This window comes from Paenibacillus sp. J53TS2 (genome assembly GCF_018403305.1).
In the GTDB taxonomy this organism is placed as follows: Bacteria; Bacillota; Bacilli; order Paenibacillales; family Paenibacillaceae; genus Fontibacillus; species Fontibacillus rhizolycopersici.
Genome location: NZ_BOSK01000005.1, coordinates 230,686 through 288,356 on the forward strand (window position 1 = coordinate 230,686; position 57,671 = coordinate 288,356).

Sequence of the window (57,671 nt, forward strand, 5' to 3'; positions counted from 1 at the left end):
TTGCGCTTTAACGCCTATCATCTGCTGCAGTCCGTCGGCCGGGACGGCCGGACCAACATCGGGGCGAAAGGAATCACGGGGGAAGGCTATGATGGCCATTATTTCTGGGATACCGAAACCTATATGCTCCCTTATTTTCTGTACGTTCAACCGGACATCGCCAAGCAGTTACTAAAATTCCGGCATTACATTCTCCCGAAGGCCAGGGAACGGGCACGGGAAATGGGCGAGGCCGGGGCGCTTTACGCCTGGCGGACGATCGGCGGGGAGGAAACTTCGGCGTATCCGTCCGCCAGCACGGCCCAAATCCATATCAACGCGGACATCTGCTACGCGTTGAAGAAGTACGTGGAAGCGACGGGAGACAAGCCCTTTTTGTATGAGGAGGGGGCGGATATCCTGTTCGAAACGTCGCGTTATTTCGCCGGCGCGGGGGCGTGGATCGAAGGCCGCGGTTTCTGTTTTACCGGCGTGACCGGGCCGGACGAATATACGACCGTCGTCGATAACAATGCCTACACGAACCTGATGATCAAGGATCAGCTCGAGTATGCGGCGCAGGTTGCGGCTGCTTTGCGGGAGGAGCGTCCGGAGCGCTGGGCGGCGCTTGTCGCCGCCATGGGGATTAGCGAGGAGGAGGTTGCCCGGTGGAGCGAAGCGGCGGCCGGCATTTACATTCATCGGCAGAACGGGCTGATCGGCCAGGACGATTCCTTCTTGAACAAGCCGGTATGGGACTTCACGGCGACGCCCGAAGAGAACTACCCGCTGATGATGCATTATCATAGCTTGCGGATCAACCGCCATCAGGTATTGAAGCAGGCCGACTTGGTCATGGCGATGTATACGCAAAGCCCGCGGTTTGCGACGTGGGAGAAGCAGCGGAACTATAACTACTACGAGCCGCTGACGACGCATGATTCCTCCCTGTCCACCTGCATTCACGGGATCATCGGCGCCGAACTTGGTTATATGGACAAAGCTTACGGCTTCTTCCAGCAAACGGCCCGGGTCGATCTGGACGATTACCACCTCAACGTCAAAGACGGGATTCATACCGCCTCGATGGCCGGCAGCCGGTTGATGATCGTCGACGGGTTCGCCGGGATGCGGCAGGTGGATGGAGAACTGCAATTCGCGCCGGATATCCCTGCCCAATGGACGAGCTATGCGTTTAATTTGCGGTTTGCGGGCAGCATGCTGTCCGTTCAGGTCACGAAGGATCACACCGTCTACCGGCTGGCGGAAGGCGAACCGCTTACCATCTGCCATTTGGGCAACCGAGTCGAGATCGAAGGAGAAGTTACCCTGCCGAACCGGGCCCTGGAGGCAGTCATCTTCGATTTGGACGGCGTCTTGACCGATACGGCCGAATTCCATTACGAGGCCTGGCTGGAGTTGGCGAACGAACTCGGGATCCCCTTCGATAAGGCGTATAACGAAAACCTGAAAGGCGTCGACCGCCGAACCTCGCTCGAATTTCTGCTGCAACGTTCGGACCGCCGCTATTCGGAAGTTGAAAAAGAACGGTTCATGCAGCGCAAGAACGAACGATACCGGGAGTTGATCCACCGCATCCGTCCGGAGCATCTGCTGCCGGGTATCGGGGAGCTGCTGGAAGAGCTGAAGGCACGCGACATCCGCATGGCCGTTGCTTCGGCAAGCCGTAACGCTGCGGCCATCCTGGCCTCGCTGGGGATTACCGGCTACTTCGACGAGATCGTGGATGCCGGCATGCTGGAACGGGGCAAACCCGATCCGGAAATTTTCCTGCGGGCGGCCGAAGCGCTTGGCGTTCCCCCGAGAAATTGCCTCGGCATCGAGGATGCATCCTCCGGTGTGGAAGCGATCCGTTGCGCCAATATGGTGGCCATTGGCATCGGAGACCCCGGGACGTTAATCAACGCCCATCGAGTATTTTCTTCTACAAGGAAGCTGAACCTGGCCATATTGTCGGATTCGTACCATCTCGCTGCTAATTAACGTGACCGGCACCCCATTCGGGTGCCGGTTTTGTGCATAAAACCCGACACGCTGCGGCATCTTATAGGAAAATCATAGAAATCGAGGAAGATGTTTGTGGGCATTTCCGGCGAAAAGGGGCGGCAACACGCAGGTCGGTTAACCCTGACCCTGGCTCAAAAATCCAGCGATTTTCATGAATTCTCTCCCTTTGAGGACGATGAAGGGTTGATTCGAATCGCCTATTTTCGCTCCTTGGTGTCGGCGGAGAAAGTCACGCATTTCCTGCTGCCAGCGATTCAGAAGCATCGAGATCAACTCGTACGCCCGGATGATATACGAGGCTTGCTGCCGTTCGCCGAGGTAAACCAAACGGAACAGGAGCAGGAGGCCGTCGCGAAAATCATGGAGGGGTGCGTGCTCCTCCGGATGAGTTCGGCGGAAGGTACGTATATCCTGGCGAACCTGGATAACGGTCAATTGGGGCAGCGGCAGAACAACGATACCGAGAACGAGTTCAGCGTGGTTGGACCCAAGGCCGGATTCGTGGAGAACTTGGATACGAACCTGCATCTCTTACGGCAGAAGCTTCCAACCCCCGGGTTGATCATTGAAACGCTGACGGTCGGTTCGCGTTCGAAGACGAAAATCGCCGTCGTATATCTGGAGGACGTCACCAATCCGGAGTACGTCCATGCGGTGAAGCAACGTCTCCAAGATTTTGATTTCGAGGTGTTGTACGATACCTCCCAACTGGAAGAGATCCTCGCGGATAATTCGAACACGTTGTTTCCGTTGTTCTTGTCTTCCGAACGGATCGACCGAATCACGTATGCGATTACCTCCGGGCAGGTCGCTGTTTTTTCCAACGGTTCTCCTTACGCAATGGCGGCCCCAGCCAACTTTCTGGGGTTTTTCGTGTCGCCGGAGGATTATTATTTACCTTGGGTATTGGGATCCTTCTTTCGCTTTATTCGCCTGCTGAGCGTGATGTTCTCCATCTTTGCCACCCCGATTTACGTGGCGGTCATGACATTTCATTACGAGGTGATCCCTGAAAGCATGTTGGGGCCGCTGATTGAGTCGCGTATTCATGTTCCGTTTCCGCCGGTGGTGGAGGTGATCTTTCTGGAGATTACGATCGATCTGCTCCGGGAAGCGGGAGCGCGCCTGCCCTCCAAAATCGGACAGACCCTCGGGATCGTCGGCGGGATTGTAATCGGCGAAGCTTCGGTACAAGCGGCGTTGACCAGTAATATTTTGCTGATTATCGTTGCCCTTTCCGCATTGGCGTCTTTTACAACTCCGATTTTTAAGATGGCCAATACGATTCGGCTGTTGCGCTTCCCTTTTGTCTTGTTGGCAGCTTTCTTGGGAGGGTTTGGCATCACGGCGGGTTTTCTTGTACTGATGGGTCATTTGATCCGTCTTAAGTCGCTGGGAATTCCTTATCTCGTACCGCTTTATCCGTTCCGGAAGGGGAACCTGGACGACAGCGTCATTCGGGCTTCCTACCAGTACATGGCCCATCGCAGCTTATTCCTCCGTCCCTTGTCGGCGTTTCGTTACCGTCCTCGTTCCCGGAAAGAGGATAACGATGTTGAATAAGCCGCTGCGTCATCAAATGCCTGTCGTTTTGGGTCTCCTCGTACTGGTGTTGATCCTGGCTGGCTGCAGCCAAAACCGGATCGTTGACAATATCAAAATCCTCTCCGTACTTGGGGTAAACCGGGACAAGGAGGAGTACCAGGCGGTCGGATTGTACGTGGACCATTTGCGTGGCGACAAGATTATGCCCCTTCAGGGAAAAGGCGAAAATATGGAGCTATTGCTCAGCGAGATGAACATGCAGTCGCCCCATCCGATCCATTTGGGGAAGCTGCGGCTGCTGGTGTTTGATCGGCGAATGGCTGAACAAGGGGTGGCCCATTTCCTGCACACCTTTTGCCGGAACCCGCTGATCAGTACGAGTATGATTGTGGCGATATCGGAGCAACCGCCGGAACGGTTATTCCGGAATCTGGAAGGCGAACACCGGGAGGCGCTGCCCTATTATTTGATCGAACAGAACATCATGTCCGATAACGTGCCGCTGAATAACTTGCAGATTTTCCTGTTCAATTATTATGGGGAGGGAAGAGATCCGTTTGCCCCTTACTTGAGTGAGAATCACGACGGCAAGATCGAACTTACGGGTCTCGGTATCTTTCATGATGACCGCCTCAAATTGGTGCTTGGCGCCAAGGAGACGCTGCTACTCAAAATGTTGAAAGGCCGGGGGACGGGCGGGATTCTTCCTATCACCGTTTCCACGGAGCCGGGATATCGGACGGCGGCCTTTAACGTGTTCAAGGGGAGGCCGTTGTTAAGATTGTCCCGGGATGCCGGTGCGACGAAATTGACGATCCACTTGCGTCTAGAAGGGATGTTGAAGGAACCGCCAAGCGGTGTGAACATGCGGGACCCGGTGGTTTACAGGGAGATCGTGTCCATGCTGGAGCGGCAAATCGATTTAGGCGAGACAAGACTGCTGAACAAGCTGCGGGACCAGGGGGTCGATCCGCTTGGCGTCGGCGACTTCGTCCGGGCGCATCGCCGATCGTGGGATGAGGAGGCTTTTTATAAGAGGGAATACCCGAATATGCGCTTTGAACTTCATACCCAAATCACCCTGAAAGAATCGGGCATCGGAAATTAGAAGAAGGCGGGGAGTCGGATGAGCGGTACCGTCAAGGAAAGCAACCAAGTCTCGGGTTACCTCGTCTGGTTCCTCATTCATGGTGTCCAGACGGGGATAGGCATGTTGAATTTTCAGCAAAAGATCGTAGACGGCGCGGAGCAGGATGCCTGGGTATCCGTCTTGTTTGTCGGCGCTTGCATGCATTTGTTGATTTGGATGCTATTCCGCTTGATGCGGATGGCCGAAGAAGGAGATATCTTCTCTCTTCACCGCCAACTGTTTGGTCCTATCGTCGGGAACGGTTTATCCGGGATGCTGTTCTTCTATTGCGTCTTGATCTGCACGGGGCAGATCCGTCCCTATGGGGAAATTATTCATGTGTGGGTGTTCCCCGATGCGCCGCTTTGGCAAATTTCGATCATCCTATTAGCGGTGGCCGGGTATATCGTATCCGGAGGGTTTCGCGTCGTCGCGGGGATCTGTCTGCTCTGTGTCGTGATTCCCAGTTTGGTCCTGCCGTCGTTGTACTTCCCTCTGAAAATTGCCCACTGGCTCAATTTCTTTCCCCTTTGGAACCATGGGCTGGGCGATTATGCCAAATCGGCGGTCCAATCCATTTACATCTTTCTGGGGCCCGAGTTCCTGTTGTTCTATTATCCGTTTATCAAAAATAACGCCAAAGCGCAGAGATGGGCGCATCTCGCGGTTGCTCACACTACCCTGCTCTACATGACGATCCTTGTGACCACGATCAGTTATTTCAATATCCGGCAATTGAAGCACACGCTCTGGCCGACCTTGATTCTCTCGAAAATCATTCGTTTCGCTTTCCTGGAGCGCTTTGACTATATCTATATCTTCAACTGGCTGCTCGTTATTTTTCCCATCTGTTGTATGTCGATCTGGGCGGCGGTGCGTATTTTGACCCGGACGCTGAAAATCTCGAGGAAATGGGCATTAGGGACGACCACATTTGTCATTATCGGAATGGTGCTCTCGATGCGGACTCCCGTGAGTATTGAGCGGATGGAGCATGTCATCTCGTTGGTTGGCGGCGCCTTCACCTTTGGTTATCTTCCGCTGCTGTTCCTCGTTGCTCTTGGGCGAGAAGCATTGAAACGCAGACGCTCGGCCCGAAGTAGTTGACGACGGGCGGTGCGTATTTTTTTTATTGTAATATACAGTCAAACTATATATAGTGTAACTATACAGTTGTACGATATATCGAGCGTACGTAGAGGGAGGGACGAAACCGATGAGCAGGGACAACAAGCACTTGCCCCTAACGGAAACGGTGTACTATATTTTACTCGCGTTGGCGGAACCGGCGCATGGTTACTTGATTATGCAGAAGGTGGAGGAGCTCAGCCGCGGGCAGGTACGGATGGCGGCCGGCACCTTGTATGGGGCAATCGACAATCTGGTGAAGCTGAAGTGGATTGAACCTGTGGCCACGGCGGACAGCCGCCGTAAGGTATATGCGATCACGGGCCAAGGCCGAGAGATTTTATGGCTGGATTACGAGCGAATGAACCATATGAGGAACGTCACGAAGGAAATCATGTCTTGGGAATAAGGGGGACAATGACTTGCAACAATTTAAATTTTTCATCGATTTTGAAAAAGAGGGGCAATGGCTGAACGAGATGGCCAAACGGGGATTCGCATTGGCGGGGAAGTCGATCGCCTATACCTTTGAACGGACCGAACCGGAGGATGCGGTGATCAAAATCGATTTCCGCCCATTTAGAAGCCTGGCTGATTTCGAGGACTATTTGGCCTTGTTTGAGGACAGCGGCTGGAAGCATGTGGCTGGCAGCAAATCGTCCGGGTCGCAGTATTTCCGCAAGATGGACGAGACCGCAGGCGATGATATTTTCTCGGACGCCGATTCCCGGGCGGGGCGTTACCAGCGCTTGTCCCAGATGTGGTTTTCGCTCGCCTGCTGCTATATCCCGATCTTTGCGGCGATGGTCTCAACGGGACTGGTGGATGCCACAGCGTTCACCAATCCGAAGGCATTGTATTATACCCCGGGCCTATGGGAGAAAGCGGGCGCTGCATTCTGGGAGGCGTTTCTGTTCGAAACACCGTTCGCGTTGGGACGTGGGTTCGCTTGGTTGTTGTTCCCGCTGCTGATCGGGCTTTATCTGATCTTCTCGGCCCTGGCTAAAAGTCGGTACCGGCAGGTGAAATCGTAAAAAAAATACCTGCAAAAGTGCAGGTTATTGAAGAGAAACACGATAAACAAAAGAAATACCTGCAAAAGTGCAGGTATTTCTTCGGATTATTCCGGATTGGGCCATCTCTGGCCGAAATAAGTGTACTTTCGCAGTTATTTGTGCTTGAAGGCCGTTTGGCAGAAAAATAACTGCACTTTTGCAGAAATTCACATGCAGGCACATCTTCCCGCGTATCCGACCCACCCACCGCAGTGGTCGTCCCCTTTTAGGCTTTGAACCCGCCGGTTAAATGCTTCTCCGTCAGGATGGCCAGCATTTGAATGCCAACTTCGTTATGCCCGCCTTCGGGGATAATGAGGTCGGCGTATTTTTTGGACGGCTCAATAAACGCTTCATGCATCGGCTTCACCGTTGCGAGGTACTGCTGATGGATAGAATGGATCGAACGCCCCCGTTCTTCCATGTCACGCAACACGCGACGGAGGATACGTACGTCGGAATCGGTATCCACGAACACCTTGATGTCGAGCATCTCTCGCAGTTTCTCATCGTACAGGACAAACAAGCCTTCCACGATGATGATGTTGTTCGGCAGCAGCTTGACCGTCTTCTCGGAACGGGTATGGATCGTGAAATCGTACACCGGCGCATAGGCGGCTTGTCCGTTCTTGAGTTGGGCAAGGTGCTCCACCATCAGCTCGTTGTCGAAGGCGAAGGGATGGTCGTAGTTCGTTTTCTCCCGTTCGGCCATGCTAAGCTGAGACTGGTCCTTATAGTAGTTGTCCTGCGAGATGAACGTCACTTTATCCGTGTCCAGCTGGCCGATAACCGAGCGGGCGACCGTCGTTTTTCCGGACCCGGTGCCGCCGGCGATACCTATGATTAACATGAAATTAAATACCCTCCTAGAAATACATCCCTCTAAACGTTCCCGTTTAACATTTCAGTATTGTAGCATAGCCCGGGCATTTTTTCATCTTGATAAGGCTTAAATGGGATCCTACATATTATGGCAAATTTGTGGCGGGATATCGAAGAACTCAAATTTTGAATTGAGATAATTTCTCCAACAGCTCCTGGACCATGTTGCTCAGCGCTTCGCTGGAAGCGGAGATCTCCTCCATGGAGGCGAGCTGCTCTTCGGAAGCCGCGGCAACGCTTTGCGACTCTGAGGACGATTCCGATGCGATGTCGGCTAAACGGATCACGCTGTCGGAGACTTGCTCCGTACTTGCGGTCATCTGCTCGGCCGTGGCGGACACCTCTTGCAACTGGTCGTTGACGTTGCTGATTTCCGCGAGAACGAGCGACAGCATGGCGTTACTGTCGGATACGCTCCTTACGCCCCGTTCGACCTGCTCGCTGCCTTTGGCCATGGAATCTGCCGCTGCGCTGGTATCGGTGCGTACTTGTTCCACCAGCTCCGTAACCTGCTCTGCAGCTTGTTTGGTCTGATCCGCCAGCTTGCGAATTTCTCCGGCAACGACGGCAAAACCGCGTCCATGCTCGCCGACTCGGGAAGCCTCGATCGCCGCATTCAGCGCGAGCAGGTTCGTTTGCGTGCTGATATTCGCGATGAGCTCGATCATGCCGCCGATCGCCGTGGACCGCTCTTCCAAGCGAACGATGGAGGAGGCGGTTGCTTCGGTCGCCGCCTGAAGTTCTTTCATATCGGACACCGCCCGTTCCAGTTGGACGCTGCTCTCCTTCGTTTTCGACGTCACTTCGCTTGCGGAAACGGAGATCGCGGAGGAAGAGTCGGCGATTCGTCGTACGCCCATGGACATTTCGGATACGGCCTGAGACGAATCGGAAGCATAGCCGTTTTGCTCCTGTGCCCCCTCGGCGACACGGTTGATCGATGTGGCTATGGTCTCGGCAGCCTTGCCGGTTTGTTCGGCACTGGCGGTCAATTGCTGGGACGTCGCCCCGACGGCCATGGATAAGTCGGCGACCAGTTGGAACATGTCGCGCAGCTTCTCGGTCATTTCATTGAAATGACCGGCCATTTTTCCAAACTCGTCGCCGCTGCGAACCTGCAGTTTCTGCGTGAGATCGCCTTCTGCCATGAGTTGCAGCTTCGCCGTCAAGAGGCGTAACGGCACGATAACCATACGCCAAACCAGCAACGCGAGAATGGCCGCAAGCACAACTAGCGCCCCTACGGACATCGCGATCGAAGTTGTTTTCGCCTGCGTGAATTCTTTCAGAATAACATCCTTATCTACGGCCGTCTGCGCATACCACACTTGATCGCTCCCCGGCATGGTTACTGGTTCGAATGACCGAAGTACCTCTCGGCCCGCGGAGTTCAGGGTGTAGCCTTTGAGGGTTGCCCCGCTTTTCACCTGCTGCCACAGCGCTTCTTTTTCCGGATTATCGCCGTAAGGTTGAAGGACCGAGTCGGGGTCATGCGGGTTGGCTGCATAAACTCCGCTTTCCGTCACCAAAGCGACATAACCGCCAAGCGGGGTGTATTGCTCCGCCGCCGTTTGCAAGTAATCCATCAACACGTCCACTTTGATGACGCCGAGAAAATCTCCCGACGCATCGAGAATCGGATAGGCTGCCGTCATCATTTGGACCGGATGCCCTCCGATCTCATTGGTATAAGGTTCGAGGTAAGTCGTCTTCCCGGTTGATTTCGTGATTTGGTATTCCTCATGTTCGTTGGGGGATCCGTAGTCCGCCAAAGGAGCCAGCTTCGCTTGATCCCCTTCCTTATAGAGGTAAGGGAGAAACCGACCTTTCTCATCGTTATATGCGGCCTGATTCACGTTCTTTGCATCAGCGCCGTCAAAGGCATTGGGCTCCCACACCATGCCGATTCCATATACTTCGGGATGGCTTAACAGCTCTTTTTGCAATAAGGAAATAGCTTCCTCCCGGGACAAATCGCCTTGCTTACCGGTTTCGACCAACATCTTGGCCAGACTGTCCGAGGAAGCCTTGAGTCCGATGAAAGTTCTTTCGAAATCCGCTTCGTATTGTTTGCCGGCTAACTCCGCTTCTAATTCGCCCTTGGCCATGCTGGTCTTCATCGACTGGTTTAAATTGACGAGTAACAGGAGGGATAAAGAAATGATAACGACCAAGCCAGCGGTCGTCATAAATTTGACTGCTAATGACAGTTTACGGAACATTTTATTCAATCTCTCCAATCTAAGGTGTTTCTACAAATATCGACAAAATTCGCTGTGATTTGAATAGGCTGACCCAAGTTCTAAATATACAGAAGATTGCATCATAATTTCCCGTGGATGTGGTTTACAATAATGGTAAGTCATTGCCTGTCAAATTTGAGTAAAGAGGTGCTGCTGCATGTGGCATACCAAAACCCGGGAAGCTGTCCTGCAAGAGCTGCAAGTGGATAAGGCTGCCGGACTTTCCACGGGAGAAGCCGGAAAGCGGCTGTCTACGTATGGACCGAACCAAATTAAAGGGAAGCCGAAGCCTAGCTTATGGTCGCTGTTTTTCGCCCAACTCAAGGATATGTTGATTTACGTGCTGCTCGGTGCCGCCGTCGTTACGCTCATCGTCGGGGAGTACATGGATGCCGTCATCATTTTGGCCGTTGTCCTGTTGAATGCGATCATCGGCGTCATCCAGGAGCAGAAAGCGGAGAAAGCGATCGAGGCGCTGCAGCAAATGACCACCCCCAAAACGCTGGTGCGGCGCGATGGCGAGGTGAAGGAGGTTGATTCCGGAGAGATCGTTCCCGGAGATATCGTCATTTTGGATGCCGGGCGGTTCATTCCAGCCGACTTGCGTCTGTTTGAGAGCGCTAACCTGCAAATCGAGGAATCTGCGCTGACCGGAGAGTCCGTGCCCTCAGACAAAAACGCCGAAGACCTGCACGAAGAAGCTCAGACCCCAATTGGGGACCAGAGCAACATGGCGTTCATGTCGACGCTCGTGACCTACGGGCGTGGTGAAGGGGTCGTCGTTGGAACGGCCATGAACACCGAAATGGGCAAAATCGCCAAAATATTGGACGAAGACACGCATGAGCTGACCCCGCTGCAAAAAAAGCTTGAAGAGCTCGGCAAAATGCTCGGCTATATCGCCATCGGAATTTGCGTCGTGATCTTCGTGATCGGTCTGATTCAAGGGCGTGATCTGTTTGAGCTGTTCCTGACCGCGATCAGTCTTGCAGTAGCGGCCATTCCGGAAGGGCTACCGGCCATCGTGGCCATCGTATTGGCGCTTGGCGTGACCCGAATGTCCCGCATCAACGCGATCGTCAAGAAGCTGCCGGCCGTCGAGACGCTTGGTTCGGTCAACATTATCTGTTCCGATAAGACCGGAACCCTGACCCAGAACAAAATGACGGTTGTGAAGCATTTTACCGCGCAGCCGCTGGGGGATGAGGCGCCGATCGAAATGATCAAGACGTTTGTGCTTTGCTCCGATGCGACCTACGAGAACGGTCAGGGCACCGGCGACCCAACCGAGATCGCCCTAGTCGCTTACGGCGAGCAGCAGGATATTTCGAAGAAGTCGCTGGAAGCCGAATACAAGCGGGTGTCCGAGAAGCCGTTCGATTCCGACCGCAAGCTGATGTCCACGCTGAACCAGACGCGGGAGGGATACCGTGTTCATACCAAAGGGGCGATCGATCAACTGCTGCGAATATCGAACTCCGCCGTGGTTAACGGGAAGGCCGTACCGTTGACCGAGGAGCTGAAGCAGCGCTACATAGAGGCGGCAGAGGCGATGTCGGACGATGCGCTCCGGGTGTTGGGGGCCGCCTATAAGGATGCGGACCGTATCCTGTCCCCGGAGGAAATGGAGCAGGATCTAACGATCCTTGGCTTCGTCGGTATGATCGATCCGCCGCGGACGGAGGTGAAGGACTCGATTCGCGAAGCGAAAGCGGCGGGGATTACGCCGGTCATGATTACAGGCGACCATCGGAACACCGCGGTAGCGATCGCTAAAGAGCTGGAAATCGCCAGCTCCCTGGAGCAAAGTATGACCGGGGCGGAAATCGACGAGCTTTCGGACGAGGCGTTTGCCGAGAAAATCAACAACATCCGCGTATTCGCCCGCGTCTCGCCGGAGCATAAGGTGAAGATCGTCAAAGCCTTCAAGGCGAAGGGCAACATCGTTTCCATGACCGGGGACGGCGTCAATGACGCGCCTTCGCTTAAGACGGCGGACATCGGCGTGGCGATGGGGATTACCGGCACCGACGTATCGAAGGGCGCCAGCGATATGATTTTGACGGACGACAATTTTACGACGATCGTCCAGGCAATCCGGGAAGGGCGGAACATCTACGCCAATATCCGCAAGACCGTGACGTTCCTGCTGGCCTGCAATTTTGGCGAGATCGTGGCGATCCTCGCTTCGATTCTGTTCTTTTGGCCGCTGCCGCTCCTGGCGACTCAGATTCTCTGGATTAACCTGGTCACCGACACGCTTCCAGCGATTGCGCTGGGGGTTGACCCCGGCGAGAAGGACGTGATGAAACGCAAGCCGCGCAACCCGAAGGAGAGCTTCTTTGCCGGGGGGGCGGCCATGCAGGCGGTCTTGGGCGGGTTGTTGATCGGGGCGCTGACGTTGGTTGCTTTTTACGTGGGGCTTCGCGAGCATGGATATGGTTTACGCTCCGCGGATATTCCCGAAGAGGTGATGACCTATGCGCGGACGATGGCGTTCGTCGTGCTGGCGGCATCGCAGTTGTTTTATTCGTTTGCCAAGCGCAGTGCGACCAAATCGATTTTTGCCATCGGTTTGTTCTCCAACCTGATCCTCGTCGGAGCGGTCGTTGCCGGATTGCTGCTGCAGTTTCTTTCGATCTCCATCCCGTTTCTGGCTGCGGCGTTTAAGGTGGAAAATCTCAGCTTGGCCGATTGGGGGCTCGTCATCCTGCTGGCGCTGATTCCGTTGCTGCTAAATGAGATCGTCAAGATATTCATGCGGGCCGGGAAGGCGAAAGAGGCGGCGTAAGCCATAAATATGAGAATTTTGATAGAACAGAGGAGAATTTTGAATTCCCCTCCTGCCATGGTTTGGTAGATGATACAAGTGAATATACAGAAGGAGCATAGGCCGCAGATGACAAGTCTGGCGGCCCTTGTTCGTTAAAGCAAACCAAGGGGGGACAAGGGATGAAGGATAAGGGGAATTCTCCTATGAATCGAAACGGGAGGCTGGCGTTCTCGCTGGGACGGAAGCTGACGGCGGCTTTTATTACGGTATCGCTGCTGGTTGGAGTCATTGCCGGAGTCGCTTACGTATTCTTGAACCGGCTGGACCATAACTATTCCGAATTGCTTCGGCAAAATACAGCGGCTCTGGATCAAGTGGCTAAGTTGGAGATCGAGACGCAGCGTCAAAACAGCCTCCTGTTCGGGTATATCGTAGAGCCGTCGCCTGAGAAGGAGCAAGCGCTGACGGAGGCAAATGAGCTGCTGAGCGCGTTGATCGATGAAATCGTAAGCGCTTCCGCGAGTGAGGAGCAGGGGGCGGTTGCTACCTCGTTGTCGGAGTCCAACGCTACATTTGCCCGACTGCTGGTGAAGGTCCGGGATTACGTCCAATCGGGCAAGCCGGATTTGGCGAAAGCGGAAGCTCTGATGTGGGCGATCCCGACGTCGGATACGATGATTCAGGGGTCGGGTGATCTGCGGATGCTGCAGGAGAACCAACTCCAGGATAAATTAAGGGAGTTCCAGAGGGAATCGACGTTGACGATGTGGATACTGGCGCTGTGCGGTACCGTAGCCATCCTGTTTGCGATCTTGACCGGCGTGATGTTGTCCCGGCAGATCGTAAAACCGATGCGGGTGATGGTGAGTGGCGCGCGTGAACTAGCGGAAGGCAATTTGACCCTTACGGAGACGGTCGTGAGAAACCGCGACGAAATTGGCGAACTGGCGGCTGCATTTAACCACATGAGACGCAGTTGGCAGGACATGATCGGCAATTTGGGACGGCATGCTGGCCGAGTCGCCGATTCTGCCGATCAGTTGCGAAGCCAGTCGGAGCAGTTCCGTGCCTCCTCCGGGGAGATTTCGGGAATTATGGGCCAAATCTCGGCCGGGAGCGAGGAGCAGGTGCAAAGCGTGGAGCTTGGCGTGGCCCAAGTGACGAATGTGGCTGCCGGAGCTCGGGAAATGGCCGAACTGGCGGATGATGCCCGTCAACAATCGGCGGCTGCCGTGAATGAAACTCGGGCCGGCGAGGAGATCGTTGCTTCGGCAGCGGCTCAAATGGCTACGATTCGGCGGCAGATGGACGAGCTGCGCGCGTTCATCGAGCGCCTTGGCGTCCGCTCCGGCCAAATCGCGGAAGCGGCCGAGCTGATTGCCGGCATCGCCAAACAGACGCAGATGCTGTCGCTGAACGCCTCGATAGAAGCCGCGCGAGCCGGGGAAGCCGGCAAAGGGTTTGCCGTAGTCGCCGGTGAGGTGCGGAAGCTGTCGGCGGAGACGGGGGCAGCGGCGGCGGACGTGGCCGAGATGGTCGAAGGTGTGCGTAGTGAGATGGAGATGGTGATCGAAGCGGCGCAAGCCGGGTCGCACGAGATTGCTTCCGGTATTGCCACGGTCCAACAGGCCGGCGAGGTGTTTACCAGCATCCGGCAGGCCGTCGAGCAGGTGGCTGGCGGGATCGGCCGGGTGGCCGGTCAGGTAGAGCAGTTGTCTTCCCAATCGGAGGCTCTGGTTCAAGCGATTACCACGATCGATCGGGTGGCGCAGCAGACGGCCGGCGGCTCGCGCGAGGTATATGCGCATACGGAGGAGCAATATGCCGGGGTACAGGAAATGATGGCTTCCATGGAAGGACTCAGTCAGTTGTCCGAGGAATTGCAGGCGCTGATCGGAAAATTTAAAGTATAAGCGATATCCAGGTCCCGACGGACAACAGTAATGACGTGATCAGCATCGCGATCAGAGGCAGAAGCGCTTTGGATCGGAGCTCGCGCAGGTTGACGTTCAGTCCCAGACCCACCATGGCCATCGTCAGGAGAAACCCGGTCAGAGTGGAGATATCGCCAAGAAAAGCATCCTTCACAGGGATCCAGGTACCCAACGCATAGGTGCCAATCACGCTGGCCGAGATGAAACCCAGCAAGAACCAGGGGAACGGGATGGCGGCCTTCGGTTTAGGTCCGAATCCGGCAGCCGGTTTTGCTGCGCTTGGGTTCAGCGACAATGTCCCAGCGGTACGCTTCATGCCATACATCAGCAGGAAGCTAAGCGGAATGAGCAGAAATACACGGCCCAATTTGGCTAATATAGCGACGGCCAGAGCGTCTGGCCCGGCCGGCTCAGCGGCTAGCACCACATGGGCGATTTCGTGCAGGCTGACACCGCTCCAAACTCCATATTGAAGCTCGGACATCGGAAGCAATGGTCGAAGCAGCGTATATCCCACGGAGAATAGCGTGCCGACGAAAGCCACCAATCCTGCACCGATGGCGGTATCGTCTTCCTTGGCTTTGAGAATCGGTGAAACGGCGGCGATCGCTGCCGCTCCGCACACCCCGGTGCCGATCCCCAGCAGCAAGGAAAGGGAGAAATCCGCCTTTAGCCATTTGCCGATCAGCAGGGTGACGATTATGCTAAAGGCGATGGTTGCGGCATCTCGAGCCAGAAGAGGCAGGCCCTGTTGCAACACGATGTCCAGGTTCAGCTTCAGCCCAAACAAAACGATTGCTAAACGGAGCAGCTGCTGGGAAGCAAACCGGATGCCTGGACGCAAGGATTCCGGGTATCCGACGAATTGCCGGTAGAGGACGGCTAACAAGATCGAACAACCAAGCTGTCCGATCCGGTTGAAGCCGGGTAGTTGAGCAAGTCCAAAGCCAAGCATGGCGATCACAAGCGTAAAGCCGATGCCTCCGAACAGGAGCTCGGTTTTTTTTGCGGTTTCTGGTGTTGTCGGCAAGACTGTTTTAGAGGGTAATAAGGAAGTTGACATGTGATTTCACCTCCGTTGATTTGCCCTTTTAGCTTAAATCCGCTTTAATAATAAGTAAAATAAACCATATATATTATTATGATAAGTATTTGATTATGAATGAGATGATTGATCATAAGGAGGAAGCAAAAATGGATCCGGCTCTTGAGGTGTTTATTACTGTCGCGGAGAAGCAAAGCTTCACCCGGGCAGCCGAGATGTTGCATATGACACAGCCGGCAGTGAGCCAATATATCCGTTCTCTGGAGCAGGCTCTTGGAACGAAGCTGCTTGATCGCAGCAATAAATATGTGCGTTTGAACCCGGCGGGACAAATCGTCTATCATCATGCCCGGGAAATCTCCGGATTGTACGCGCGAATGCAGTATCTCATCGACGACATGAAACACGCGGCGCGGGGGGATTTGTCGATCGGCGCCAGTTATACCTACGGGGAGTACGTGCTGCCGCATGTATTGGCGGAGATGATGGCGGGGTACCCCGACATCAAGCCGACGATCACCATCGGCAATTCCAAGGAGATCGTGGAGTTGGTGGGAAGCCGCCGGCTAGACGTAGGAATCATCGAAGGGGAGGTTCGGGATGAACGCTACCGGATCGTGCCGATCGCCGATGACGCGATGTACGTAGTCGTCCCGGCGGGACACCGTTATGCCGAGCGCAGGGGACTTCGACTAGTCGATTTGAGCGAGGAGACCTGGATCGTCCGGGAAGCTGGCTCGGGGACACGCGAAGCAGTAGATCATTTGTTTGCCCAGCATCGTTTTCACCCGGAGCGATTAATGGAATTCGGCAGTACACAAATCATTAAGGAATCGGTAGAGGCGGGGCTTGGAATTAGCCTGTTGTCCAAAGCGGCGGTGCGAAAGGAAATGGCACTTGGAACACTGAGGCTGTTGGAGATGGAAGGCTTGCCGTATTCCCGTCAATTTTCTCTAGTTACACAGGCCTCTCCCTTTTACACCAAGGCAATGGAAGTGTTTATGGAACTGGCGCAGGAACTGCGGTCATTTTAGACAATTTGCATTGGCGAATGTTATAATGGCACTTTATTTTTAAGGAGGTGCTATATCGATGAACGATGGGGGAAGATTCTCAGAGTCGTTCAGTGAGCTTGGATGGACAGATGCCGGGATTGCTCTCGGCATAATGGCGCTATTCGCGTTGTTTAGCAAAGGGTTCGTAAAATTGTCCTTTGTCCTGCTGAATCGTGGGAATTCCTCGACGTCTACCAGGGGAGAACTATGGAGACAGGTACTTGAGCGTCCCTTTCGGTGGTTGTTTACTTTAATTGGTATTTACATGGGACTGAAATATCTGCTTCCGCGTAGTTGGGAAATCGCCGCTGGCTTAGATCCCTTGTTCCGGAGTTGTGTTATCGCCCTAATCGGATGGGGGATGTATATACTATCTGCGCAATCCTCAGTGATGCTGGAGGGGCTTAGCCGTAAAATTAAATTAGACGATGCGAGCATGCTCATTCCATTCTTATCCAAAGTCTTGCGTATCGTCGTGGTTATTTTAACCGTGACCTTAATTGGAGCGGAATGGGGATTTAGCATTAATGGACTGGTGGCAGGCATGGGCTTGGGTAGCCTGGCCGTCGCGCTGGCAGCCAAAGACACGTTGGGCAATATTATTGGAGGCATCGTCATCATTCTGGAAAAGCCTTTCGCGAAAGGCGACTGGATTTTAACGCCAACCGCCGAAGGCGTGGTGGAGGATATTACCTTTCGCAGCACCAAAATCCGCACGTTCGCGGATGCAGTGATCACCTTACCGAACGCTGCGCTGGCGGATCAGCCGATCACGAACTGGAGCAAAATGGGCAAGCGACGAGTGACCTTCACGCTTGGCGTGGCTCTGGATTCGGACCGGGAACGACTAGCAGCTGCCATCAACAGAATCGAACAGTTGCTCCATGATAACGAGCATATTGATCCGGGAACGATTCTGGTCAAGTTTACGGATTTCAACGAGAGTAGTTTAGGCATTTTTATCTACTATTTTACGCGTTCGACGGTTTGGGCTGAGTATCTAACAGCGCGACAGGAAATGAATTTAGCGTTCATGCATGTGCTGGAGCAGGAAGGCATTAAGTTGGCATATCCATCCCATCGGGTCTTTCTCGAAACGGCGGCGGAAACGTCCGGCGAGATGAACGCCGCCGGTTCTAGGCAATATGAAGCTTGAGCCTGTGTAAACGATAAATGGTCTTTAATTAAGAAACATCCCGCGGGCCGCCGCGGGATGTTCTTGTTATATCGTATAGGGTACCGCTTCGAACGTCTCTGCCTTCGCGATAGCTTCCTCCAGCGACAGGCCGGTGAAGCTTTGCGCCGGGAAGTAGCGTCCGCTCTTCTTGTCGTCGACGAAAGCGCCGACCACGATCCCCGGCAGCACGCTTTCCACTGAGTTCGGGGCCTGCGGGCCACCCAAATCGGTCCGGCACCAGCCTGGATCGTTCAAATTGATCATGACATCGGTGCCTTCGAGGCGAGAGGCCAAATCCTTGGTGAACTTATCGAGCGCTGCTTTGCTAGCCGCGTAACCGGCTTGCTCCGGCTCGTTTTTGATCCCGCTGGTGGTGTTGATGACTCGGCCAAAGCCGCGTTCGACCATCTTGGGGATCAGGCGGTTGCAAATCGTCGCGATGGAAATGAAATTAATTTGAAAGCTTTGTTCGAAATCCGAGACCGGGGTCTGCCAATAATCGGTACGGTAGGCGATTTGGACTGCAGCATTATTGAAGACGATGTCCACCGGTGTGCCTTTGGCTTCGATTTCATCCAGCATCGCCACGACTTCCCGGTGGTTGGCCAGCTCAGCCTGAACGGAGTAGACCTGGACGCCGAATGCCCGGATCTCCTGCACCATCTGCCGGGTATGCTCCTGGTTGCGGCTGTGCAAGATCAGGTTGCATCCCTGCTCGGCCATAAACATCGCTGTTTGATAACCTACTCCGCGGCTGGCTCCGGTAATGAGCGCCCATTTTCCTTTCAAATTGACCATTCCGATATCCTCCCTGTTTGCGATTCTTCTACATTGATGTCATAACCCATCTCATTTTACTAGAATTGAAAGCGGTTTACCATCATCCACTCTTATTTGACTGTAGTGATTTGGGACTATATAATGGACAACACATGTAATATTTGGAACTTATGACCTATCTAAATACTAGGAGGAGATCCCTGAATCGCTTCAAATTTTGCTAGAGGAAGTTTAAATTATACCCTACTACGAACAAGACAGGTGATGCTAAGATGAATCGAATTCGTAACATTTCTATCCGTACGCGGATCATGGTGCTCGTCTTTTTGGCGATGTTCGTCTCAAATACCGCTCTAGTCGTAACGTTATCCTATAGCCAACATCATGATTTTTTCAAGCTGATTACGCCATCCTTAGGGTTAAAGGCATTGATCATTTTTATTGTTTTTGAAATTTTCGCGGTAATCATCTCCGAAGTGTTGTTGGTTCGTCCGCTCAAACAAGGGGCGAAGCTGGCTAATTCGATGGCTGAGAACGATTTGTCCGCTGAGATTCGGGTGACCCAGCAAGGAGAAGCGGGCCAGATGATTCAGTCGCTTCAGAAAGCCAGAGATAACTTGAAGCACCTGATTGCAACGATTCAGTCCTCTTCTGAACGGGTGACGTTGTCTGCGGAAGAGCTGAACCAGATTATTGAGCAGGCCAATGGGCAAGTGCATGAAATCAACGAAGGGGTCAAGCTCCTGCTGAACGTGTTTACCCAAAACGCGGAAAGCATGAAGCAAACCGCCGTTGCCATTTCAGAGATTACGAACCATTCGCAGACGACGGCAGAACTGGCCAACCAAATTGCAGAGCGAGCCCAGTTGGTCATAGATTCCGCGGAAGACGGAAAGAATTCGGTGGACTCCATCGTTGAAGCTATTAATGATCTGGCGGCGAATACGAAGCACGTCAGCGGCGAAGTGCTCGGGTTAGAGGAACAGAGCCAGAAAATTACCGAGGTTGTTAGCATTATTAAGCAAATTTCCGAACAAACGCATCTGTTAGCCCTCAACGCTGCCATCGAGGCAGCCCGGGCCGGGGAAGAGGGGAGAGGATTTGCGGTCGTCGCCGGACAAATTCGAAAGCTGGCGGAGGATACGAATCAATCCTTACAGGAAATCGGCAGCTTGGTCGAAGATATGACCGTTCGAACCGGCAGCGTCGTGGTTGCAGTCGCCCAGACCGAGGAGAAGGTCCAACAGGGCGTAACGCAATCAGGAAACGTCAAGACGATGATCGAACAGATCATGGACAACATGGAGAACACCTTTGCCATGCTGACCGAGATTTCCGATGGAGTGACCACCCAGGCGGCTTCGCTCGAGGAAATGAGCGCAACGTTGGAGGATGTGAATGGCACCATCGAGTCGGGGCTAGAGGTATCCGGCGAGATTCAAGGGCAGCTGGGTACACAGGAGAAGATCTTCGGCGATATCGGGAAAACCTCCGGTAAGCTGGTAGAATTGTCCGAGAATATGAACGGATTAACGAACGTGTTTAAGCTTTAATATTCAACAACCATATGAAAAGAACGCTTGTAGATGACAGGCGTTCTTTTTTATATGCAAAATGTCGAATAGTGTCAGAAAATAGCGGAGATAAAATGAATTTTATGTCGAAATAAGGCGTTTTGTGTCTATATTGTCTCGGGATTTTAACCGATATAGTAATCAACCTACTTGATTTTACAGAAAATAAATAATAGGAGGGGTTATATTGAGCGCCTGGATCCATCGACTAAGAAACATCAAGATCGTGCATAGCGTCGTGATGTTGTGGGTGTTGTCTCTGCTAGCCACTACGGCAATTGGGGTTGTAGGGATCAACTCGATTTTTCAAATGAATTCCACGACGGAGGAGATTACCTCTGAGATTATTCCCAAGCTGAAGGATTGGGAGGACGTGAACGGTCACATGGGCAACTTGCGCAATACGGTGACGAAAATCATCGACCGCGATTACGATGAGGCCATGATCCAAACGTATGAGGATTTGAACGGTCAAATCTCGGCCATCCTGGATCGGAATGTGGCGGCTTCCCAAGATAACCCGGAAGAAGGAGAGTTGGCGAAGAAAGCCGCTCAAAGTTATGAAAAATACGTATCCTATCTTCCTACCTTGATCGAACAACGAAAGCAAGGTCTTGTCGCCGATCGGAACTTGACGAACGTGGAAATGGCCGAGGCAGGCAATCAATTGACCCAGGATATTCTAAATATCGTCGATTACCAGAAACGCGTGGCTGAAGAGAAAAGCGAGGCTTCGAAACAGCTCTATGAAGCGAGTATCCGGTTTTTTGTCGTGATTTTCGGCGTGGCACTTCTACTCGTTAGCGCCATCTCCATTCTCGTCGTCGTGATGATCCGCTCCTCCATGAAGGACTTCATCTCCAGGGTCGAACGGGTTGCGGAAGGCGATGTAACCATACAATTTAACGGCAAACTCAGCAATGAATTCGGGATGATGAACCGGGCTTTAAACAAGACGATTAGCTCGATTCGCACGATTTTGCAAATCATTGGGCAAGATTCACAGAAGTTAACCCAGCAAACCATTGCGCTGACCGCCTCCTCCGAGGCGATGAAAACGAGCGTTGGCGAAGTCTCGACGGCCATCCAGGAGGTTTCTCTCGGCTCCGTCAATCAAGCGGAGGAATTGGCTTCGATGACAGAGTCCTTCCAGGCATTCGGAGACCGATTGGACGAAATCACCCGCTCGTTGGAGACGGTAGATGGGGCAGCAAAGCAAGTGAACGATAAAGCACAGAACAGCAGTGGCAAACTGGCCGAGTTGGTCACCTCCGTGAAGGGGATTGCCGACTCGTTCGAGGAGACGCAAAGCAAGGTTCATAACTTGACGGGGAGCCTGGCTCGCGTGACGGAAATTACTCGATTGATTAGCGACATCTCCACGCAAACCAATCTGTTATCGCTGAATGCGTCTATCGAAGCTGCACGCGCTGGTGAGGCGGGCCGGGGGTTTGCCGTGGTAGCTGGAGAAATTCGCAAATTAGCGGAACAAACGCAGCATTCTTCACAAGGAATCGACGAGCTGCTGCAGGAGATCGGATTGGAAATGGACGGAGTATCGGCAACTTCGGCCAGAACGGGCGAAGTGCTGGCTCGGCAATCAGAGGTCGTCATGACGACGATGGAGGTTATTCAGGAGATTATCCGTTCCATTCGGGAAATGATGCCGCAGATCGAAGATATCACCGGTTCTGTGGTCACCGTCAACGAGGATAAGAACCGGGTTCTTCTGACCGTGAGCTCGGCTTCTGCCGTAGCAGAACAAAACTCAGCCTCTTCAGAGGAAATCTCCGCCTCGGCCATCGAGTTGAACGGCACCACCCAGGATATTGCCCAGGCGATTAAAGAGCTTGAATCGCTTTCGATTGAAATGATTCAAGAAGTGGAGAAATTTAAATTGGTGTAAAGAAGAGACAAGTCCTACCGGGCGATCATCGATTCCTGCTCCGAATCGAGCTATAATAAGCATGAATTCACAGTTTATGCAGACAGCTTGGAGAGAGGAGCGGCGAAGAACGATGTATGGAAACGAAGGATCATCGGACAAGAAATCGTTAAAGGCGGCTTTCGACCGGACGGTCTATCAAGTGGTGGGCCACGGTAAACGAAATGTGGGGGTGCTGCAGCAGGCTTTTTCCGGGATCGATGGTGAGCTGGACAGCGACATGTACGGTATGGGACCGTCCCTGGAAGCATTCGAAGCAAAAATGGCCGGGGTGTTGGGCAAATCCTCGGCGGTGTTCTTTCCCAGCGGTACGATGGCCCAGCAAATCGCCTTGCGAATCTGGTGCGATCGCAAGGGGACGAAACGCGTAGCCTATCACCCCTTATGCCATTTGGAGATTCATGAGGAAGACGGCTTGAAAGAACTGCACGGGATCGAACCGATTCTTCTGGCGGACAAGGACCGGCTTATTGGATTGGAGGACGTACAGCAACTTGGCGAGGACGTTTCGTGCCTGTTGTTGGAACTGCCCCAGCGCGAGATCGGCGGCCAGTTGCCGCCGTTCGAGGAGCTCGTGGCGATTTCCGAGTTCTGCCGGGAGAAAGACATCAAGCTCCATCTGGACGGAGCCCGGTTGTTCGAAGTTCTTCCCTACTATCAAAAAACCGCGGCGGAAGTGTGCGTCCTGTTCGACAGCGTCTATATCTCCTTCTACAAGGGCATCGGCGGGATCGCCGGAGCGATATTGGCCGGAGAGCCGGAGTTTACAAAGGAATCTAAGGTGTGGAAGAGACGCCACGGCGGTGACCTGATCAGCTTGTATCCGTATTATCTCAGCGCAGATTACTACTATGAGCAGCGCGTTGGGAAAATGGATTTATATTATCGGCAGGCGCAAGAGCTGGCGGGGTGGTATAACCAATGCCATCAGATGAAGACGGTCCCGACCGTCCCGGTTTCGAACATGTTCCACGTCCATGCGGACGTGCCCAAGGACCGGCTGGAGCATACCCTTGTTGAAGTGTACCGGGAAACCGGCGTTGGGTTAACCGCCGTCCTCAAGGAGAAGGCGGATGGAGGCTGTTCCTTCGAGGTGAGTCTCGGAGACCGTTATGGCGAGGTGCCGAAAGACCGGCTACAGTTGACGTTTGAACTGCTCGATCAGAAGCTGAGAGGAGTATCGCTTTGAACCGAAAAGTTATTTTTCTAACGACCGACAGCTTCGGGGACGGTGATCGGGAGCTGGGGGTGCAGCTGTTGGAAACGTTCCTAACATTGTTGAAGCAGCGGGAACAGGAGCAGCTTCCGGCGGCGGTATTTTGCGTAAATCGGGGTGTTCTTGCCCTAACGGAGCAGTCGTTTGCTTCGTTGCACCTGAAGGAGCTGGCGAATCGCGGTGTGCCGGTATTGGCTTGCGGGACCTGCGTTAACTATTACGGCATCCAGGATCAACTCGCAGCTGGCGAGGTGTCCAGTATGGGGCGTTTTATGGAACTGGCTGCGCAATATGAGGTCTTGACGCTGGCTTGATCTCAGCTGAAATCATCAAAGAAACACCGTAAGAAATACGGCATTTGCCGTTTTCTTACGGTGTTTTTTGTTGATCCGGGCTTTGAATTTCCTGTAAGTATTCGTCAAGCCGGTTAAACCGCTCTTCCCACAAGTTTCGGAACGAGGCGATCCACTCGTCCAACTCCTGCAGGGGTTCCGGCCGAAGCCGGTAAATCCGGCGATTCGCAACAGGTTGAACCTCGACGATGCGGGCTTCATTCAGCACCTTGAGATGCTTCGATACCTGCGGCTGCCGGACTTGGAGCCGATCCGCGATTTCTCCTACGGTTAGGGGGCCGTATCGCAGCAGTTCAACCATTTCCAGTCGATGGGGTTCGGCAAGCGCGCTCAAAGTTGCAGTGTTCATCGGTCTCACTTCCTTGTTTCGAGTATAACTTATTTAGCCGCAAATATTCCAGTAGGGGAATATGAATAATTCACGTCACTATCGGCCATCGTCTTATTTCCTCGTAATTTCAAGTCCGTACGAAATAATTAGCGCAGAAGAGCGATGTATACGCTTACCTCGACAATGCGGATCGCATTTCGTTGCCAATCCGCCTTAAACTCATCTTTACACTTTTTAGGGCGGGGAGTATGATTCATCAGTGGTAATTTTTATATGGCAAATACCTGATCGCTGAATTCTTTATTCAGTAAGAAACGGGGGAACCAACCGAAACGGGGCCTTGAGGCTTCGTTTCTGGGGTGAATCGCTTGTTTTGGCCATCCTGGCTATGAGCGTAGGGCTGCTTTCGTGCCCGAATCCGTCAGCTAACTCCGTAAGCGTCCGAAAGAGGGAATTGTCGCGGATATTCGCTTGAGTTTCAAAAAAGCGGCCGCGGGAAGGTCCAACTTTCCTGCGGCCTTTTTGTGTTGTTCTCTGCGGGAATGGGGAGCCTATAGAACCACGAATGGATAGAGACATAGGGCTATTTAGGGGAAGAAGAGAGGAAATCACCATGGTGAACAAAATTAAGCGAGTACTGATCGGCAGACCGATGAAAAGTGCAGAAATTGAAGGGGAGAAACTGAGCAAGCTCAAGGCGTTGGCGGTACTGTCCTCGGACGCGTTATCGTCTGTGGCTTACGGGACGGAACAGATTCTGATCGTCTTGATGGCGGCGGGATTTTCGGCCGTTTGGTATTCCATCCCGATCTCGTTTGCGGTTCTTGGGCTTTTACTTATTCTGATTTTGTCGTATCGGCAAACGATTTTTTCATACCCCGCCGGGGGCGGGGCTTATATCGTGGCGATGGATAACCTTGGGCGATCGACAGGTTTGCTGGCCGGCGGCTCGCTCCTGGTCGATTATGTTCTGACGGTGGCGGTCAGCTCGTCGGCGGGAACGGATGCCATTACATCCGCCTTCCCGGCGCTGCATGATCAACGGGTGTTGATTGCGCTGCTAATGATCACCTTATTAACGCTAATGAATCTTCGAGGGGTAACGGAGTCGGCATCCGTATTGGCTGTTCCGGTATATCTGTTTGTCGCGTCCATCTTTGTTCTGATCCTGTCGGGGTTGTTTAAATATTTGACTGGTGGAATTCACGCGAGCGTGCCCGAGATGGGGACGGCGGTTTCCGATATTAGTCTGTTCCTGCTGCTCAAGGCGTTCAGTTCCGGCTGTTCGGCCTTAACCGGGGTTGAGGCGGTTTCCAACGCCATCCCGAACTTCAAGCAGCCGGCCGAACGTAATGCTGCAGCTACGCTGGTGATGATGGGTGTCATTCTCTGCACCATGTTTATCGGAATCAGTGCGCTGGCCTATTGGTACGGTATCGCTCCTGATCCGAAAGCAACCGTTGTCTCGCAGATAGCCGAGTCGACCTTCGGCCGGGGCGCTTTATACTACGTCATCCAGGCGATTACGGCGCTGATCCTGTTCCTGGCCGCCAATACGGCCTACTCAGCCTTTCCATTGCTGGCGTTTATGCTGGCCAAAGACAAGTACATGCCGCATGCGTTTATGGTGCGCGGGGACCGGCTCGGTTTTTCGAACGGGATTATTTTCCTTGGCGTGGCTTCGGCGTTGCTGGTTCTCGGGTTCCATGGCAACACGGAGAGCTTGATTCCGTTATACGCGGTTGGCGTATTTATTCCGTTCACCTTGTCACAGCTCGGGATGATGATTCGATGGCTGAAGCTGAAGCCGCAAGGATGGGTGTTCCGGTTTGTCATCAACACGATTGGGATGCTGACAACACTGGGGATTACGCTGATCTTCATCATCACTAAATTTTCGCATATATGGGTCGTATTTATCTTCTTACCGCTGGTGATGTTTATCTTTTACCAAATTCATCGTCATTATTTAAATATTGCCGACCAGCTTCGAATCCAGATGGATACGGAAAAACCCTGCATCAAAGGCAGCACCATCGTCGTGCCGGTTGCGGGCGTCACTCGCGTCGTGATGAACTCGTTGAGCTACGCCAAATCGCTGACAAACAACGTTGTTGCCGTGTATGTCGGGTTTGATGACGAAGAAATAGACCGCATGGAGAAGAAGTGGGAGGAATGGAACCCCGGGGTTCGGTTAATCACGCTCCGTTCCAGCTTCCGCAGCATCATCCGGCCCATCATGAAGTTCATCGATACGGTGGAATGGAAAACTGCAGAAACCGACCATATTACCGTCCTGATTCCGCAGTTTATTACCCGGCACTGGTGGCAGAATATTTTGCATAACCAATCGAGCCTTTTGCTTCGGGCCTATTTATTCAATAAAAAGGACATTGTCATTGCAACCGTTCCTTACCATCTGCAAAAATAATTCGTTTCGGCGGCTTGACGCATACTAACCTAAACGTTACCTAAGGAGGTTTCAAGGTGCTGCGGACAAAAATCATTTGCACGTTAGGCCCCGCCTGCGACTCAGTTTCCGTGCTGAAGGAAATGATTCAGGGCGGGATGACGGTCGGCCGACTGAATATGGCCCACGGGGAGCTGGAGGAGCATGTGGCCCGCATTCAACGGGTGCGGCAAGCCGCGCAAGAACTGCATAACTTTGTACCGATTATGATGGATATCAAGGGACCAGAGGTGCGCATCGGGAAATTGCGGGAACCATTCTGCGAGCTGATTGCCGGAGAAGAGATGGTGCTTACAACAGAGCCGCTAGCCGGAGACGCCGCGAAAATCTCGGTCAACTATCCCGAATTGCCCCAGGTTGTGCAAGCAAATGATCGGATCCTGATCGATGACGGGTTGATCGAGCTGCGCGTCATATCGGCCGAGGGGGCGGAAGTCCGTTGTCGCATCGTCAGCGGCGGGAAGCTCAAGCCGAACAAGGGCGTCAATCTGCCTGGGATCAAAACTACGCTGCCTGGCGTGACGGAGCGGGACATTCGGCATATTCATTTTGGCCTGGAGAACGGGGTCGAGATGATCGCCGTATCGTTTGTTCGCAAAGGCGACGATATCCGTGAGATTCGTCGGATTTTGCAGGAGAACAATGGAGGACATGTCCAAATCATCTCCAAAATCGAAAATGAGGAAGGCGTGCAAGATCTGGAGGATATCATCGAGGCTTCGGATGGAATCATGGTGGCGCGCGGCGATCTTGGGGTAGAAATTCCGGTTGAGGAAGTGCCGATGCTGCAGAAAGAAATGATCGATAAGTGTAATCTGGCAGGCAAACCGGTTATCGTCGCCACCCATATGCTGGAGTCGATGCAGGTGAATCCAAGGCCGACGCGCGCGGAAGTCAGTGATGTTTACAACGCCGTGATGCAGGGAGCCGACGTCGTCATGTTGTCTGGCGAGTCTGCCGCAGGGAAATATCCGGTAGAAGCGGTGCGAACCATGGCTGCCGTCGCGCGCAAGGCCGAATCGATGATCGACTATCGGGAAGCATTCAATCGGAGAAGAAAGCTGCACAGCACCAATATCGCGGAGGTGATCAGCCAAGGCGCGGTTAGCGCCTCGCTGGAGCTGAGCGCTAAAGTGATCATCACGTCCACCGAAAGCGGCTTTACTGCCAGGATGGTCTCGAAATATCGACCCGAGGCGCCGATTCTGGCGATTGCCCATCACCCGCATGTCTTGACCAAGTTGATTCTGTTGTCCGGGGTGTACCCTTATTTAGGGGGGCCGGTAACGACAACGGATGAGATGTTAACCTCAGCGATCGACAGCGCCCGCCGAGCGGGTTATGTCCAGGACGGCGACACCGTGGTCTTCTCGGCAGGATTACCGTTAGGCCAGGCGGGAACAACGAATCTGATCCAAATTCAACAGGTATAACAAAAATCCCCCGGACCGCCTTGGCGGCTCGGGGGACTTTCTTTGTTAGTGGACTTGATCCAGGAGCTCATAGGCTTCCTGTTTGGATTTTACTTGCAGCAATTGCTCGCGGAACCCGTCGTCCATTAGCTTGCGGGACAGCATTTGCAGAATCTTTAGGTGCTCATTGCCTTTGTTCTCGGCGGGGACGGCGATCATGAAAATCAGCTTCGCGGGCGAACCGTCCGCGCTGCTCCAATCAACGCCTTCCGGCTTTATCCCGAATACGACCCGGGGTTTTCGCACCGCTGCCGATTTCCCGTGCGGCACCGCGACGTTCATTCCGATTCCGGTGGAACTCTCCTCCTCGCGCTTCAGGATGGCCTGTTTAAACTCAGCCGGGGAGGTCAGTACGCCTTCAACGTTCAGCATGGCGATCATCTCGTCGATGACCCCGTCCCGCGTTGAAGCCGACAGGGAAGGCTCAATTAAATCCAAGCTGATGATATCGGTTAGTTTACTCACCGGGCGATGGACTTCGGAAACCGGCGTGCTCACCGGGCGGACGGCTTCCGGACGCGGTGTTTCTATAGCCGGAGCAGCCTCCTCCACAGCGCTTGCTCCAACCAATTGAGGTTCAACCTGGTCTTTCTTCAGCAGCTTGATCATCAAGGCGGTGACAATGGAGCCAACGATGACGGCTACGAAGAACATGAGGATATTATCGACAGCCCCAAGCACGGCAACGATCGGTCCGCCATGGGCGACACGGTCGCCGACGCCGCCCAGCATGGCGATCACGGAACCGGCCATCGAGCCGACCATGATGCTGGGAATGACGCGCAGCGGATCTTGCGAAGCGAACGGAATCGCCCCTTCGGTAATCCCAAACAGGCCCATCGTAAAGGCGGCCTTCCCCGATTCCCGTTCTGCATCATGGAACTTGCGCTTGAATAAGAACGTGGCCAGACCCAGTCCGATCGGCGGAATACAGATCGCGACGGCGATCGGACCCATGATTTGATAATTGCCCTCCGCGATCATCGCGGAGCCGAACATGAACGCAACCTTGTTGACCGGGCCACCCATGTCGAAGGAGATCATAGCGCCGAGGATCAATGCCAGCAGAATCGAGCTGGCTCCTTGCATGCTGGCAAGCCAGCTCGTCAGCGATTCGAATACCTGAGCGATCGGACCACCGAGCAAGTAAATGAAAGCCAAACCGACGATTAACGAAGAGAGGACCGGGATGATGATAATCGGCATGATCGGATTGATGGCCTTCGGCACCTTCCACTTCTTGATCCATAGCGCGACGTAACCGGCCAGGAAACCGGCGATGATCCCGCCGATGAACCCGGCTCCGGCTTCACTGCCGTAGAAACTGCCGTTTGCGGCGATATAACCGCCAATGATCCCGGGAGCTAAGCCGGGCCGGTCGGCGATACTAAAGGCGATGAACCCGGCTAATACCGGAACCATGAACGTAAAAGAGGCGGCTCCGAGCTTCTCAATCGTCTTCCAGAACGAGTCCTCAGGAATTTGCAGGCCGCCTGGTGTGGGCACGCCACCGATTGAAAGAGCGATGGCGATCAAGAGACCGCCTACGACGATAAACGGAATCATGTACGAAACGCCGCTCATCAAGTGGCGATAGAAGGCATTTTGCTGCTTAGCGCCGGTCTGCTTCGCCGGTGTGCCTTCGCTGCCGCCTTGGCCTTGGTATACCGGTGCTTCGCCGCGAACCATCTGCTTGATCAGCGTTTCCGGATTGCGGATGCCTTCCTGCACGCCAACGGCAATCAGCTTTTTGCCGACGAATCGGCTTTTGTCTACCGATTTGTCGGCGGCGATGATAATGCCGTCCGCTTGGCGGATATCTTCATCGGTGAACTGGTTCTCCACCCCGATCGAGCCCTGAGTCTCGACCTTCATCTCGATGCCTAGCTTGTCGGCGGCTTTTTGTAGATTTTCCGCCGCCATGTACGTATGGGCAATCCCGTTGGGACATGAGGTAATCGCCAATAATTTCATGGATGTTTCCTCCTGTATTCAAAGATCGAAATCGTTTACATCACCCATCTTATCGTAAAAAGAACGGCGGAAAAGAACTTTAGATTACCGCAAGTTCCGGAAAAACCGGATTATATCCTGCATGAGTTGTTTGAAGATGCACTACAAGCTGCCAAGGAGTTCCTCGGGCGTTTCCGCACGCACCATTCGCTCGATCGTCGAGGGTTGTTCGCTAAGGAGGGACAAGCGTTGAAACAGCTTCTTCATCATCTCTTGCTCCTGCGGGGCAAGCGCCAGCATGAACACAATAGACACCTTCTCCTCCTGCCAATCCAGCGGCTCTTCCAGGGTAGCAACGGCAATCCGTGATGTCCGAATCAACTTAGGATCGCCATGCGGGATTGCGATCCCGCCGCCGATGGTCGTGGACGAGAGCCGCTCCCGCAGTAACGCCTGATGTGCATAATCCTGTTCGACGAACCCCTGCTCTGCCAGCCGATTGGCCAACAGCTCGATCAATTCAAATCGATGGTTGATCGCAAGTCGCGGAAAGACGAGCGAGGGCTGAGTATACGAACTTATAATCGAACCGGCGTGATCGGTATGACCGGATTCATGATCGAGCTTGCCGATGAAGTCGGTAATCTTCTGCACTTCGCCGGCCTCCAGCAACGGGGACACCGTGATGGAGGGGGTGTTCACATGTTCCAGCGGAATCGTGGAGATGATAAAGTCGACCGTATGGTTCGCCAAATACCCAACAAGGTCCGCCTTCCGAACGGAATCCAGTACTTGCAGCTCGGGAAATTTTCGCTCCAACTTGGAGCGAAGAATTTGTGACATGCCTACCCCCATGTGACAGACGGTCACGACCGTTTTCATTTCTTCGGCGGGTTGGCTGAGTCGCTCCACCGCGGCTTGGAAATGCAGTGTCAGATAAGCCGCTTCCTCTTCGGGAATGGCAAAGGGATACCCTACGCTTAACTCCTTTGTTGCAGAAATGACCATGTCGAACATGTATGGATACATTTTCTTAATGTCCTGCAGCATCGGGTTCGAGACGGTGAGTCCATAGCTTAACCGATTCAACGTGGAATATAAATGAATACGCAGCCCTTCCATCAAGACTTCATCCTTGCCAAAATCCACCCAGGTTAAGGCGGACATTTTCCGGATTAACGTTTCCGCCAAACCGCGGGCTTCGGCCGTTTCCGCCGCCGGGTCCGTTCCGGGCTCCGCCGTTTCGATCCGCGCCCGGGAGCGGATTTTCCCTCCGAGAATATGGGCGGTCAAATAAGCCGCCTCGTCCTCCGGAAACCGTACGGCAAAGAGGCGCTCCAGTTTTCGGATAAAAACTCCGATCCTGCGGAATTCCGGTTTCTCACGGACAATGATCTTCTCCTGTTCAGAGAACTTAATCGGCTGCTTCAGCTTCGTCCGTCGAATCATTAGCAGCGTATGGATCAGCAAATTGTCCAACGCCTCGTCCGTAAACGCAAGCTGCGCATCAAGCTCAAGCTGCTTCAGCTCCCGGGTGACGATATCGAGCTCGTGGGCGGCAAATCGATCCTTGATGAAGGCCTGGCCGGCTTCTCCGGTCAGTTGGGATAACTTGGACAATGCCGAGCGCTTGTCGCGCTCTTTCCCCTCGATCAGTACACCAACCTTCTGTTTGGAAACGACGGACAAGTCTCGTTTATCCAACCATTCACGTAAGGAGTCCAAATCCTTTTTGATGACCGATTTACTCGTATAGTGCTTGTCGGCCAGCTCCTGAATCGTTATCGGTTTCGTCTCCATAAGCAGTTGATACGCTACAGCGATCAGCCGTTCCTCGCCCGTTTCCTGTTCCTTGCTCTTGGTGGACTGAAGAAGCCAGGCGGCGATTTCGGACTTGTCTTGCTCGGTCATATCCAGCGTAACCCCGAATCCGGGTTTGCGGACTAGCCGGGCGTTGGATACCTGGGCCAAATCTCGGTTGATTTCATCTAAATCGTTGCGAATGGTTTTCTCGGAGCAATTGAAATGCAGGGCGATATCCCGGACCACCAAGTGAGGCCGAGTATCGTTGAGCAGCATATGTATAATCTCTTTCTGACGGTTGTTCATCGTTTGCGTCACCCCTTGGATATGGGAGTTAAGTGCCTTTTTAGGCTATAACGCGCTTCGTCTAGCTTTTCTGGAAAAGGCAGATTCGATACGGGTGGGCACCAAACCGGGCATCTCCACGTACACTAACCTAGATTCACCCGAAAATTGACAAGGAGGGGAATAGGTTTGATCCTTCTGCCGCCAAAAGATAAAAGGCAACTATCCGAAATGATGTTGCCTGCGTTTCAACGGGAAATTGTGCAGGCCCAAGAAAGAAGCCCGGTACCCTATCGTTACGGTTCTTTGGACGAACTGCTGTTTGAACTGAATCTGCGGAACTCGATCGTCGATTCGGCCCTTGCGCTGAATGAGAGCGGTGCCCAATTTGCCGTATACCGTAAGTCCCGATGCAATGAAATGTATTGGAACCGTACGGAGGAAGGGGGGTTCCGGTTAAGAAACGGAGCGGCGCCTGCCGATGCGATTTACGATATTTACCGGAACGGACCGCTATATGGCTTCGAATGCTCGATGGCGATGATGATTGTGATGTATAAAGCCGTATTGGATCAAATCGGCAGCCGGGCGTTTAATACGTATTTTACCAATCTGCTCCTTTACGATTGGCAGTATGACAGCGATCTGGGTTTTCGTCAAGGAAGTCTAAGGCTTGGCCCGTATCCGGGGGATATCCTCTATTTCAAAAACCCGGACCATCATCCCGAGACCCCGGAATGGCAAGGGGAGAACGTGATTATGCTGGGGGAAGATCGCTTCTATGGTCATGGGATCGGCATCCGCTCATCTTCCGGGATCATCGAGGCGCTGAACCGGCGAAGAAAACCCGGCAGCCGGAAATCGGCCTACCTGCTCGATACGATTATTTATCCCAATTACGAGCATATCCGAAGTCTGCGGGGCGTTTATGCCCGGATCGGTCAGACCGTGTACCGACGCCGCAACTCTCAAAGCCAGGCTTAAACAATAACAAGGCCTCCTGTTTCGGCAGGAGGCCTTGTTATTGGCAAACCTTTCTCTTAGAAGAAAAACGGGAAGAACAATCTTCTGAAGAAGAAGAACGGGTAAGGCCGGCGAATAAAGCGGCGGAAGCGACGCGGATAACCGAAGCCGCCGTAACCAAAGCCTCCACCATAAGGGAAGCCGCCGTATGGATAACCAAACCCCCGGTCCTCCATTTCCCCGACGGGAACGAGCAGGTAGACATGTTCGTCGTCCATGCCGTCGATAATCCCTTCGTACATTTGGCCGTCGCTGCCTTCCATTTGCATTAAATGGTGATGATATTTTTTACACATTTCCATCATCTGTTTTTTGTGGTCGTACCCCATCGGTTCTTGGCTCATCGGGCTAACTTGGCTTGGAGCACCGCCATAAGGCGTATACATATTAGGCATTCGAATCCATTCCTCCTTTTTTCTTGGTGCAGTATATTCGCGGTTATGGGCATTTGTGCAGTAGGTTCTTGTACCTGTTTTGCCACGATCGGTTTGTACCAGAAGATGCTCGAATATGCTAAGATGGGGATGCATTGGGCCATGGCCTCATCAAATCACATATTTGGGAAAAGAGGAGCGACCACACATGGACAAACAACCATTGGGCACCAAGATCATTACGCAAATTGGAGTCATCGTTAGGGATATCGAAGCCGTTTCGCAGGCCTACGCGGATTTTCTAGGCGTGGAGAAGCCGGCTTGGTTTTGGACAGACGCCGTGGACGTGGCAAAGACGGAATATCTGGGAGCCCCCTCTCCGGCTCGTGCCAAACTGGCGTTTTTTGATTGCGGTCAGCTGCAGTTGGAACTCATCGAACCGGACGAACATCCGAGCACTTGGCGGGATTTCTTGGAGGAGAAGGGGGAAGGCATGCACCATATTGCCTTCGTAATCGAAGGGATGAAGGAGAAGATTCAACTGCTTGAAGGACGCGGCATGCCGTTGGCACAAAAGGGAGAGTATACCGGCGGACGATACGCCTATATGGATGCAACGCGCTATCTGAAGCTGTGGATCGAGCTGCTGGAGAACGATAAATAGAAATTGCATCTTCATAAATGTAAACGGATTCATATCAACCGAAGAAAGCAGGGTTGGATTGTATGAGACTGATCGTAACGGGAGCAGGCAAGGGACTCGGTTTTGAAATCGTGGGGGAAGCGCTGCGCCGCGGCCATGAAGTGGCCGCCGGCATTCGTTCGTTGGAAACGAACGTGGAGGCATTGGAAGATCTACAGGAAGGAGCGCCAGGCAAACTGACGTTGCTTGAGCTTGATGTGGACGAAGAGGAGTCGGTCGCCAAGGCGAAGGAGGCCATGGCCGCCAGATGGGGCGCCGTTGATGCGTTGGTCAACAATGCGGGGGTTTTGCTGGCGCGGGAGCAGCCGATTGAGCGATTGGAATTCGCTGCGGTAGAGAATACGTTTCGCACGAATCTGTACGGCCCGATGAAAATGGTGAAGCATTTCCTGCCCTTGCTAAAGGCCGGGAACCGGCCGCTCATCCTGAACGTGTCCTCGGAGGCAGGCTGTCTGGCCGGGGCTTACGGCGGTGACTATCCGTACGCGTTGTCCAAGGCGGCGCTCAACCATTTTACCGCCCAGCTGCGCAAGGAGCTGGTGCCGCTGGGGTTCGGGGTGTTCGCCATGCATCCGGGGTGGATGCGCACTCCGATGGGGGGCAACCAGGCGCCGGGCGACCCCTTGGACACCGCGCGGGCGATCCTCGACTTGGCCGAGGGCAAGCTGGAGGCGGATACCGGCGCGGTCATGATCGGCATCGACGGGATGGCGATGCCGCTGTAGGCTCCGGCGGATGGTGGGATACGGGTTACGGTGGCGCCTATACCGTAGGGATTTGGCGCCACGGTCCGGCACCGTCGCGGCAGGTAGCTATTGTCCCGGCGCGGTACCCTCGTTGAAAGAGGCACATCGTCCCGGCGAGGAAGGCCAGCGACCTCCTGCGATAACGGTATTTTAGGGCCGTATTTCGGTTGCGATAGCTATTTTCGGTCAAATAGGGGAACTTTTTTCCGTTATCGACGCGCAGGAGCCCCATTTTAGCTTGTTTTGCCTAGATTTCCTATAAATAAGGCCCTTTTTGGGCCTTATTTGTGTTGAATCCGTCTTATGGGGAGAAATAAGGCCATTTTTTACCGATAGGCTCTCCGCACGCTTGTACGTCGTACTCTCAACACCGCATTCGTAACTTTGAACAGTTTCTTCCCCTCGCCGAACGATTCTGCAAACCCGCGCCACTGCGCGGTTTCACCGCGGACAAGCCGGGAAAAATGTACGCCTTCCTACCCAGGAGTACCTATCCAAGCGGGGCAAACCTCGATATGCTTTGACTAATGGGGCGCCTATTTCTCGCTAGACAGAATAAAACGGAACTAGATATAATGATGAAACCAAAAAGGCGGGCGGCTCGGCCTGAAATGACAGCGCTAACAATAAAGATGGGGGGTCATCCCATGCTTCGGCATTCCCGGGTTTTCCGCAGCTTTCTGATTTCTTACGTTGCCATCTTGCTTATCCCCTGCATCGGCGGGTACGTCTCCTATCGAACGTCCATTACCGTTACAGAGTCGATCTCGATTGAGAACAGCGTCATCCAGCTGGAAAAAAGCCAAGAGTTGCTTGAGCACCGGATGGCGGAAGTGGAGGGCATGACCCGGCAGTTGGCGATCAGCCAGGAGATTAACGCCCTGATGAACGACCGAGGCACCGAAAGGGATGTATACGGCATCTGGAAGGCAATGCGAAACGTGTTGACGTTCGGGCAAACCAACGATTTTTTGCGGAATTATTTTATTTATCTAGCCAACTATAATTTGATCGTGACTTCCGGATCCTCATTCCGACCGGAGCACTATTACGATTACTTTCATTACGACAACTTGTCGTTCGAGGAGTGGGAGCAGCAGGTATTAGGCAAAACCCATCGCAGCGAAATCAAGCCGCTGACCCCGTTCAGCGAGCGGGATGTCAAGACCTCGGTAATCACCTACATGCAATCGCTGCCGCTCGACAGCTTTAATGATACGTCGCCGGCGATCGTCGTCGTCCTGATCGACCAGAAAACGATCGCAGGGCTATTGTCCGGCTTAACTGAACAAAGCGGCGGGTGGGTCCACATTTATGATGCGGAGGGAAACACGATCTTCCTGCAAGGGGAAGCGGCGCAGGATATCACCAAGCTGCAGGCGGATCCCCAATTTGACAAGAAGAAGACGAGCCAATTTTACGGCGGCGATCTCGTGATTACCACGCGTTCGGACAAGAATGGCTGGGTTTACCAAGCGGGTATTCCTCGCAGCACGTTGATGGAGAAGCCAAACCAGATCAAGCAGATTTCCTGGATGATTACCGGTGGCGCGATGTTTATCGGGTTGCTGGTGGGCTTGTTCCTAGCGTATCGCAACAGCCTTCCGATCAACCACTTGATCGGGGTCATGAAGGAGCAGTTCGGGAAGGACGAAGACGCAGGGCGTAACGAGTTCGACTTCTTGAGCGGAAATATCGCCGGGATGATCACGAAAAACAAATTGCTGGAGTCGGAGCTTCACCGCCAGCTTCCGCTGGTGCGAGATGCTTTCCTAAAGCGGCTGATTGCCGGTGAATTCGAATCGCGGGATGAAATCGTCTCGGCGGCGGCCCAGGCCGACATCGCGTTACGGCAAGGCGAAGGTTACGTTGGGATCCTGCAAATCAACGGATATGCGGGCATGGATACCGTGGAGGTGCTGAACGAGCTGAACGCCGCAAGGCTGCTCATGAAGCAAGCTGTTACGGAGCTCGCCGGACCTGTACCGATGACCGATTCGGGTTCGGACAAAATCGTTCTGCTGTTCTTCTCCGAGGCCGACCGGCTCCCGGGACCGGCGGAGGAGGAGCGGATCTCGGCACTGATGGAGAAGCTCGTCCAGCATGTGTTTGCCGAGTACAAAATCTCGATGCAAGCCGGATTCGGTGAACCGTTTGCCGGCGTAACGGAGGTCGGCCAATCTTTCGACCAGGCGAAACAGGCGCTGGAATATGCCGTGTACCTGAACAAAAAAGGCATCATGTGGAGCCATGAGACGCAAATCGAAAACACGACCTACTATTATCCGCTGGATACCGAGCATCGTCTCATCAGCACGATTCGCGCCGGGGAGCTGGAGGAGGCACGAAAGATCATCGACTCGATCTTCGCGCAGAATCTGGATCAACGCGAGTTGTCCGTCGAAATGAAACACCAGCTGGTGGGGGAAATGAAGGGCACGTTCCTCAAGCTTCTGGATCAGAAAATTTTTCTGGAATCCCCGTTGTTCGAGAGCGTCAAGAAGCGAATCATCGAGATCGCATTTACCGGGCCGCTTGAATCGATCCAGCAGGAAATCCACGTGATTATTCAGGAGTTGTGCGGCTATATCGCCAACAAGAAGAAGGATTCGCATGCCCAACTGATCAAACAGATCTATCAGTACACGGCCGAGGCTTACGCAGACCCCGACCTGACGCTGTATCGGGTTGCAGAACACGTTGAGCGACCGGAGAAATACATTTCCCAGCTGTTTAAAGAAGTCACCGGAGTGAACTATTCCGACCATTTGATCAAAGTGAGGATGGACCAGGCCGCGGTCCTGCTGAAAGAGAGCGGCTATACCGTGGACGAGATTGCTGCCCGGGTCGGGTACAACAGCTCGCATTCGTTCCGTCGGGCATTCAAACGATTGACGGGGATATCGCCGAGCGCTTATCGGCAGTCTTGCCAGGATTAACGGAACGCATCCTCCCCATGGGCTTATCTATATCGCTCCGCCATTGCAGTGGCCGTACCTTCCGATTCAGGGAGGCGCAGCCGCTGTTTTCTTTTTACGGAAAAATGGCTCCAGGCCCGAAGGATGACCCCCGAAAAACGGGAGATCTGTACGTCAAAAGACGGAAGTGTACCTGTTCAATCCCGCCAAACATGCCCTATGATCGACTCGTAAAGAAAACGCTACCAACTACGATGACTTCACGTTTAGGGGGAATTGTTCTGGATAAACAAATGGCTCTTCAACCGGATTACGTGCCGGACGTCACGCGCAAGGCCAGTTATTGGCGGGTTGCGCGCCGCAACATCAAGAAGCACTGGCAACTGCATTTGCTCGTGATTCCTCCGGTGCTATTCTTTCTTATTTTCAAATATTACCCGATGTTGAATGCGGCGCTCGCGTTTAAGGACTACAACGTCATCAAGGGCATTTGGGGCAGCCCGTGGGTGGGCTTCAAACACTTTCAATTGTTCTTTGAGAACCCGCAATTTTGGACGTTGGTGAAGAACACCGTCATCCTCAGTGGTTACCTGATCCTGGCCGGATTCCCGATCCCGATTGTTCTGGCGCTGATGATCAACGAAATCCGCGGCGGCCGCTTCAAGAAGTTCGTGCAGTTGGTCTCCTTTGCCCCGTATTTCATTTCAACCGTCGTCATGGTGTCAATCATCATGCTATTTCTGGCGCCTAGACTTGGTTTTGCGAACGTTGCGCTCAATTACTTCGGGTTGGAGTCGATTAACTTTCTGGGCGAACCGGGGATGTTCCGTTCGATTTACGTCTGGTCCGATATTTGGCAGACCGCGGGCTATAATGCCGTGATTTATTTGGCGGCTTTGGCGGGGGTCGATCCGACTTTGTATGAAGCGGCCAAGGTGGACGGGGCTTCGCGGTTCCAGAAGATCCGCCACGTCGACTTGCCTGGTATCGTGCCGACCATCGTGATCATCTTGATCCTGAACGTCGGCAATGTTATGGCGCTAGGCTTCGAGAAGGTGTATCTGCTGCAAAATCCGCTGAACCTGGTTAATTCCGAAATTATCGCGACTTACGTTTACCGCATCGGTTTACTGAACGCCAACTACAGCTTCGCGACCGCGGTCGGCTTGTTTAATTCCGTCATCAATCTCGTTTTGCTGCTGACCGTCAACGGTCTGGCCAAGCGGCTTACGAAGAACAGCATCTGGTAGGAGAGGAGTTAGGATATGGCAGCTACAGCAATCCCCAAGAAAAGAATCAAAGAATCGGCGGGAGACCGGATCTTTATCGGTGTCATCTATGTCATCCTGACCCTGCTCGTCATTGTTGTGCTCTATCCGTTGATTTATATCGTGAGCAGCTCGATCAGCAGCCCGGCGGCCGTCACCTCAGGGCAGGTCTGGTTATGGCCGGTGGAGCTATCCTTTAAAGGCTTCGAAGAGTTATTCCGCAGAGGAGAGGTGATGACCGGTTACCTCAACTCGATCTTTTATACGACGGTCGGTACCCTGATCAGCGTCACGTTGACCATCATGATCGCTTATCCGCTGTCGCGCCGGGCGTTCTTCGGACGGAACGCGTTGATGATGGTCATCACCTTCACGATGATCTTCAGCGGCGGTTTGATTCCGACCTATATGGTCGTGAAGGGGCTGGACCTGATCGATACGCGCTGGGCGCTGTTGATCCCCAATGCAATATGGGTCTGGCAGGTGATCATCGCCCGCTCGTTCTTCCAATCCTCCATTCCCGAGGAGCTTCTGGAGGCAAGCGAAATCGACGGCTGCAGCGATTTAAGGTTCATATGGAGCGTTGTGCTGCCGCTGTCCAAACCGATCATTGCCGTGCTTGTGCTGATGTATGCGGTTGGCCAGTGGAACGCTTATTTCGATGCTTTGATTTACTTGAAAACCGCAGACCTGTTCCCGTTGCAGCTCATCCTGCGGAGCATCATTATCCAGAACAACAGCGGGAGCAACATGGATGCGATGGCCATCGTCGAGAAGCAGCAGCTTGCCGAGCTGCTCAAGTATTCACTGATTGTGGTCGCCACGCTGCCGGTGTTGATCATTTATCCGTTTGTGCAGCGCTATTTTGTTCAAGGTATGTTGGTGGGTTCGGTTAAAGGCTGAGAGGGCCGTACACCTCGAAATGACGGTTGCGCCTGGGGGGTTCTGACTTCATTATAGAAGGAGGTGATGCTCTCGATTTGCACCAAGAGAGTTGCGGAAGGGAAGCGAATGACATCTATTAAAAAGGGAGCGATCAAATTTGAAAAAAACCCTGCTTAGCATGTTCATGCTGGTACTGGCGATTACGCTGGTGATCAGCGGCTGTTCGGGAAAAAATACAGAGAGCTCGAACAACGCCCAGGGCAACGGTTCGTCGGGCGCGGAATCGACCAAACCGGTGGAAGTCAGCGTCTTCGCCGTTCAGGAATCGGGCATCGATATTCCGACCAATAAATTTACGAAGTTTTTGGAAGAGAAGTTTAATATCAAGTTTAACTGGCAGATCAACCCGTCCGACGGTGCGAAGGAGAAACGCCAAATCTCGTTGGCGAGCGGCGACTATCCGGAAGCCTACCTGCTGACCGCTTACATCGACGAATTCTCCCAAGCCGACGTGCTCAAATACGGGCAACAAGGCGTATTGATCCCGCTGAACGACCTGATTGACAAGTATGGCCCGAATATCAAAAAAGCGATGGAAGAATCCCCGGAAATGAAAGCGCTGTACACCGCCCCGGACGGAAACATCTACGGGCTCGGCGCTTACACGGAATGCTTCCACTGCTCTTATCCGAATAAAATGTGGGTGAACACGGATTGGCTCCAGAAGTTGAACCTGGAAGAGCCCAAAACGACGGAGGAATTCAAAGCGATGCTGCAGGCGTTCAAAACAAAGGACCCGAACGGCAACGGCAAGGCGGACGAAGTACCGCTTAGCGGCTCCACGGAGGATTTCGGCGTACGTATCGTGCCCTATTTAATGAATGCCTTCGTCTATGATGATGACCGCAACTATTTAAACATGGAAAATGGAAAGGTGGTTTCCGCAGCGATCAAGCCGGAGTGGAAAGAGGGCTTGGCTTACATCAAATCGCTGTACGATGAAGGACTGATCGATCCGGGTGCCTTTACGCAAAACGCCGAGGCTTACAAGAAGATCGGCGAAAACGCGGATGCGGAAATCCTTGGCGCCGGCGCGGGCATGCATCCGGCAATTTTCGTAAACATCGATCCGGGCAATACCCGTTCTGCTCACTACAATCCGCTGGCGCCTTTGTCAGGACCGGGAGGGGTTTCGTTCGCCACGCATGATGCCGGCGGCGTGACCTCGGGGGCTAAATTTGTCATTACGAATAAAGCCAGCGAAGAAGTGCAAGTCGCCCTAATCAAAGCGATCGACTACATGTATACACCGGAAGGGCAAACCAATGCCGGCACAGGGATGAAAGGCATCGATTGGACCGATCCTGAGCCCGGTGACAAGGCCCTTGGCGAAGGGGTAACGCCGATGGTCAAGACGATTCAGATGAAGGAAGGCGAAGCGCCGCACAATGCGGGCTGGAGCGGCATGGGCCACTTCTACATGCCGAAGGAATACCGCGATACGTGGGTACAAGGGGAAGACATCTACGCCTCCGACGGCTATGAGCGCAGATTGTATAACGCCTCGCTGCTGTATCAAGGACATGAGCCGAAGGAGATTTTCCCAATCTGGTCGATCTGGATTGATCCAAGCGAAATTGACGAAGCCAGCATGCTGCAAACGAACTTGAAAAACTACATCGAGCAAAGCCAGCTGCAGTTCATCACTGGCAACAAGGACTTGAATAAGGATTGGGATGCTTATGTGCAAGGCTTGAAGGACTTGAAGCTGGATCGCTATCTGGAAATTCTGCAGAAGGCGTATGACCAATCGGCGAAATAACTCGAATATTTCGCGTCGCAGCCGCTTTTGGGCTACCGGCGGCGCGGATCACGGAAGCCGGCCTCTTGGGCCGGCATTCCGTTTTTCTTATCGAGATGGTGGAGTCGAAGATGGACGTTTTTAGGCATTTTTCTGCCAATACAGAGATAGATGGAGAGGAGCGGATGTGATATGTTAGGCGAAGATCGTGCAACCGTAATCTCCCTAGTGGATTATGGAGCCCGGCCGGATACGGAGGAAGATGCACAGCCGGCCATGCGTCTAGCATTGGAGGCGGCCGAACGAGCGGAAGGTCCGGTTGTGCTGGATGTGCCATGCGGACGGTATCATTTCTATTCGCAGGCGGCCATCCGGGCTCCTTACCATGTGACCAACACGGCAAGCGAAGAGGAATTGCCGGATGTTACGAAGACAATCGGGTTGCTGCTAAAGGGGCAGCGGCACCTGACCCTCCGGGGGAACGGGGCTCTGTTTCTGTTCCATGGCAAGCAGACGATGCTGTTGATCGACAGCTGCGAAGACGTTGCCATCCGCGACCTTCACTTCGATTACGCTATACCGACGGTAACGGAAATGACGGTGAAACGGTGCGAGCAAGAGGAGGGCTGGATGGAGGCAGAAGTGCATCCGGATTCGAGCTATGAGGTGAAAGAAGGAAGGCTAGAATGGATCGGCGAAGACTGGCGTTTTCGGGCCGGGCCGATGCAGCTCTGCGATCCGGTCGATAATACGACCTGGCGGGTGGATAATTGGCTGGAGCGGATGACTACGCATACGGAGGAGGTCCGCCCTGGACGGCTGCGGTTTGATTTTGACGGCGGCTTACCCGAGGGGATGGTCCCCGGGCGGATCGTACAGATGCGGGACGGCCTCCGGGATCAGGTGGGCGTCCTTGTGCATGAAAGTGACGGCATCGCGTTTTCCGGCTGCGGCCTGCATTTTATGCATGGGCTCGGGATGGTCGGACAATTCAGCGAAAACCTCGTCTTCGAGCATCTGGACTTGTCGCCGCGCGCCGAAACCGGCCGGACCGTCGCCGGCTTCGCCGATTTCATCCACCTGTCGGGCTGCCGGGGACGGATCGCGATTCGGGATTGCCGCTTTGCGGGCGCGCATGACGATGCGATCAATGTCCACGGCACGTATTTGCGGATCGTCGGCCGCCCGGCACCAAATCAATTGGTTGTGCGGTTTATGCATCCGCAGACCTACGGGTTACCGGCTTTCCGCGCGGGGGATGAGATCGGCTTCGTCGATGCGGATACGCTGGTGACGTACGGAACCGGTGAGGTGCGTGATGTTCGTCGGCTAGATCCACGCGAGCTGCTGCTCACGCTGGAGCGGCCTGCTCCGGAGGAGAAGGGATCGCGGGATGTGATCGAGAATGTCACCTGGTCCCCGGAGGTGGAAATCACGGGCAATCATTTCGCCCGCATCCCGACACGCGGAGTGCTGGCTTCCACACGCGGGTCGACTTTGATCCGCGGCAACCTATTTGAACGAATGCGGATGAGTGCCATACTAGTTGCCGCCGACGCGAATTCCTGGTTCGAATCGGGTGCGGTGGAGGATATGGTGATCGAGGGGAACCGGTTTGTCTCCTGCGGTGGGGAAGCTTGCGCGGCGATCATGATTGCGCCGGAAAACCGGGAAGCGCTCCCGGATAAGCCGGTTCATCGTGGAATTGCCGTCGTCGATAATCACTTCGAATCGGAGGGTTTCCTGTTGTCCGCGCACAGCACGAAGGATTTGATCTTTCGCGGAAACGAAGTTAGGCTGGCTTCTTCCGGCGGGTTCGACCTTAGGAAAGCCATACAACTGGAGGCCTGCCCGGATGCGGTGATTGTAGATCATGTTTATCATAGCAGTGACGGGTTGAAGAACGAGAAATAAGAATGGGCAGGGGAGGAAGGAACAATGGAGCAAAACACGAAGCTGCAGTATGAAAGACCAGCCGCGGTCTGGACCGAGGCGCTCCCGGTTGGAAACGGGCGTCTCGGCGCGATGGTTTACGGCGGGGTGGAGCGGGAAACGATCAGTCTAAATGAGGATACGTTATGGTCTGGTTATCCGCGCGATTGGAACAATCCCGCCGCTCGGCAGGTATTGCCCGAGGTACGGAAGCTCGTCCGGGAAGGCCGCTTTGAAGAGGCGGACCAACTGGGGCGTCAAATGCTGGGGCCGTATACGGAATCCTATTTGCCGCTCGGCGATTTGCAGTTGACGTTCGAGCATGGGGCCGCCTGCCGGAGTTACCGCCGCACGTTGGATTTGGCGAATGCCGTCCATCTGACGGAATACGCTGTCGGAGAGGTGACCTATACACGTGAGATCTTCGTGTCTCACCCGGATCAGGTCATTGCACTGCGGCTGACGTGCAGCCACCCCGGGGCGCTCGCCTTCCACGCCCGGCTAGATAGCCCGCTCCGCCATGCCACCACGGCGGAAGAAGGCGTACTGGTGATGCGGGGGACGGCGCCGGAACGGGTGGAGCCGAACTATGTGAGCGCGGATCGTCCGATCCGCTACGGCGACCCGACTGTCTCCCCGGCGATGGCCTTCGAGGGCCGTTTGGCGGTTGTGAATACCGACGGCCGGATCAACGTCGACAGCTCCGGTATTCACGTGCTGGATGCGACGGAGTCGGTGTTGGTTTTCAGCGCGGCGACCAGCTTCGAGCGGTTCGACCGGATCCCGGGGGCGGGCCGGACCGGGCCTGCTCCGGCTGAGATTGCGACGGCGCGCGCCAAAGCTGACCTGGCCGGCGCATTAACCGGACGCTATTCGGATCTTCGGGCCCGGCATATCGAAGACTACCAAGCCTTGTTTGGCCGCGTCAGCTTGCGGCTTGGCGAATCGCCTGCTCCGGAAGGGTTGGACACAGAGCGGCGGATCGCGGAATATGGCGCCTCCGATCCGGGTTTAGTCGAGCTCTTATTCCATTATGGCCGGTATTTGCTGATCTCAAGCTCTCGTCCCGGTACGCAGGCGGCCAACTTGCAGGGGATCTGGAATGCGATCACCCGGCCGCCTTGGAGCAGCAACTGGACGCTAAACATCAACGCGGAGATGAACTATTGGCCGGCAGAAGTGTGCAACCTGGCGGAATGCCACTGGCCGCTCCTGGAGATGATCGGCAACCTAGCCGAGAACGGGGCCACAACGGCCGCAATCAATTACGGCACCCGGGGTTGGACCGCCCATCACAACACGGACATCTGGGGACAAACGGCCCCCGTGGGTGATTACGGCGACGGCGATCCGGCGTGGGCATTCTGGCCGATGGGGGGCGTCTGGTTGACGCAGCACTTGTGGGAGCATTACGTCTTTGGCGGGGATGTCGCATATTTGCATGATTTTGCTTATCCCATCCTGAAGGACGCCGCTTTATTCGCCCTCGACTGGCTCATCGAAGACGAGTCGGGCCGTCTCGTAACTTCGCCTTCAACCTCGCCGGAGCATAAATTCCGCACGGCGGAGGGCGTTGCGGCCATTAGTGAAGGGGCAACGATGGACCTGTCGCTGATTTGGGAGCTGTTCACGAACTGTATCGAAGCAGCCGGGGTGCTTGGCATCGACGAGGCGTTCCGCGAGGAGCTGAGACAGGCCCGCGAACGGTTGCTGCCGCTGCAGGTCGGGAAGTATGGCCAGTTGCAGGAGTGGAGCCGGGACTTTGAGGACGAAGACGTCCACCATCGGCATACCTCCCATCTGGTGGGCGTCTATCCCGGCCGTCAGCTGTCGGCGGAAGAGACGCCGGAGCTATTTGCCGCGGCACGACAGGTACTGGTGCGGCGAGGTGACGAAAGCACGGGCTGGAGCCTGGGCTGGCGGGTGGCTTTGTGGAGCCGGTTCGGCGATGGAGACCGGGCGTTGCGGCTGCTCGGGAATATGCTACGGCTGGTGAAGGACGGCGATACCGAGCGTTATCATCACGGCGGCGTGTACGCCAGCCTGCTGGGCGCGCATCCGCCGTTCCAGATCGACGGCAATTTCGCCGCATCTGCCGGCATCGCCGAGATGCTGCTGCAGTCGCATCTCCCGGCGCTGGCGCTGCTGCCCGCCTTACCTGAGGCTTGGCCGGACGGCAAAGTCCGCGGCCTTCGCGCCCGCGGCGGCTTCGAAGTGAACCTGCGCTGGGCGAACGGGAAACTGGCCGAGGCGGAGATCGTCTCCCGTCTGGGTCATGCCTGCCGCGTTCGAGCGGGGCTCGGCGGAGACACGCCTTTTCTCGTTTATCACAGCGGCGTTGAGGTTGCGGCGGAGCGAACCGTGGAAGGCGAGACGCAATTTGCTACGGAAGCGGGAGAAACGTATCGGCTGGTACCGCAGTATCTCGCGTCCGGGAAGGAGTGAAGGCGGATGAAGGTGGACGTAACGGAGCAGGGGGCAACCCGGCTCTGGTATGACACGCCGGCCACGGTTTGGTCGGAGGGACTGCCCGTGGGCAACGGGCGAATCGGCGCCGTCGTGATGGCCGCGCCCGACCGCGAGGTCTGGAACCTGACCGAGTTGACGTATTGGTCGGGCCAGGTGGATGAAGGCGCACCTGCCGCGACCGATGGCAAAGCGGCGCTGGCGGAAATCCGCGAGCGGCTGTTCGCCGGCGATTTCGCCGGCGGCGACCGGCTGGCGAAGCAGGCGCTGCAGCCGCCCAAGCCGAATTTCGGCACCCATCTGGCCATGTGTGATGTAGTGATCGAATTTGCCGGGAGTGGCGAGGGAATTCTTAACGGCACCGGCGGTACTTGCGACGGCACCGGCTTCCGGCGCGAGCTGGACTTGGCGACGGCCCTGTTGACCACGACCGGCGGCCCGGCCGGAGCGACCTTGGTACGCAAGCTATTCGCCTCCCATGCAGACGATGTCCTCGTCTCGCGGATGTGGAGCGAAGCGGCGGGGGGAGTCTCGTTTACGCTGGGCATTGCGGGACTCACGCCCGAGTTTGCGGTTTCGGCGGAGGGCTCTGCGACGCTCGAATTTCGCGGCAAGGCCACGGAAACGGTGCATAGCGACGGAGCTAGCGGCGTCAACTGCCGCGGCCGCATCGAGATCGAGACGCGAGGCGGCAGCATCCGCGTCCAGGAGGGCAGGCTGGTCGTCACCAGTGCGGACGAGGCCTGCATCTATGTGGCCATCGCCACGGACTATCGCAGCGAGTCGCGGGCGTGGGAGCGCGCAGCCGGACTGCAGACCGTCTTGGCGTTGTCCAAGGGCTACGATCGCCTGATGGCAGACCATTTGGCCGATTACGAGCCGCTGTTCCAGCGGGTGTCCATCGATCTGGGCCCCTCTAATGCGGCGGAATTGCCTACGGACCAACGGATCCGGCTACTGCGGCAGGGCGGCAGCGATCCCCAGTTGTTTGCTTTATTCCTGCAGTATGGTCGTTATTTGACCCTGGCCGGCGCGCGGGAGGATTCGCCGCTCCCCTTGCATCTGCAGGGCGTATGGAATGACAGCGAAGCTTGCCGCATGGGCTGGAGCTGCGATTACCACCTCGATGTGAATACGGAGATGAACTATTATCCAACGGAGGTCGTTCATCTTGGCGAGAGCCAACTCCCCTTGATGCGTTATCTGGAGGGCTTGGCCCAGGCTGGCCGAAAGACGGCTCGCGACGCCTACGGTTCACCCGGTTGGGTGGCGCATGTATTTTCCAACGTGTGGGGATTTACGGAACCAGGCTGGGACACCTCCTGGGGATTAAACGTCACCGGCGGGTTATGGCTGTCCATGCAGATGATTGAGCATTACCGATATGGACTGGATCGCGATTTTCTTGCGAATCAGGCGTATCCGGTGCTGCGCGAAGCAGCCCGGTTCTTCCTTGACTATATGACGATACATCCGAAATACGGCTGGTTGGTGACCGGCCCGTCGAACTCCCCAGAGAACCACTTCTACCCGGGGCGTCCGGAGGAGGGGCATTGGCAGTTGTCGATGGGGACGACACTGGACCAGGTACTTGTTCGGGAACTCTTCACGTTCTGCCTGGAAGCGGCGGAGTTGCTGGGAGAGGATGTGGACCTGCAAGGGCTTTTGCAATCGGCCCTCTCCCTGCTGCCCCCGCTGCAGATCGGCAAGAAGGGACAGTTGCAGGAATGGCTGGAGGATTACGAGGAAGCCCAGCCGGAGCATCGCCACTTATCGCATCTGTTTGCGCTGTATCCCGCCCATCAGATTACGCCGGAGGAAACGCCGGAGCTGGCGGCCGCGGCTCGGGTAACGCTGGAAAACCGCATGCAGCAAGATGAACTCGAGGATATCGAGTTTACGGCCGCGCTGTTCGGATTATTCTTCGCCCGGCTGCAGGACGGCGACCGTGCCTTGAAACATATTTCGCACCTGGTCGGGGAGTTGTGCTTCAACAATTTGCTGAGCTACTCCAAGGCCGGCATCGCCGGCGCGGAGACAAACATCTTCGTCATTGACGGCAATTTCGGCGGTACCGCAGCGATTGCGGAAATGCTGCTGCAAAGCCGTCCGGACGGGGAAATTCACCTACTGCCGGCGCTGCCGGCGGCGTGGCCGACTGGCCGGGTGACGGGTCTAAGGGCCCGCGGAAACGCCGAGGTCAATCTCGCCTGGGAAGCGGGACGATTGACCGATGTAGTCGTGCGCGCCTATTCGCCGGGCACGTTTACGTTATGCTCTGGTGACCGCCGCATCGCCTTCGAGGCCGCTGCCGGTGGGGAATATCGGTTTGACGGCGCGCTTGCGCCGCAAACGTTATAGTTTAGTGGGGCGATCCCGAAGCGGAAGTCAATGACGAACTCCGTGGGATGGCCCCTGTTTGCTATTTTCGGCGGTTGGATGATATTCGGTCATTCCCAGCGCGAATACCTGATTGAGCGGCGCTATTTTTTCAGAACCTCGCCATCGGCGAGCGAAAATAAAGGCATTCTCGCCGGTTATTTCTCCGCAGGTCCTCTTCGTAGGGAAAATGTACGCCACACACCGCAAAGGTACCTTTACGCTCCCAACTTTACACGGTAACATCATGCCTGGAAAGCGCCTCCAACGGGGAGTGCGCCTTCATCATGGAAAGCAAGACAAGGGGGAGACCTGTGAAAAAACTGCATTTACTCAGCAACGCGCATCTGGATCCGGTATGGCAATGGGAGTGGGAGGAAGGAGCGGCTGCGGCGATTTCGACATTCCGGGCGGCTGCGGATTTTTGCGAGGCGTACGAAGGATATATTTTCAATCATAATGAAGCGATTTTGTATCAATGGGTCGAGGAATACGAGCCGTCGTTGTTCACCCGTATCCAAACGTTGGTCCGAGAAGGCAAGTGGCACATTATGGGCGGTTGGTATTTACAGCCGGATTGCAATATGCCGTCGGGCGAATCGTTCGTGCGGCAGATCCTGCTCGGACGGGAGTATTTCCGCGAGAAATTCGGCGTGCAGCCGACCACCGCGATCAATTTCGATTCGTTTGGCCATACGCGAGGCCTCGTGCAAATGATGCAGCAGGCGGGTTATGATTCATACATTTTCATGCGTCCGGACGAGTTCCCGGCGTTGCCGGCCCGGGATTTTATCTGGGAGGGCAATAACGGCAGCCAGCTGATGGCTCACAAAATCGAAGGCAGCTATAATTCGGCGCTGGGGAAAGCCCATGAGAAGATCGGCGAGTGGTTGGGAAATCACGGCGATGAACCGATCGGCCTGATCCCGTGGGGCGTGGGCAACCATGGAGGCGGACCGTCCCGCTTTGATCTGGACCGGATCGGGGAGATGATGCAGCAGCCCGAGTCCTGCGGCGGGTTCGAATGGGTTCATTCCACACCGGAGGCTTATTTCCGGGAGCTGCCGGAGGCCAAAGCGCTACCTTCCTACGCGGGGGATTTGAATCCCCGCTTCGTCGGTTGCTATACATCAATGATCCGTGTTAAACAACGGCACCGGAAGCTCGAGAACGAGCTGTATCTAACGGAGAAAATGCTGTCCGCCGCCGCGCTGCAGCACGGCCTTCCCTATCCGGCGGAGGAATTGCGTGCTGCTCTGCAGGATCTGATGATGGCGCAGTTTCACGATATCTTGCCGGGGACGTCGATCCAGCCGGCTGAGGAGTCCGCGCTGCATTTGCTCAGCCATGGGTTGGAAACCGCCTCACGCCTGAAGACGCGGGCCTTCTTCGCCCTGGCCGCCGGACAGCCGAAAGCGCAGCCGCAGGAGTATCCGGTGTTGGTTTATAACCCGCACCCCTTCCCGGTCCGGGGCATCTTCGAATGCGAATTTATGTTAGAGGACCCCAATTGGGGCGAAGGATTCTCCAACCCTGTCGTTTACCGAGATGGCGTGCCCGTTCCTTGCCAGGCGGAGAAGGAGGAGAGCAATCTGCCTCTTGATTGGCGGAAGCGAGTCGTGTTTGCGGCGGAGCTGGCGCCGTTGTCGATGAACCGCTTCAACTGCCGGATCGAAATGCGGGATCACAAGCCGCTCCCGACGCTGCGGGAGGAGAACGGGGCCTATCGGTTCCAGAGCGAGGATTTGGAGGTCACGATCAACGCTCGCACGGGTCTGATCGACGAATACCGGATACGCGGCGGCGAGTCTCTGCTTCAGCCGGGGGCATTCGCCGCGCTGGCCCTCCAGGATAACGAGGATCCGTGGCGCATGGATACCCATGCATTCCGCGACGTCGTTGGACGGTTCGGGCTGATGGAGCCGGCAGAAGGCAGCGCCTTTTCCGGTATCCAGGCGACCCTGCCATCCGTTCGCGTCATCGAGGACGGCTTGGTGCGGACGGTGATTGAGGCGGTGTTCCGGTACCGGGATTCTTTTCTCGTTCAAACCTACAAACTGCCGAAGCAGGGAACGGAGATCGAAATCGAGTTGCGGGTTTACTGGAATGAGAAGGATACGATGCTGAAGTTGGCGGTGCCTACGGTGTTTGGCGGCAACGGGCAGTTCCGCGGCCAGACGGCCTTCGGGATCAGCGAATTGCCGGAGGAGGGCACCGAGGCCGTCGCCCAAAGATGGGTCTCCGTCCTGGGCCGCACCCCTGGCGGCATGCAGCGAATGTTAACTTGCGTCAACGACGGCATCTACGGCTGCGATTACCTGGACGGTGAATTGCGACTATCGCTACTGCGCAGCCCGGGTTATTGCGCCCATCCGATCGGCGACCGGCCGATCCTGGCGCAGGACCGCTTCTCGCCGCGGATCGACCAAGGGGAGCATCGGTTTACCTTCTGGCTTTGCGCAGGGGAACTCGCGGAGCGAGCCGCACGAATAGATCGCGAAGCAACTGCGCGCAACGAGCGGCCTTATGCGTTGTCTTTTTTTTCATCCGGGGAAGGGGAATTGTCCAAATCCCTGCTGGAGCTGGGAGATGAAGTCATCCAGCTAAGCGCCTTCAAGCAGGCGGAAGATAGGAAGGGGTACATCGTGCGATTGTTTGAGCCTACGGGGCAGGCGAGGAAGACGACGATCGCCATCCCTTCGATGGGCATCCGGGAGGAGGTTCACCTGGGCGGCTTCGAAATTGCCACTTACCGGATCGATCCGGAGGCGGGGACCATTCAAACAACCGGATTATGCGAGAACCTTGTATAGTCGGGATGGGGAGAAGCTGATTAATGAATCTGGGCCAAGAGTCCACAGAACCCCAACCCCAACAATGCTTTTCCTCGCTTGGCCGTCGTGATATAGTAACACCAGAAACCTGCGAGTGAGGGGGAAGATCGGTGTATAAGAAGTTGGTTAATTATTGCTTGTCCAAAAAAGGGGCCGTCCAGGAGTATCCCTTTGGTCCGGAGACTTTGGTGATGAAGGTCGGCGGGAAAATGTTCGCTTTACTGCCCGTCACGTCCGATGATGGGGCGGCGAGCATCTCCTTGAAATGCGATCCCGTTATCGCCGCCAATCTGCGGGAGCAGCACGCGAGTGTCAAACCCGGCTACCATCTGAACAAAAAGCACTGGAATACGGTCACAGTGGACGGCAGCTTGCCGTTGGACGATGTGCGAGCGATGATCGATCATTCTTACGATCTGGTGCTCGGCGGTTTGACGAAAGCGGCCCGCGAAGCCGTCTTGATGCGCATCAGCGGATGACATTCAGCGGAGCTTGCCTTGCCGGGTTTATCCTTTTGGAATGCTTCGGTATTCGGTTGGAGAGTACCCCATAATTTTCTTGAATAGTCGCGAAAAATAATACGGGTCGGACATGCCGACCGCACCGGCGATCTCCTTGACGCTCAAGCCGGTGAGGTCGAGTAATTGTCCGGCCCGCTGCATTTTGAGCCGCAAAAAATACTCGATCGGCGGGAGGCCCGCCTCCCGGTTAAACAAATAAACGAGATGCTGCTTTGACAGACCGACCTGTTTCGCCAGCTCGGGGAGGGTGACGCTCTCCGCAAGCCGTTCAGTCATGTAGCGGACGGCCTCGTCGAAATAACGCTCGCGTTTGCGGTCCTGCGCCGAACGTTCGGCGCTGAGCCCGATGCTGCTGAGCAGATGGCGCATCGTCTGCGCGACGTGGATCTGCACGGGCAGGGAGTAATGCTTGTCGTGAAGCAGGCGGTAACACTGCTCCGATTGCTCCAGTAACTGAGCATGAACGCTGAGTGGCAGCCGGACGGGTCCGTCCTGATCCAATCCGTAGGTGCGAATCAACGCAGCGGTATCCTCGCCCTGCAGATGAAACCAGTATATGCTCCAGGGCTTGTCGGTCGAGGCCCCGTATCGATGCGGCGCACCGGCCGGGATGACGGCCAGCTGTCGCTCTGTCAGCTTGTAGCTCCGTTCGGTTAGGTTCGACGTCCTCGTTGTCCCCACCGCATCGCCGGGTTCGTCGCCGCCGGATTCCCCCTTCCATTCCACCCATCCTTCGCCTTCCACGCAATAGATGAAAATATGAGCGTCTGCCCCATCCGGCCGTTCCCGAAAGTGGTGCTGCGCGTGCGGAAAAAAACCGATATCGCTGACGAACAGCGGGCGGGTCAGCGCGGAAATCATCAATTCTTTCAGCATATAGTCCGGTTGAACGAACAGCTTTTGGGATTCGAACCCGTCAGGTTTACGGATGTTCTTCTCCATACGGAACACCTCCAATAAGAATATAATCCATCATCTCCCGTATTTCGTCAATTGGAATTCCTCTGTGCTCGCGGTACATTGGGGTTACAAACGTTATAACAACGATGGGGAGGATTGGATATGAACATTCAACAGCGGGAGGCTTCCAAACGGGCCGCGGTACGAGTCTGGGAAGAGGATAAGCTCATTCCTACGTACGGGGTGGGGGAGCCGGACAAAAACCCGATGTTTTTGGAAAAACGCGTTTATCAAGGCAGTTCCGGACGGGTCTACCCGCATCCGGTCATCGATAAGATTCACGACGAGAAGCAAGAGGTCAGCTATCGGTTGGCGATTCTCGAGAACGAATATGTTCGTATCGAGATCATGCCGGAGCTGGGCGGGCGGATTTACCGTGCGCTCGACAAAACAAACAACTACGATTTCGTCTACTACAACCGTGTCATCAAACCGGCGCTGGTTGGCCTGGCTGGGCCATGGATTTCCGGGGGGATTGAATTCAACTGGCCGCAGCATCACCGGCCGAACACCTATGGTCCGGTCGAATACCGGCTGGAGCAAGGCGAGGATGGCAGCGCCACCGTTTGGGTGAGCGAAATCGACCGGATGTACGGCACCAAAGTGACCGCCGGATTTACGCTGTATCCCGGTAAGGCTTACCTAGAGATCTCCGCGCAGCTTTACAACCGGACGCCGGAGCCGCAGACCTTCCTGTGGTGGGCTAACCCAGCCGTGGCGGTCAATGACCATACGCAGTCCGTGTTTCCGCCGGACGTTACCGCCGTATTCGACCACGGCAAACGCGATGTCTCGCGTTTTCCAATCGCCACTGGCACCTATTACAAGATGGATTACTCGGAGGGTGTAGATATTTCCCGCTACAAAAATATCCCGGTGCCTACGTCCTACATGGCTTACAAGTCCGACTACAACTTCGTGGGCGGATACGACCATGGGGTGCAGGCCGGCCTGCTGCATGTCGCGAATCACCATATCTCCCCGGGGAAGAAGCAATGGACTTGGGGGAACGGCGAATTCGGCCAGGCTTGGGACCGCAACCTGACGGACGAGGACGGTCCTTACATTGAGTTGATGACCGGGGTGTACACCGATAATCAGCCGGATTTCACCTGGTTGCAGCCGTATGAGGAGAAGACGTTTAAACAGTATTTCATGCCCTACAAAGACATTGGCGTCGTGAAAAATGCTTCCATCGAAGCGGCCGTCAACCTCGAGGTCGACGAGACGGCGCGGACGGCAACGGTGTTGGCTTATGCGACCTCCGATTATGAAGGGGCGATCGTGGAGTTGAAGGGCTCACGCCGGATCTATGTATCCGACACGGTGCGTCTGTCGCCGGCCGCTACCTACAAATCGGTTGTTACGTTGGACGAAGGCGACCAACCGCATGACCTGATCGTGACCGTGCGTAACGGCGAAGGACGGCTGCTGATTTCGTACCGTCCGGCCAAGCCGTCGATCGAGCAGGTACCGGAAGCCGCCAAACCTTTGCCGAAACCGCAGGAGCTGAAGACAAACGAGCAGTTGTATTTGGCCGGCCTTCACCTGGAGCAATACCGTCATGCGACGTTCGAGCCGGAAGCGTACTATCTGGAAGGCTTGAAGCGGGATGCGGGAGACATCCGCATCAATGTCGCTTACGGCACGTTGTTGCTGCGCCGGGGCCGGTTTACCGAAGCGGAAGCCCATTTCCGTTCAGCGGTGAAGTCGCTCACCTGGCGTAACCCGAACCCGTACGACAGCGAAGCGCTGTACCAGCTTGGGCTGGCGCTGCAATTCCAAGGGCGGGACGAAGAGGCGTTTGCCGCCTTCTACAAATCCGTCTGGTCCGCCGCCTGGCAGGACAGCGGCTACTTCTCGCTGGCCGCGATCGCCTGCGGCCGCGGCAGCTATGCGGAGGCGCTCGAGCTGGCTGAGCGCTCGCTCATCCGGAACAGCCGCAACTATAAGGCGCGGCTGTTGAAGGCGGCGCTGCTGCGGAAGCTCGGGCGGACGGCGGAAGCGCTCGGCTACTCGGCCGAGACGCTGGCGCTCGACCCGGCCGACTTCGGCGCCGCCAACGAGCGCTGGGCCGCGCTGCTAGCCTCGGGCGACGCTGTCGCCGCGAACGCGGCCTTGGCTGAGCTCCGGCGGTTCATGCGCGATGACGCGCATAACGCCCTGCAGCTGGCCGCGGACTACCTCGGCTTCGGCTTGTATGATGAAGCCGTGCAGGTGATGCAGCGGATTGCGCCGGACGCGGCCACGCCGGCTTACCCGATGCTGCACTACACCTTGGCCTATGCCCATGAACGGGCTGGCCGCGGCGAATTGGCCGCGTTGCATCGGCAGGCAGGCGCCGCCGCCCCGGCGGATTACTGCTTCCCGAACAGCCTGACGGATCTGCTCGTGCTGCAAAGCGCCATCGTTGCCGATCCGAGCGATGCCAAAGCGCATTACTATCTCGGCAACTGGATGTACGACAAGAAACGCCCGGATGACGCGATTGCCCACTGGGAGGCGTCCCGTAAGGAGGACGCCGGGTTCCCGACCGTGCACCGCAATTTAGCGCTGGCATATTTCAACAAGCGCAATGATGCGGAGGCCGCGCGGGAGGCGCTGGAGATGGCGTTCGCCTTGAACGCGGACGATGCCCGTGTGTTTTACGAGCTGGATCAGCTCTACAAGAAGCTGGGCCGTCCGGCGGCGGAACGACTTGCGACGTTGGAGCGGCATCCGGCGCTGGTGGGCAAACGCGACGATTTGTACGTAGAGTACGTCACGCTGTTAAATACGTTGATGCGTCATGAGGACGCCCTGCGGGCGCTGGAATCCCACAAGTTCCATCCTTGGGAGGGCGGAGAAGGCAAAGTGACCGGGCAATATCGGTTAGCCCTTGTCGAGCTCGGCAAACAAGCGTTGGAGGCCGGAAACGGGGTGCTGGCGATTGAGCGGCTGGAGCGAGCGCTCGTTTATCCGGAGAATTTTGGGGAAGGCAAACTCGCCGGGGCACAGGAGAACGACATCCTGTATTACTTGGGCTGCGCTTATGAAGTATTGGGCCGGCTAGAACAGGCAACGGCGTATTGGCAGGCCGCCTCGCAAGGACTGGAAGAACCGTCCGGCGCGATGTACTATAACGATCAGCCGCCGGAGATGATTTTCTATCAAGGGCTGGCCTGGTGGAAGCTGGGCGTGGAAAAGGAAGCCAAACGGCGGTTCAACAAACTGATCGACTACGCCGAGACCCATCTGTTCGACGAGGTGGAATTTGATTACTTCGCGGTTTCGTTGCCGGACTTCCTCGTGTTCGAGGACGATTTGAACAAACGTAACGTCATCCATTGCCGCTTCATGCTGGGACTAGGCTTGCTGGGCCTCGGCCGGACCGAAGAGGCCGCCGTCCGGTTCGACGAAGTGCTGGCCCTGGAGCCTAGCCACCCAGGTGCATTGATCCACAAGCGGATGTGCCGCCGGTAACCCCGGCGGGCTGGCCGCTGGGCGAACGAAGCAATGAACAGCGAGCACAAAACGAAGAAACCTTGAATCAATGAGCCATAAACCCAGCGTGTGGGGTGGAGCTGGCGCTAGTGTGAGTGTGAGTGTGAGTGTGAGTGCGGGTGCGGGTGCGGATGCGGATGCGGATGCGTAGACGTGTGCATAAATGCGCAAGTACCAGAGCGTGGATGGGAAGAGCGGATGGAAGCGTCGATGAAGCGTGGATGGAAGTGTCGATGGAAGCGTGGATGGAAGCGTGGAGGACGTGCGCTAACGCTTGCCACAATTCTTATTTGGCTTAAAATGACGCATATTATTTTTTAACGCTGATCAGCGTGCTTATGGGGGCGATTGAGCCCCCTTTTCACTATAAAATGAGCAAATAAGGTGTCTGGTAAGCGTTAAATCCAGCATCGCCCTTTTTTTGCTCAAATAGCGTCGGTCACAAGCGTTAGAAGATCCAGATCCCGCGACATAGAGGAAAACCTGCGGGAAGTGGGCACAAAGAACAAGGAACAAGGAGCTTGGCACAAGCCACATGGCATAAATCCACAAGTCACAAGCCACAAGCCACATGGCACATGACATAAAGCCACCGGCCACATGGCATAAATCCACAAGCCACAAGCCATAAAGACAAATCACAGGCGACGATTCAACAACGTACCACCTTAGCGATCCGGTTGGAGGAGGAGTAGGCGAATGATACAATGGCGAAAGACCCAGGTGGAACGCTGGGACGCCTGGACAGGGGAAACCAACCTCATAGCGGTGACTGTGGTTCCGGAGCTGGGCGGCAAGGCCGTTTCGCTCCGGAATCGCAAGACCGGGCGCGAGTGGCTCTGGCACAGCGGCAAACTGCTGGGGAACCGTGGTTATGGCACGTCCTTCGGTGATGGCGATGAAAGCGGCTGGGACGAAATGTTCCCGGCCATTAACGCCGGCGTTTACCCGAACGAGCCCTGGCAAGGGCGGCCGATTCCCGATCACGGGGAGGTCTGGTCCCGGCCCTGGGAACACCGCGTCACAGATTCGGAGGCGTTGAGCTGCCGTATCAACGGCGAACAATTTCCATACGTCCTAGAGAAGACGTACACCTTTCCTGCCGAGGGCACGCTGCGCATCGATTACGCCGTAACGAACCGCTCGGAGTCGCCGTTCTCTTTCCTATGGGCGGCCCATCCGTTGCTGCAGGTACGAGAGGGCATGAAGCTCCACGTCCCGGC

At 55.1% G+C, this 57,671-nt stretch carries 39 protein-coding genes and 1 riboswitch (2 of these 40 only partly in view); of the genes, 30 read left to right on the forward strand and 9 right to left on the reverse strand.

Annotated elements, in window-relative coordinates; all coding sequences use genetic code 11:
- From pgmB to KJS42_RS13455, 6 genes are all read left to right on the forward strand, one after another.
- Positions 1 to 1,983, forward strand: partial view of a beta-phosphoglucomutase gene (pgmB, locus tag KJS42_RS13430; protein ID WP_213623144.1) — the 3' portion only. The gene continues 990 nt to the left of window position 1, outside the view; only the last 1,983 of its 2,973 coding nucleotides appear in the window; the start codon falls outside the window, past its left edge; its stop codon occupies positions 1,981 to 1,983.
- 90 nt (positions 1,984 to 2,073) lie between these two features.
- Positions 2,074 to 3,570, forward strand: coding sequence for a spore germination protein (locus KJS42_RS13435; protein WP_213623145.1), 1,497 nt, complete (start codon positions 2,074 to 2,076; stop codon positions 3,568 to 3,570).
- Positions 3,560 to 4,660, forward strand: a complete 1,101-nt coding sequence (locus tag KJS42_RS13440) for a Ger(x)C family spore germination protein (protein ID WP_213623146.1) — start codon at positions 3,560 to 3,562, stop codon at positions 4,658 to 4,660. The genes KJS42_RS13435 and KJS42_RS13440 overlap by 11 nt, the downstream gene beginning before the upstream one ends.
- An 18-nt stretch (positions 4,661 to 4,678) precedes the next feature.
- Positions 4,679 to 5,788 carry a GerAB/ArcD/ProY family transporter gene (locus tag KJS42_RS13445; RefSeq protein WP_213623147.1) on the forward strand — a complete coding sequence of 370 codons (1,110 nt, stop codon included), beginning with the start codon at positions 4,679 to 4,681 and terminating at the stop codon, positions 5,786 to 5,788.
- A gap of 109 nt (positions 5,789 to 5,897) precedes the next feature.
- Positions 5,898 to 6,218 carry a PadR family transcriptional regulator gene (locus tag KJS42_RS13450; protein WP_155606857.1) on the forward strand — a complete coding sequence of 107 codons (321 nt, stop codon included), beginning with the start codon at positions 5,898 to 5,900 and terminating at the stop codon, positions 6,216 to 6,218.
- A 13-nt stretch (positions 6,219 to 6,231) separates the two neighbouring features.
- Positions 6,232 to 6,843 carry a DUF2812 domain-containing protein gene (locus KJS42_RS13455; RefSeq protein WP_213623148.1) on the forward strand — a complete coding sequence of 204 codons (612 nt, stop codon included), beginning with the start codon at positions 6,232 to 6,234 and terminating at the stop codon, positions 6,841 to 6,843.
- A 247-nt stretch (positions 6,844 to 7,090) separates the two neighbouring features.
- Here the strand turns inward: KJS42_RS13455 and udk are convergent, their stop codons facing one another.
- Together udk and KJS42_RS13465 are read right to left on the reverse strand one after the other, a co-directional pair.
- A complete protein-coding gene (gene udk, locus KJS42_RS13460) occupies positions 7,091 to 7,714 on the reverse strand; it encodes a uridine kinase (protein ID WP_213623149.1) in 624 nt (207 codons plus the stop codon).
- Between the two features lie 151 nt (positions 7,715 to 7,865).
- Positions 7,866 to 9,968 carry a methyl-accepting chemotaxis protein gene (locus KJS42_RS13465; RefSeq protein ID WP_213623150.1) on the reverse strand — a complete coding sequence of 701 codons (2,103 nt, stop codon included), beginning with the start codon at positions 9,966 to 9,968 and terminating at the stop codon, positions 7,866 to 7,868.
- Positions 9,969 to 10,146: 178 nt separating this feature from the next.
- On the opposite strand from KJS42_RS13465, the gene KJS42_RS13470 reads away from it, so the two are divergent.
- A complete protein-coding gene (locus KJS42_RS13470) occupies positions 10,147 to 12,780 on the forward strand; it encodes a cation-translocating P-type ATPase (RefSeq protein WP_155606853.1) in 2,634 nt (877 codons plus the stop codon).
- A 185-nt stretch (positions 12,781 to 12,965) separates the two neighbouring features.
- Positions 12,966 to 14,675 carry a methyl-accepting chemotaxis protein gene (locus tag KJS42_RS13475; protein ID WP_155606852.1) on the forward strand — a complete coding sequence of 570 codons (1,710 nt, stop codon included), beginning with the start codon at positions 12,966 to 12,968 and terminating at the stop codon, positions 14,673 to 14,675.
- On the opposite strand, the gene KJS42_RS13480 is transcribed toward KJS42_RS13475, so the two are convergent.
- The gene (locus KJS42_RS13480; RefSeq protein WP_155606851.1) at positions 14,665 to 15,759 is read right to left on the reverse strand and encodes a YeiH family protein; all 1,095 of its coding nucleotides are present in this window, start codon (positions 15,757 to 15,759) and stop codon (positions 14,665 to 14,667) included. The two genes, KJS42_RS13475 and KJS42_RS13480, sit on opposite strands and share 11 nt — an antisense overlap.
- Before the next feature lie 131 nt (positions 15,760 to 15,890).
- Between KJS42_RS13480 and KJS42_RS13485 the strand changes: the two genes are divergently transcribed.
- Together KJS42_RS13485 and KJS42_RS13490 are read left to right on the forward strand one after the other, a co-directional pair.
- Entirely contained in the window at positions 15,891 to 16,775 is an 885-nt protein-coding gene (locus KJS42_RS13485; RefSeq protein ID WP_155606850.1) for a LysR family transcriptional regulator, read from the forward strand.
- 382 nt (positions 16,776 to 17,157) lie between these two features.
- The gene (locus KJS42_RS13490; protein WP_244868473.1) at positions 17,158 to 17,952 is read left to right on the forward strand and encodes a mechanosensitive ion channel family protein; all 795 of its coding nucleotides are present in this window, start codon (positions 17,158 to 17,160) and stop codon (positions 17,950 to 17,952) included.
- 66 nt (positions 17,953 to 18,018) lie between these two features.
- Here KJS42_RS13490 and KJS42_RS13495 read toward each other — a convergent pair whose 3' ends face one another.
- Entirely contained in the window at positions 18,019 to 18,771 is a 753-nt protein-coding gene (locus KJS42_RS13495) for an SDR family NAD(P)-dependent oxidoreductase (RefSeq protein ID WP_155606848.1), read from the reverse strand.
- 254 nt (positions 18,772 to 19,025) lie between these two features.
- On the opposite strand from KJS42_RS13495, the gene KJS42_RS13500 reads away from it, so the two are divergent.
- The 4 genes from KJS42_RS13500 (at position 19,026) to KJS42_RS13515 (ending at position 23,802) form a co-directional block, all read left to right on the forward strand.
- The gene (locus KJS42_RS13500) at positions 19,026 to 20,306 is read left to right on the forward strand and encodes a methyl-accepting chemotaxis protein (protein ID WP_213623151.1); all 1,281 of its coding nucleotides are present in this window, start codon (positions 19,026 to 19,028) and stop codon (positions 20,304 to 20,306) included.
- A 208-nt stretch (positions 20,307 to 20,514) separates the two neighbouring features.
- Positions 20,515 to 22,233 (forward strand): methyl-accepting chemotaxis protein, encoded by a 1,719-nt coding sequence (locus KJS42_RS13505; protein WP_155606846.1) that lies wholly within the window; start codon positions 20,515 to 20,517, stop codon positions 22,231 to 22,233.
- A 112-nt stretch (positions 22,234 to 22,345) separates the two neighbouring features.
- On the forward strand, positions 22,346 to 23,461 hold the full coding sequence (locus tag KJS42_RS13510; protein ID WP_155606845.1) for a threonine aldolase family protein: 1,116 nt from the start codon (positions 22,346 to 22,348) through the stop codon (positions 23,459 to 23,461).
- Positions 23,458 to 23,802 (forward strand): DsrE family protein, encoded by a 345-nt coding sequence (locus KJS42_RS13515; RefSeq protein WP_155606844.1) that lies wholly within the window; start codon positions 23,458 to 23,460, stop codon positions 23,800 to 23,802. The genes KJS42_RS13510 and KJS42_RS13515 overlap by 4 nt, the downstream gene beginning before the upstream one ends.
- 55 nt (positions 23,803 to 23,857) lie before the next feature.
- Here KJS42_RS13515 and KJS42_RS13520 read toward each other — a convergent pair whose 3' ends face one another.
- On the reverse strand, positions 23,858 to 24,190 hold the full coding sequence (locus tag KJS42_RS13520; RefSeq protein ID WP_155606843.1) for an ArsR/SmtB family transcription factor: 333 nt from the start codon (positions 24,188 to 24,190) through the stop codon (positions 23,858 to 23,860).
- Positions 24,191 to 24,451: 261 nt separating this feature from the next.
- A riboswitch (cyclic di-AMP (ydaO/yuaA leader) is annotated at positions 24,452 to 24,627 on the forward strand.
- A gap of 158 nt (positions 24,628 to 24,785) precedes the next feature.
- Between KJS42_RS13520 and KJS42_RS13525 the strand changes: the two genes are divergently transcribed.
- Together KJS42_RS13525 and pyk are read left to right on the forward strand one after the other, a co-directional pair.
- Entirely contained in the window at positions 24,786 to 26,603 is a 1,818-nt protein-coding gene (locus tag KJS42_RS13525; RefSeq protein ID WP_155606832.1) for an APC family permease, read from the forward strand.
- Positions 26,604 to 26,659: 56 nt separating this feature from the next.
- The gene (gene pyk / locus KJS42_RS13530; RefSeq protein WP_213623152.1) at positions 26,660 to 28,075 is read left to right on the forward strand and encodes a pyruvate kinase; all 1,416 of its coding nucleotides are present in this window, start codon (positions 26,660 to 26,662) and stop codon (positions 28,073 to 28,075) included.
- A 45-nt stretch (positions 28,076 to 28,120) separates the two neighbouring features.
- On the opposite strand, the gene KJS42_RS13535 is transcribed toward pyk, so the two are convergent.
- Together KJS42_RS13535 and KJS42_RS13540 are read right to left on the reverse strand one after the other, a co-directional pair.
- Complete coding sequence (locus KJS42_RS13535) at positions 28,121 to 30,088, reverse strand: PTS fructose transporter subunit IIABC (RefSeq protein WP_213623153.1); 1,968 nt, start codon at positions 30,086 to 30,088, stop codon at positions 28,121 to 28,123.
- Between the two features lie 141 nt (positions 30,089 to 30,229).
- Complete coding sequence (locus KJS42_RS13540; RefSeq protein ID WP_155606830.1) at positions 30,230 to 32,176, reverse strand: BglG family transcription antiterminator; 1,947 nt, start codon at positions 32,174 to 32,176, stop codon at positions 30,230 to 30,232.
- Positions 32,177 to 32,344: 168 nt separating this feature from the next.
- Here KJS42_RS13540 and KJS42_RS13545 point away from each other — a divergent pair, with 168 nt between their 5' ends.
- On the forward strand, positions 32,345 to 33,139 hold the full coding sequence (locus KJS42_RS13545; RefSeq protein ID WP_155606829.1) for a protein-glutamine gamma-glutamyltransferase: 795 nt from the start codon (positions 32,345 to 32,347) through the stop codon (positions 33,137 to 33,139).
- 56 nt (positions 33,140 to 33,195) lie between these two features.
- Here KJS42_RS13545 and KJS42_RS13550 read toward each other — a convergent pair whose 3' ends face one another.
- Positions 33,196 to 33,573 carry a hypothetical protein gene (locus KJS42_RS13550; protein WP_239483561.1) on the reverse strand — a complete coding sequence of 126 codons (378 nt, stop codon included), beginning with the start codon at positions 33,571 to 33,573 and terminating at the stop codon, positions 33,196 to 33,198.
- A 187-nt stretch (positions 33,574 to 33,760) separates the two neighbouring features.
- On the opposite strand from KJS42_RS13550, the gene KJS42_RS13555 reads away from it, so the two are divergent.
- The 11 genes from KJS42_RS13555 to KJS42_RS13605 all read left to right on the forward strand — a co-directional run bounded on the left by KJS42_RS13555 (position 33,761) and on the right by KJS42_RS13605 (position 51,963).
- The gene (locus KJS42_RS13555) at positions 33,761 to 34,216 is read left to right on the forward strand and encodes a VOC family protein (RefSeq protein WP_213623154.1); all 456 of its coding nucleotides are present in this window, start codon (positions 33,761 to 33,763) and stop codon (positions 34,214 to 34,216) included.
- Between the two features lie 62 nt (positions 34,217 to 34,278).
- Positions 34,279 to 34,980 (forward strand): SDR family NAD(P)-dependent oxidoreductase, encoded by a 702-nt coding sequence (locus tag KJS42_RS13560; protein ID WP_155606827.1) that lies wholly within the window; start codon positions 34,279 to 34,281, stop codon positions 34,978 to 34,980.
- A gap of 668 nt (positions 34,981 to 35,648) precedes the next feature.
- Positions 35,649 to 37,940, forward strand: coding sequence for a helix-turn-helix domain-containing protein (locus tag KJS42_RS13565; RefSeq protein ID WP_240908734.1), 2,292 nt, complete (start codon positions 35,649 to 35,651; stop codon positions 37,938 to 37,940).
- Positions 37,941 to 38,212: 272 nt separating this feature from the next.
- The gene (locus KJS42_RS13570; RefSeq protein WP_155606826.1) at positions 38,213 to 39,169 is read left to right on the forward strand and encodes an ABC transporter permease; all 957 of its coding nucleotides are present in this window, start codon (positions 38,213 to 38,215) and stop codon (positions 39,167 to 39,169) included.
- Between the two features lie 15 nt (positions 39,170 to 39,184).
- Positions 39,185 to 40,090 (forward strand): carbohydrate ABC transporter permease, encoded by a 906-nt coding sequence (locus tag KJS42_RS13575; RefSeq protein ID WP_155606825.1) that lies wholly within the window; start codon positions 39,185 to 39,187, stop codon positions 40,088 to 40,090.
- A gap of 139 nt (positions 40,091 to 40,229) precedes the next feature.
- On the forward strand, positions 40,230 to 41,894 hold the full coding sequence (locus KJS42_RS13580) for an extracellular solute-binding protein (RefSeq protein WP_155606824.1): 1,665 nt from the start codon (positions 40,230 to 40,232) through the stop codon (positions 41,892 to 41,894).
- Positions 41,895 to 42,065: 171 nt separating this feature from the next.
- A complete protein-coding gene (locus KJS42_RS13585; protein ID WP_213623155.1) occupies positions 42,066 to 43,787 on the forward strand; it encodes a right-handed parallel beta-helix repeat-containing protein in 1,722 nt (573 codons plus the stop codon).
- Between the two features lie 24 nt (positions 43,788 to 43,811).
- Positions 43,812 to 46,250 (forward strand): glycoside hydrolase family 95 protein, encoded by a 2,439-nt coding sequence (locus tag KJS42_RS13590; RefSeq protein ID WP_213623156.1) that lies wholly within the window; start codon positions 43,812 to 43,814, stop codon positions 46,248 to 46,250.
- Between the two features lie 6 nt (positions 46,251 to 46,256).
- Positions 46,257 to 48,632 carry a glycoside hydrolase family 95 protein gene (locus KJS42_RS13595; RefSeq protein ID WP_213623157.1) on the forward strand — a complete coding sequence of 792 codons (2,376 nt, stop codon included), beginning with the start codon at positions 46,257 to 46,259 and terminating at the stop codon, positions 48,630 to 48,632.
- Positions 48,633 to 48,964: 332 nt separating this feature from the next.
- Positions 48,965 to 51,463, forward strand: a complete 2,499-nt coding sequence (locus KJS42_RS13600) for a glycoside hydrolase family 38 N-terminal domain-containing protein (protein ID WP_213623158.1) — start codon at positions 48,965 to 48,967, stop codon at positions 51,461 to 51,463.
- 131 nt (positions 51,464 to 51,594) lie between these two features.
- Positions 51,595 to 51,963, forward strand: a complete 369-nt coding sequence (locus tag KJS42_RS13605) for an MmcQ/YjbR family DNA-binding protein (RefSeq protein WP_193416822.1) — start codon at positions 51,595 to 51,597, stop codon at positions 51,961 to 51,963.
- A gap of 27 nt (positions 51,964 to 51,990) precedes the next feature.
- Here KJS42_RS13605 and KJS42_RS13610 read toward each other — a convergent pair whose 3' ends face one another.
- Positions 51,991 to 52,947, reverse strand: a complete 957-nt coding sequence (locus KJS42_RS13610) for an AraC family transcriptional regulator (protein WP_213623159.1) — start codon at positions 52,945 to 52,947, stop codon at positions 51,991 to 51,993.
- Positions 52,948 to 53,067: 120 nt separating this feature from the next.
- Here KJS42_RS13610 and KJS42_RS13615 point away from each other — a divergent pair, with 120 nt between their 5' ends.
- Positions 53,068 to 56,427 (forward strand): DUF5107 domain-containing protein, encoded by a 3,360-nt coding sequence (locus tag KJS42_RS13615; protein WP_213623160.1) that lies wholly within the window; start codon positions 53,068 to 53,070, stop codon positions 56,425 to 56,427.
- Between the two features lie 720 nt (positions 56,428 to 57,147).
- Positions 57,148 to 57,671 carry the 5' portion of an aldose epimerase family protein gene (locus tag KJS42_RS13620; protein ID WP_213623161.1) on the forward strand. 421 nt of this gene lie beyond the right edge of the window, so 524 of the gene's 945 nt are visible here — the first part of the coding sequence; its start codon is at positions 57,148 to 57,150; its stop codon lies off the right edge, out of view.

Excerpts from the sequence above, each read along its gene's own strand:
- KJS42_RS13615 (WP_213623160.1), top strand. The coding sequence starts at position 53,068 with ATGAACATTCAACAGCGGGAGGCTTCCAAACGGGCCGCGGTACGAGTC.
- KJS42_RS13510 (WP_155606845.1), top strand. The coding sequence starts at position 22,346 with ATGTATGGAAACGAAGGATCATCGGACAAGAAATCGTTAAAGGCGGCT.
- KJS42_RS13555 (WP_213623154.1), top strand. The coding sequence starts at position 33,761 with ATGGACAAACAACCATTGGGCACCAAGATCATTACGCAAATTGGAGTC.
- KJS42_RS13560 (WP_155606827.1), top strand. The coding sequence starts at position 34,279 with ATGAGACTGATCGTAACGGGAGCAGGCAAGGGACTCGGTTTTGAAATC.
- KJS42_RS13470 (WP_155606853.1), top strand. The coding sequence starts at position 10,147 with ATGTGGCATACCAAAACCCGGGAAGCTGTCCTGCAAGAGCTGCAAGTG.
- udk (WP_213623149.1), bottom strand. The coding sequence starts at position 7,714 with ATGTTAATCATAGGTATCGCCGGCGGCACCGGGTCCGGAAAAACGACG.
- KJS42_RS13485 (WP_155606850.1), top strand. The coding sequence starts at position 15,891 with ATGGATCCGGCTCTTGAGGTGTTTATTACTGTCGCGGAGAAGCAAAGC.
- KJS42_RS13465 (WP_213623150.1), bottom strand. The coding sequence starts at position 9,968 with ATGTTCCGTAAACTGTCATTAGCAGTCAAATTTATGACGACCGCTGGC.
- KJS42_RS13450 (WP_155606857.1), top strand. The coding sequence starts at position 5,898 with ATGAGCAGGGACAACAAGCACTTGCCCCTAACGGAAACGGTGTACTAT.
- KJS42_RS13590 (WP_213623156.1), top strand. The coding sequence starts at position 43,812 with ATGGAGCAAAACACGAAGCTGCAGTATGAAAGACCAGCCGCGGTCTGG.
- KJS42_RS13550 (WP_239483561.1), bottom strand. The coding sequence starts at position 33,573 with ATGCCTAATATGTATACGCCTTATGGCGGTGCTCCAAGCCAAGTTAGC.
- KJS42_RS13570 (WP_155606826.1), top strand. The coding sequence starts at position 38,213 with ATGGCTCTTCAACCGGATTACGTGCCGGACGTCACGCGCAAGGCCAGT.
- KJS42_RS13480 (WP_155606851.1), bottom strand. The coding sequence starts at position 15,759 with ATGTCAACTTCCTTATTACCCTCTAAAACAGTCTTGCCGACAACACCA.
- KJS42_RS13490 (WP_244868473.1), top strand. The coding sequence starts at position 17,158 with ATGTATATACTATCTGCGCAATCCTCAGTGATGCTGGAGGGGCTTAGC.
- KJS42_RS13565 (WP_240908734.1), top strand. The coding sequence starts at position 35,649 with ATGCTTCGGCATTCCCGGGTTTTCCGCAGCTTTCTGATTTCTTACGTT.
- KJS42_RS13440 (WP_213623146.1), top strand. The coding sequence starts at position 3,560 with ATGTTGAATAAGCCGCTGCGTCATCAAATGCCTGTCGTTTTGGGTCTC.
- KJS42_RS13540 (WP_155606830.1), bottom strand. The coding sequence starts at position 32,176 with ATGAACAACCGTCAGAAAGAGATTATACATATGCTGCTCAACGATACT.
- KJS42_RS13535 (WP_213623153.1), bottom strand. The coding sequence starts at position 30,088 with ATGAAATTATTGGCGATTACCTCATGTCCCAACGGGATTGCCCATACG.
- KJS42_RS13445 (WP_213623147.1), top strand. The coding sequence starts at position 4,679 with ATGAGCGGTACCGTCAAGGAAAGCAACCAAGTCTCGGGTTACCTCGTC.
- KJS42_RS13585 (WP_213623155.1), top strand. The coding sequence starts at position 42,066 with ATGTTAGGCGAAGATCGTGCAACCGTAATCTCCCTAGTGGATTATGGA.
- KJS42_RS13525 (WP_155606832.1), top strand. The coding sequence starts at position 24,786 with ATGGTGAACAAAATTAAGCGAGTACTGATCGGCAGACCGATGAAAAGT.
- KJS42_RS13475 (WP_155606852.1), top strand. The coding sequence starts at position 12,966 with ATGAATCGAAACGGGAGGCTGGCGTTCTCGCTGGGACGGAAGCTGACG.
- KJS42_RS13575 (WP_155606825.1), top strand. The coding sequence starts at position 39,185 with ATGGCAGCTACAGCAATCCCCAAGAAAAGAATCAAAGAATCGGCGGGA.
- KJS42_RS13610 (WP_213623159.1), bottom strand. The coding sequence starts at position 52,947 with ATGGAGAAGAACATCCGTAAACCTGACGGGTTCGAATCCCAAAAGCTG.
- KJS42_RS13435 (WP_213623145.1), top strand. The coding sequence starts at position 2,074 with ATGTTTGTGGGCATTTCCGGCGAAAAGGGGCGGCAACACGCAGGTCGG.
- KJS42_RS13520 (WP_155606843.1), bottom strand. The coding sequence starts at position 24,190 with ATGAACACTGCAACTTTGAGCGCGCTTGCCGAACCCCATCGACTGGAA.
- KJS42_RS13595 (WP_213623157.1), top strand. The coding sequence starts at position 46,257 with ATGAAGGTGGACGTAACGGAGCAGGGGGCAACCCGGCTCTGGTATGAC.
- KJS42_RS13495 (WP_155606848.1), bottom strand. The coding sequence starts at position 18,771 with ATGGTCAATTTGAAAGGAAAATGGGCGCTCATTACCGGAGCCAGCCGC.
- KJS42_RS13500 (WP_213623151.1), top strand. The coding sequence starts at position 19,026 with ATGAATCGAATTCGTAACATTTCTATCCGTACGCGGATCATGGTGCTC.